Origin of the sequence: Micromonospora chokoriensis (assembly GCF_000718555.1) — a bacterium.
Classification (GTDB): domain Bacteria; phylum Actinomycetota; class Actinomycetes; order Mycobacteriales; family Micromonosporaceae; genus Micromonospora; species Micromonospora chokoriensis_B.
In genome coordinates, this window is the sequence record NZ_JOAN01000001.1 from 1 (window position 1) to 55,308 (window position 55,308).

Below are 55,308 nucleotides of genomic sequence, written 5' to 3' on the forward strand. Positions count from 1 at the left end.
ACTGACCAACCCCACGACGCCGCCCCCGACCACCCCGCCTCCCACCAGCGGGAACCTGGCGCTGGGCCGACCGGCGACCGCGACCAGCACCAACCAGAGCTACTCGGCGGGCAACGCGGTGGACGGCAACGCGGCCAGCTACTGGGAGAGCGCCAACAACGCCTTCCCGCAGTCGGTCACCGTCGACCTGGGCGCGTCCCGGTCGGTCGACCGGGTGGTACTCAAGCTGCCCAGCGGCTGGGAGCAGCGCACGCAGACCCTGTCGGTGCTCGGCTCCACCGACGGCTCGTCATACACGACGCTGGCGTCGTCCGCCGGTCGGGTCTTCGCCCCCGGCTCGGGCAACGCCGTCTCGATCGGGCTGCCCTCCGGTGACCGCCGCTACGTCCGGGTCACCGTCACCGGCAACACCGGCTGGCCGGCCGCGCAACTCTCCGAGGTCGAGGTGTACGGCGGCACGCAAACCACCCCGCCACCGACCACGCCACCGCCGACCACGCCGCCACCCAGCGGCAACCTGGCGGCCGGGCGGTCGGTCACCGAGACCAGTCACTCGGATGTGTACGCCGCCCCCAACGTGGTGGATGGCAACGCGAACACCTACTGGGAGAGCGCCAACAACGCGTTCCCGCAGTCGCTGACGGTTGACCTGGGTGCCGACCGGTCGGTGTCCCGGGTCGTGTTGAAGCTCCCACCGTCATCGGCCTGGCAGACGCGTACCCAGACGCTGTCGGTGCTCGGCTCCACCAATGGCTCGACGTTCACCACGCTGAAGGCGTCCGCCGGTTACAGCTTCAACCCGGCCAGCGGCAACACCGTCACCGTGACCTTCACGGCGACCACTCAGCGGTACCTGCGGCTGACCGTCACCGGCAACACCGGTTGGCCGGCCGGTCAGCTCAGCGAGTTCGAGGTCTATTCCAGCTAGGCCAGCGGCCCCCGCCCACCCAGGGCGGGGGCCACCCGGCAGTTCCCGTCCCCCAACCCACCGTCCCCCACCTGTCGCGGCACGACGGGCGTACCCCTGCACCCGTCCACCGGGCAACGCACCCACACCACCCCCGAAAGAGGTGTAGCGACCCCATGTCCAGAACCGGCACCAGACCAGGCACCCCGCCGAGCGGCGCGTCCCGAACCACCCGCACGGGCCACCGGCGACTGCTCGCCGGCGCGCTCGCCGGCCTGCTCCTCGCCAGCGCCCCGGTCGTCACCCCCACGGCCAGCGCCGCACCGGCGGTCGACGCGTCCGCGTCCGCCGCCCGCGCAGCCCTGCTCGCCGGGCTCTCCGCCACCATGACCGCCAGCAGCTACACCCAGAACTACGTGGCGAGCAACGCCAACGACGGCAACGCGAACACCTACTGGGAGAGCGCCAACAACGCGTTCCCGCAGTGGATCCAGGCCGACCTGGGCGCCACGGTCAGCGCGGACCGGGTGGTGCTGAAGCTGCCGCCCGCGTCGGACTGGCAGACCCGTACGCAGACGCTGTCGGTGCTCGGCTCCACCAACGGCTCGTCCTTCACCACCCTGAAGGCATCCGCCGGCTACACCTTCAACCCGGCCAGCGGCAACACCGTGACGGTCAGCTTCACCGCCACCAGCACCCGCTACGTACGGGTGCAGGTCACCGGCAACACCGGCTGGCCGGCGGCGCAGTTCTCCGAGGTCGAGGTGTACGGCGCGACCGGCAGCCCCGACACCCAGGCGCCCAGCGCTCCGGGCAACCTGGGATACACCCAGCCCGCCAGCGGGCAGATCCAGCTCAACTGGTCCGCGTCCACCGACAACGTCGGGGTGACCGGGTACGACGTCTACGCCAACGGCGCGCTGCGCGGCAGCGTCGGCAGCTCGACGCTCACGTACACCGACAGTCAGCCGACCAGCGCCACGGTCTCGTACTACGTCCGAGCCAAGGACGCGGCCGGCAACCAGTCGGCGAACAGCAACACCGTGACCCGGACCGGCACCGGCAACCCGCCGACCGGGAGCAACCTGGCGATCGGTAAGCCGATCACCGCCTCCGGGTACGTGCACACGTTCGTGGCCACCAACGCCAACGACAACAGCGTGACCACCTACTGGGAGGGCAACGGCAACCCGAGCACGCTGACCGTGCAGCTCGGCGCGAACGCCAGCCTCAGCCAGGTCGTGCTGAAGCTCAACCCGGACTCGGCGTGGGGGACGCGTACCCAGAACATCACAGTGCTCGGCCGGGACCAGGGCTCGTCGAGCTTCACCACCCTGGTCGGCGCGGCGAACTACACCTTCAACCCGGGCAGCGGCAACACGGTGACCATCCCGGTCTCCGGCGCGGCGGCCGACGTACGCCTCTCGATCGCCTCGAACACCGGCGCACCGGCCGGGCAGGTGGCCGAGTTCCAGGTCTTCGGCACTCCGGCCCCGAACCCGGACCTGACCGTGACCGGCATGTCGTTCAGCCCGTCCGCACCCGTGGAGACCAGCACCATCACGCTCTCCGCGACCGTGCGTAACGCGGGCTCGGCGGCCTCCGGTGCGACGAACGTCAACTTCTACCTGGGCTCCACCCGGGTCGGCACCGCCTCGGTCGGCGGCCTCGCGGCCGGCGCCTCGACCACGGTCAGCGCCAGCATCGGCACCCGGGACGCGGGCAGCTACCCGCTCAGCGCGAAGGTCGACGAGTCGAACACCGTCGTCGAGCAGGACGACACCAACAACAGCTACACCAACCCCAGCCCGCTGGTGGTCAGCGCGGTCGCCAGCTCCGACCTGGTCGCCTCCGCGGTCGCCTGGTCACCGGGCAACCCGACGGCCGGCAACACGGTCACCTTCTCGGTGTCGATCCGCAACGCCGGCAACCAGGCGTCCGCGTCCGGCGCGCACGGCATCACGCTCACCGTGCTCAACGAGTCCGGCACCGTGGTCCGTACGCTGACCGGCTCGTACTCCGGCGTGATCAACGCCGGCGCGACGGTCGGCCCGATCAGCCTGGGCACCTGGACCGCCGCGAACGGCAAGTACACCGTCCGGGTGGTGCTCGCCGTGGACGGCAACGAGTTGCCGGTCAAGCAGGCCAACAACACAAGTGACCGCCCGCTCTTCGTGGGGCGTGGCGCGAACATGCCGTACGACATGTACGAGGCCGAGGAGGGCGTGGTCGGCGGCGGCGCGGCCATCGTCGGGCCGAACCGGGAGATCGGCGACCTGGCCGGCGAGGCGTCCGGCAGGCGGGCGGTGACTCTCAACTCGACCGGCAGCTACGTCGAGTTCACCACCCGGGCCAGCACCAACACGCTTGTCACCCGCTTCTCCATCCCCGACGCGTCGGGCGGCGGCGGGATCCACTCGACGCTGAACGTCTACGTCAACGGCACCTTCCACAAGGCCATCGACCTGACGTCCCGGTACGCCTGGCTCTACGGCAGCGAGGCCAGCCCGGGCAACTCGCCGAGCGCGGGCGGACCGCGGCACATCTACGACGAAGCCAACGTCATGCTCAACTCCACCGTCCCGGCCGGCAGCAAGATCCGCCTCCAGAAGGACCCGGCCAACACCACCACGTACGCGATCGACTTCATCAACACCGAGCAGGTGTCGCCGATCGCCAACCCGGACCCGTCCCGCTACACCACGCCGACCGGCTTCACCCACTCCGACGTGCAGAACGCCCTGGACCGGGTGCGGATGGACACCACCGGCAACCTGGTCGGGGTCTACCTGCCCGCCGGCAACTACTCCACCTCGTCGAAGTTCCAGGTGTACGGCAAGGCGGTCCAGGTGACCGGCGCCGGCCCCTGGTACACCCGGTTCAACGCGCCGTCGGGCCAGGACAACACCGACATCGGCTTCCGGGCCGAGGCGTCGGCGGCGAACTCGTCGTTCAAGAACTTCGCGTACTTCGGTAACTACACCTCGCGGATCGACGGCCCGGGCAAGGTGTTCGACTTCTCCAACGTGTCGAACATCGTGATCGACAACATCTGGAACGAACACATGGTGTGCCTCTACTGGGGTGCCAACACCGACTACATGACGATCAAGAACTCCCGGATCCGGAACATGTTCGCCGACGGCATCAACATGACCAACGGGAGCACCAACAACCTGGTCAGTAACAACGACGCTCGGGCTACCGGCGACGACAGCTTCGCGCTGTTCTCGGCGATCGACGCGGGCGGCGCTGACATGAAGGACAACGTCTACGAGAACCTGACCTCGACCCTGACCTGGCGGGCCGCCGGGGTGGCCGTGTACGGCGGCTACGGCAACACGTTCCGCAACATCTACATCGCGGACACGCTCGTCTACTCGGGCATCACCATCAGCTCGCTCGACTTCGGCTACCCGATGAACGGGTTCGGCGCGAACCCGCCGACGAGGTTCGAGAACATCTCGATCGTCCGGGCTGGTGGGCACTTCTGGGGCGGGCAGACCTTCCCGGCGATCTGGGTCTTCTCCGCCTCGAAGGTGTTCCAGGGCATCCGGGTCAGCGATGTCGACATCATCGACCCGACCTACAGCGGCATCATGTTCCAGACCAACTACGTCGGCGGGCAGCCGCAGAACCCGATCACCGACACGGTCTTCACGAACGTGTCGATCAGCGGGGCTCGCAAGAGCGGTGACGCCTACGACGCGAAGTCCGGTTTTGCCATCTGGGCCAACCCCATGCCGGAGTCCGGGCAGGGGCCGGCCGTCGGGTCGGTCACCTTCAACAACCTGCAGCTGAGCAACAACGCCGTGGACATCCAGAACCCCACGTCGACCTTCACCATCAACCGCAACTGAGCTAGCTCGCACCGGACGCCGCCGGGAGGGTTGCCCCTCCCGGCGGCGTCGCGCCGTGCCGGCCCTCGCCCGCGGCGAACAGGGCCGCGCCGGCCGCCGCATCCGTGGCCAGCGAGTTCATCCCGTACGCCAACTCGGTCGCCAACGCCTCCGGCTCTGACCGCCCCGCGCCGGCCAACAGCGCCGCCCGGTCGTTGCGCAGGCAGGTCTGCGGATGCCGGGCAATCGCCGCCGCCAGTTCCTCGGCCGCGGCCCGCGCCTGGCCGGGTGGCACCAACCGATTGACCAACCCCATCGCGTACGCCTCATCGGCCGGCACCGGGCGGCCGGTGAGGATCAGGTCCATCGCCCGACTCTCGCCGATCAATCGGGGCAGCCGGACGGTGCCGCCGTCGATCAGCGGCACTCCCCAGCGGCGGCAGAACACCCCCAGAATCGCGTCGGACTCGGCGACCCGCAGGTCACACCAGAGCGCCAACTCGAGCCCGCCCGCCACCGCGTACCCGGAGATCGCCGCGATCACCGGCTTGCTGAGCGCCATCCGGGTCGGACCCATCGGGCCGTCCCCCTCCGGCTCGACCCGGTTGCCGCTCGGCGTGCCGATCGCCTTGAGGTCGGCGCCGGCGCAGAACGTGCCGCCGGCGCCCCACAGCACGGCCACCAACGCGTCCGGATCGGCCTCAAAGGCCCGAAACGCGTCCGCCAACGCCCGCGCCGTCGCCCCGTCGACAGCATTCCGAACGTCCGCCCGATCCAGCACCACAGTGGTAACCGCCCCGACCCGTTCCACCCGCACGCCCATCGACTCAGAATGCCCGCCCCGCCGCAGGTTGTCACCGGTGGTCGGTTTGCGACGTCGATCGCCGGGAAGTCGGTACTTGTGCGAGCACTTCTGACGAAAGTTGAGCAGGACTCCCGGCTGGACGGCGTTGGTGACCGGTTGCAGAAGGTGGTCCTGGGGACGCTGCGTCCGCGCCGGCTGCGAGATCTGCTGCACGGGGTGACGCTCGGGCATCCGCTGCACCCGGCGATGGTGCAGGTGCCGGTCGGCGCGTGGATCAGCGCTGCGGTGCTGGACCTGATGCCCGGGCAGCGCCGCCCCGCGACCGTGCTGGTCGGTCTGGGCACCGTCAGCGCGTTGCCGGCGGCGGTCGCCGGCCTGAACGACTGGGCGGCGCTCGCCCGGGACCAGCGCCGGGTCGGCCTTGTGCACGCCGCCGCCAACACGGTCGGCATGGCGATCTACGCCGGCTCGCTGGCCGCGCGGCTCTCCGGCCGGCACGGGATGGGCCGTGCCCTCGGCTTCCTCGGGCTCTCCACCGTGAGCCTCGGGGCGTACATCGGGGGTCACCTGGCGTACAAGCAGGGGGCGCAGGTCAACCAGAGCGTCTCCGAGCTGCACCGGATGACCGACGGCTGGCACTCGCTGGCCGACATGGCGACGTTGCCGCAGCGCACCCTGATCACCCGGGAGGTGGACGACGACATCTCGGTGATCCTCTACCGGCACGGTGACGAGGTGACCGTGATGTTGGAGCGCTGCCCGCACCAGAGCGGGCCGCTCGGCGAGGGCGAGGTGCAGGAGATCGACGGCCACGCCTGTGTGGTCTGCCCGTGGCACGGCAGCGCGTTCCGACTCAACGGCGGCGAGGTCATGCAGGGGCCGTCTGGCAACGACCAACAGATCCTGCCCACCCGGATCCAGAACGGCGTGCTCCAGACCCGCCTGCCCTGACCCGCTGGCGGACCTGAGACATCACGCTCTCTGGAGTCCTGGCCCCGGGAGCCATCGCACTGCCGCTCCGCTCAGCTGCGTCGGTGACGGCCGACCGGCGGACCGTCCGGTACGGAGTCCAGCCCGTGCCCGCCGTCGAACAACCCGCCTTCGGCGTTGCCGTCGGCCCAGTCGTCGTCACCACTCCAGCCCCCCGCGCCGGGGATCGCCATGGCACCGCCGGGGAACGCCGTGCTACCGGGGAGTGCCATTCCGCTACCGGCCGGCGCCACCCCACTGCCACCGGGTGCCCATCCGCTTCCGGCGGGGGCCACACCATTGCCGCCAGGCGCCATGCCGTCGCCGCTGGGCACGGTGCCGCCGATCGGCGCGGCGGGGGCTTCGATGGCCGCCGCCGCCCGGCTGGCAGCCCACGCGGCACCGCTCCCGGCCGCCGCAGCGCTGGTCCGACGGGTGGCACTGGTGGTTCGGCCCGAGCCACCGCTGCTGCGGGCCGCGCCACCCCGAGGTCTGCGAGAGGACGTGGCCAACCGGGGAGCCGCCCCTGCGGTGGCCGGGCGTCGGCGCAGCCCCAGAACCGCGCCGATCTGAGCGCCGACGATGCTCGCCACGGCCAGTACGGCGGAGACCGCCAGCGGTCGATTCACCCGGTCGGCGGCACCAACTCCGGCTGCACCGACCGTCATCGCGGGTGGTTGGCCCGCTGACTCCGTACCGCTGGGTGGTGCCGGGGCCACCCGCGGCGGTGCCGCCCGCTCGGGCGTCGGCCGGGGCGTGGGCGGCTTCGGCGCCGCGGCCCGGTCGACGAGTCGCCCGGTGGCGTGCTTGCGGGCCCCCTGGTCGGCGGCCTCGGTGGGCAGTCGCAGCAGTTGACCGGGGCGGATCCGGTCCGGGTCGTCGAGCTTGTTCAGCTTGGCGAGTTGTCGGTAGTCGCCGAACTCGTTCAGGTACCGCTCGGCCACCTCCCCGAGGTAGTCGCCCCGCGCCACCCGGTACACCGGCGCGGCCTCGTCGTTCGCCGCAGCGCCACCGGGGGCAGCGAGCCCTGTCCCGGCCATGCCGAGCAGTCCGCCCCGGGCCACCGGCGCGGCCGTGTCCGGTGTCGTCGCCGCCCGGGTCGGCGCGGCCAGGGCGGTGACGGCCGGGCTCGCGTACGCCGGGGGCCCGTAGACCGCTGCGGCGCTGGCGGCGGCCGGGCTGGCGACCAGGATCAGCGCGACCGAGCCGACCAGCGCGGCGGCGGCCTTCTGCTGGCGGCCCATCCCGGGCAACTTCGGCGCCGGCCGGCGCAGGGTCTGTGCACCCAACTCGACGAGGACGGAGAAGGCGAACGTGGCCCAGCCGAACCAACCAGCGACGGCCAGTGCCCGCAGGAAGAGCTGACCGTCGTCCCGGCTGGTCAGGGCAGTGCCCACCTCGCTGATCGTGGGGAGGTGATCAGGCAGGGGATTGCCGGCGAAGGCCAGCAGCGCGATCGGCGCACCGACCAGCAGCACCAGGAGCACGGCCAGCGCGCCGATGCCGGTGAGGATCCGTCCGGTCCGCCGTACGACGGACCCACCCGATACGGGCATGGCTGCCTTCCTTCCTACGGTGCTGCGGTGATGGCACGCGCGGTCGCCTCGCCGGTGACGGTGACCGTCTTGTTCTGGACGAACGGTCCGAGCATCGAGCGGTTGTAGGTGATGTTGACGGTTACCCGGATCAGGATTTCCCCGTCGACCTCGGGGAAGCTCACGGTGTGGCCGGCGGTGTCCACGGCAGATAGGTAGTTGGCGACCGCCACGAGCGCATCCGGCTTGCTGATCCGCTTCGGCCCGCCTTCGATGGCGGTGGCCCGGTCGATGGCCTGGCCACCGGCCCGGGCCGCCTCGGCGGCCAGGTTCTGGGCGCGTTGCAGGGTGCGTAGTTGCCCGGCGCCGTCGAAGGAGAGGCCGATGATGGCCAGTACGCCGATCATCGTCACCGCGAGGAAGATGCTCACCCGGCCGTGCTCGCCGGCCGGCGGGGGCCGGACAGCCGAAGTGGCGGCCGTCATTGCCGGCTCCGGTAACGGTCCAGCGGCGAGGTGAAGCTCGCGGTGATCTCCTTCTGGCTCTGCGTCCCGGGCAGAATGTCGAGTGCGATGTCCTGGAAGGACACCATGCAGGTGATCGTCACCGTCACTGTGGCGTCCGTACCGACCTGGCTGCCGAAGGCGCCGTCGAAGCTCGATGGCGTGCCGGTGAACGTCGGGGCCAGGTTGTTCGCGCAGGCCAGGCCGTGCCAGTCCAGCTGCTGCTGGGCAGCATCCAGGGCGGCTGCTCGGGCGGTGTCCGCGTTCCGGGAGATCGAGGCGGCACGGGCGGCGTCGTGCGCGGCTGCATCGAGGGCCTCCGCTGCCAGCGCGGTACGCCCGACCACACCGGCCAGCACCATCAGCGCGATGAACGCCGGCGCGAGCACCGCCACCTCGATGGAGACCGAGCCTCGCTCGGCGGTGCGGGTCATGGCAGTGTCACCCTCTCCACAGTTCCGTGGGCGGTCTGCTGTACCGCGAAGTCCACGCCTGGCACCACCGACAGGGACCGGCCACTTACCGTGCAGGTCACGTGGATGTCGTCGACGGTGACGCAGCTCGGGCCGGGAGTGTTCCAGCCCACCAGCCAGCCACCGGCGGCGTTCAGGAACTGGGTGGCGCTGGCCACTCCGGCGCCGTCCCCCGCCTGGTACGACCGCTGAGCATTGACCCCGCCCTGCGCCGCGTTCAACGCGGTCGAGCGGGCGAGGAAGACGGCCGCGACCTGGATCGAGGCGAAGAGCAGCACCAGGATCAGCGGCATCATCACGGCCAACTCCACCGGGTTGGCACCCCGCTCCCGGTCGCCAGCCACGAGGCGGTGCCGAGCGGCGGTGACCGCTCGGCTCCACCTCGAGAACGTGGCTCGGCGCATCCCGGCTACTGGCCCGCGCCGGTGCCTGTGCCCGGGTTGTTTGGGATGCCGGTCATCCAGTTGTTGGCCTTGGTCAGGGCCAGAGCGGTGACGGCCACGGCGACGGCGACCAGGCCGAAGATGATCACTGCGGTGGGCACCGGGCTGTCGCCGCGCTCACCGTCACGGCGCAGCTCGGCCAGGCGCGTCGTCAGCACGACGTGCAGGTAGCTGAGGATGGACATGGCGTTCTCCTTCAGGGGGATGGGGTCAGATACGGGCGAGGAACGGATAGAGGACGAACCCGAGCAGCACGAAGACGAGCAGCGCACCCGGGATGTCGAGTCGGCTTGTCACACCCTCGGCACGAGCGAGGTTGTCGGTGCGGATCTGGTCGCGCAGCGAGTCAGCCCGGCTGCGCAGGGTCTCGTGCACCTGCGCACCCTCGCTGCCCGAGGAGCGCATGATCGCGCCAACGTCGCCCAGCTCCGGAATGCCGATCTTGTCGGCGAGCTCGCGCAGCTCGTCCCAGGGTGCGTGCATCTGCATCTGGGCGATCCGCAGCGACTCCTGAAGCCGGTCGAATACCCAGCCGTCGCAGACCGCCGCTGCCCGCTCCAGCGACTGCACCGGCCCGTGCGCCGCGGAGAGCTGCAACGCCACCAGATCGAGGTAGGTGCAGACCGCCTGTCGAAACTCGTCGCGGGCGGCCTCGGCCTTGGTCAGCACGGCACGGTGTGCCAGCAGGCCGCTCATCAGCGCCAGCCCGAGACTGCCGAGCACCGGTATGACGAGCGGAATCGAGATGCCGACCGCCAACAGCGCCACCCCGAGCAGGGTCGGCGTGGCCAGCCCGATCAGTGCGGAGAGCAGCACCGACAGCGCGTACTGCTCGGAGGTCTGACCGATCAGGGCCAGCTGTCGGTGTGGCGGACGCAGCCAGCGGGACATCCCGCTCAGCCAGTCGAGTCGCCGGGACGCGGGAGTGGCGAGGCGGCCAGTGCCAGGTGGCTGGTGCAGCCGGCGCAGCGCCGGCCCGAGCGCCGGAGTCGCCGGCACCAACTCGCGAACCACCAGGAACACGCCCAACCCGACCCCGGCACCACCACAGACCGCCATGGCCAACTGCCAGTTAACGATCATGAGACCACCTCGGCTGGGTCGGGCGCCGGCAGGAACCGGGCCGGCCGCCGCGGCTGACTCATCGACCGAACCCAGGCCAGCAGGCCGATGAAGGCGGCGCCGAGAACGGCCATCACCACCTGACCCACCGGCGTTCCGTACGGCTTGATGTACTCGGTGTTGACCAGCCCGTACGCGAGGGTCGCCAGCGTCATCCCGGTGAGGAAGCGGACCGCGAACCGGGGCTGGGTGCGTTTGGCCTCGATCTCGCGGCGGGTGGCCACCTCAGCGGACGCCGCACCGGCGATCGAACCGAGCACGTCGCCCAGCCGCTCACCCCGGTCCGAGAGGTGCAGGATCAGCGCCGCGACGACCTGGTCGCAGACCGGGTCGGCGATCTCGTCGGCGAATGCCAGCAGTGCGGAGCGGGCCATCCAGCCGGCCTGTAGACGGGCGGCGAGCAGCCGTACCTCGTCCTCGATGCCGGGTGGCACGCTGCCGATCGTGCCGATGATCGACTGTTGGAGGCCCTGCCCGGTGCCGGAGACGTCCTTGAGTCGGCGGGTCCACTCGCCGACCGCCTCGATCCGGGCGATCGCCTTCTGCTCGGCCTTGCCGACCCCGAACAGCCACGGGGTGCCGGGCACCGCCACCGCCACCAGCAGGCCGACCACCGGCAACCCGGTCAGCAGGAAGGCCAACGCGCCGGCGATCAGCGCGGCGACCAGCAGCATCTGGTGGGCCCGTTGCTCGGCCGGGGTGGCGCCCGGCCCACGCCACAGTCGACTCAGCCCCGGCCCGCCACCCGGGCGTGGCCCGGGCGGCTGACGCGTCCCGACCAGCGCGACCACGGCCAGCAGCAGCCCGGCCACACAGGCGGCCCCGGAGACCACCGCGATCAACTCCAGGCTGCCGAGCATCAAGTCACCGCCGGGCCAGTCGGGTTTGTCGAGGCCGCCGCCAGGCCCCGGCACCGGCCTCGACCCACCGGGTCAGCAGCCGCGAGTCGTACCCCACCCGCAGCAACTGGTCACGAACCCGCTCCGGCAGGTGCCGGGGGACCGCCCGACCGTCCGGGCCAGGCCCGAAGACCGTGGTGGTGGTGATCCGCCCGGCCTCACCGGCCCCGATCACCTCCTCCACGTGCGAGACGAACCGGTGTTTCCGCCCGCCGATCGCGGTCTCGTCCTCGACGGTGACGTAGACGATCAGGTCGAGAGCGTTGCCGGCCATCCGGCGGGCCTGGTCGACGGTCATTTCGCGGCCGTGCGCCAACGCCAGCTCGACGATCCGTTCACCCACACCGGCGGCGCTGCGCGCGTGGATGGTGCACATCGACCCCCGGCTGGTGGTCATCGCCTGGAGCATCGGCACGATCTCCCGGGACCGCACCTCGCCCACGATGATCCGCAGGACGCCCATCCGCAGCGACAGCGGGATCAGGTCGGCGATGGTCACCTCACCGGCGGGGCGGCCGTCGAAGCCGCGCTCGCCGTGGCCCTCCCTGGCCTCGAAGCTCATCACCGCCCGGTGCCGCTCCCGGCGGCGGGCCGGGAGCAACTCCCGGCTCTCCTCCAGCAGCACGTACGGCTCGTCGGGCGGGATCTCGCTCATCAACGCCCGGATGATCGTGGTCTTTCCGGCACCGGCCAACCCGGCGACCATGATGTTCAGACCGGCGCGCATCGCCGCACGGAGGAAGTCGCGCAGCAGCGGGTCGATCATCTCGTCCAGGTCACCTCGGGCGCCCGCGAGGTCGTCGAGGCTCACGTCCAGGGTGTTGTGCTTGCGGATCACCGCGTACGGGCGGTGGCTGACCAGGAACACCGCCGCCAGCCGGCTGCCGTCGGGCAGTTGCAGGTCGAGGGTGGGCTTCACGGTGGACAGGGACCGTTCGGTCGCCCCCGCCCGCCGGGCCGCCGCCTGGAGGATCTCCACCAACTCGGCGTCGCTGTCGGCGATCGGTTCGGCCCAGTCCACCCCACCGCCGTGCCGGGCGATGCGTACCTGGTCGCAGCCGAGGATGTGCACCTCCTCGATGGTGTCGTCGACCAGCAGGGTCTGTAGCCGGCCGAGCCCGACCAACTCGGCGGTCACCTGGTCGAGCAGCAGGCGTTCCTCGCCAGCGGCCATCGGTGTGCCGGCCCGACGCACCGAGTCCGCGTACGCGGCGACCACCGTGACGGCGAGCCGGGCCCGCTCGGTGTCCTCCTCGTCGACGGTGAATTCCCGGCCGCGCTGCCAGAGGGTGAGCCGTTCGGTGAGTTCCCGGCGCAGCTCCCGGACCACGTGGAAATCCATCCGGGGCCGTGGCGGCGACTCCGGCGGCGGTGTGGCCGCAGACGTCGGCGGCATCGGCACCGACGGGTGGTGCCGGCCGTTCGGCCCGGCCAGGGGCGGCACGGTGGAGGTCACGTCCGGTGGCGGTTGGCGGGGATCTGCGGAGACCGGCTCAAACCGCATCCGGCACCCCCTGCTGCACGGGCCACGCCAATCGGGCCCGCCGTCGCTCCAGGAGCGCCCCGACCGGCACCTCAAGCGCGGCCGCCGCGCGCATCAGCGGCCGTCCGGCCCGCACCGTCCCGCCCAGGGCGAGCACCCCGGCGGTACGCGGATCGTGCGGCAGCCGCGCGATGACCGGCAGTTTCAGGGCGCGGCTGATCTCGGCGCGCCCGTGCCCGGCACCGACCAGCAACAACCGCAGCGTGCCCGGCGGCACCCGATGCTCGGCGAAGTCCCGTTCGATGGTGGTGACCACCGCCCGGGTGCCGGAGAGGTCCGGCAGGTGCGCCCGGGTCACCAACAGCACCACCGAGGCGGCACGCAGCACCGGCCACGGCGGCCCGGTCACGTGCAGTCGGCCACAGTCGACCAGGACGTCGTAGCCGGGGGTGCCGCGGTCGAGGGCGTCGAAGTAGTCGGCGAAGCGCTGCCAGAGCGGGGTGACGCTACCGCTCTGGGCCGGGTCGACGAGGCCGGGCAGCAGCAGCCGTTCCCGGCGGGGTGCGTCCAGGTCGACCAGCTGCGACCAGAACGCGGTCTCCAGGTTGCCGTCGCGCAACTCCCCGACGGCCAGCTCTCCGATGCCGCGCGGGCCGTCCAGTTGGCCGCCGAGGTACCCGGCGAGGATCGAGCCGCCGGCCGGATCGCACTCGGCGACCACCAGCCGCCGGTGCCAGGCCAGCGCGCAGGCCAGCGCCGAGGTCGTGACGCCGGGTGAACCCTTCGCGGAGACCAGCGCGATGATCGCCATACTCAGGCCGCCTCGGTCAGCACGACGGCGAGCCGTTGCTGTGCGGCGAGCGCCACCACCGCCGGCACGTCGCGGGTGAGCAGCGCCAGATAGAGGACTTTGTTGTCGTTGGCCGGGCTGACCATGTCGATGACGGTGGCCGAGAAGCGTGTGCCGGCGGCAGCCGCGTCACCGTTGGCGTTGTTGTCCGGAGTGCTGACCAGCAGGACCTTGTCACCAGGGTGTAGCTCGCGGGCCGGCACCTGGGCGGTCTTCAGGCCGAGCGCGATCTGCTGCTGGCCCGGGCCGAGCAGCGGATCGGCGGTGATCTGTCCCAGGGTGAGCAGCGTGCCCGGGACCAGCGCGACGGCGGCCCGTTTGCCGACCACCTCGTCGAGCCGCCCGGCGGGCACCGGGCGCAGCCCCTGGCCGCCGGCGACCTGCACGGTGATCAGGTCGGCGGCGCTGATCTCCCGGCCCACCTCCACCGGTCGTGCCACCGCCAGATAGCTGCCGGTGGCCCGTACCGAGGTGACCGCGAACGCCGCGCCCAGCCCGCCCAGGGCGATCAGGAGGACGGCAAGGCCGAGCAGCCCGGGGCGCACCCGGCGCTGTCGGACCACGGTGGGCGGGTTGACGGGCGCGTCCACCGACCCGGTCCCATTGCGCGTAGCGAGGCTCATCTGGTGACCACCTGGAGTTCGTTGATCTGGATCTGCACGATGCCGCTGGATCGGGTCACCAGGATTTCTCCGCTCTGGCCGCCGCCGCTCCAGGTCACCGTCCAGTAGGTGGTGGCGCTGACCTCGTAGGTGTCGGCCTTCGAGTAGCCCTTGTCGTAGCCGCAGTCCGGGGAGGTGCCGCCGGCGCGATCACCCTTCGGGTCGTACGGCGTGCCGGCCTTTTCGCAGGGGACCTTGTCCCCGTTGCCCATGTCCCAGACGGTCCGGGTGACCTTCGCCTCGATGGAGACGGTCACGTCCCGGTCGGTCGCGGACGCGGTCAGCGGGCCGAAGTAGCTGGTGCTCGGCGCCGCCCACATCCAGACGGGCAGGCCGACCAGGCCGGGGCCGATGCTCTTGCGGGGTGCCACCCTCAGCGGTGCCGGCAGCAGCTTGATCGACGCCAGGGCACGACGGGCCAACTCCTCCGGGTTGGGTGGCGCGCCGAAGCCGGCTGGCGGATCATCCAGCGGCACCACGGTCTGATTGCCCACGTCGGCGCCGCCGTTGCACGTCTTCACGTACCACTGCTGGCCCTCGGGTGCCTCGGGCTGCGGCGTGGCGAGCTTGTAGTAGCAGCCGTCGCTACTGCTGAACCAGCCCAGGAACTCGTCGTAGCAGGGGATGGTCCGCCCGTCCCACCGACAGGTGCTGCTGCCACCGCCGCTGCCACCGTCGTCGTCCCCGCCACCGCCGTCGTTCCCGCCACCGCCCGGGTTGCCGGGCTCGTCGTCCCAGACACTGCAGTCGGGCTGGTCGGGCGGGCAACCAGCCCCCGGGTCGGCGCGTCGGGCGGCGGCCGGCATGGTCGCGCCGACCACCAACACGAGCGCGAGGCCGATCCCGGCGAGCACCCGCCCTCCCCGGGTCAGCACGGCTGGTCCCGGTGCGTCGTACCGGAGTTGATCAGCCAACGGCCGTCGGGATAGCGGGTCGCAGTGGCGGTGGAGAGGTGTCTGCCGCCCCCACTGCCCGGGACCGGGCGCTTGTCCTTGGCGTAGACCAGCCGGTAGCCGGTTGTGTCCAGGCAGTCCTGGATCTCCACGGTGGCTGGCTTCGCGTCCAGGCTGACGGCGGTCACGGTCGGGTCGGACTTCAACGTCCCGGTACGCATAGCGCCGTGCTCCTTAGCGTCGCGAATGGACAATCGGACCCGGGTGAGAAGTGGATCAGCGAGGAACCGGGACAGTTCCGGCGCGCGCGGATCGCTGCGCGCGCCTGCGGTGCGCGAGGCCGCGAGATAACCGGAGTACGCGTCGAGTGCCGCTTTCTCGGCAGCTTGCCGTTCGACGTCGGGATCGATCCGGTGTCCGTCGTCGCGGGCTGCGGTCGGCCGTTCGACCGCCTCCCGTCCGCTGGCGCAGGCGGTGACTGGCACCGCTGTCACGACCGCCAGCAGGCAGATTGCCGCTCGTCTGAGCTGCCGTCCGCGCACCGTCGAGCCTCCTCGTGGTCGCCCGACGCGGTGATCGTGCACCGCCGTCGGGCATGCGGAAGCGCGCCCGGATCAGCACATCCGGAGCCGATCATTGCGCTTCTGCATTCACCGTTACGGATCTTCTACAAATGCAGGTCCTGTGTCGTCCGGTTGTGAAGGTGAGGCTTGCATCACACTCAAGGGGCGAGCATAGGCTGACGCTCGCCGATGCAACAGAGGCAATTCAAGTGAACACTCTGCGTGATGACAGGTGGTGGTGGTGGGTGTCCACGCTGTCCCTGGGGCAATGGTCGAGCGAAAGGTCGTTATTGATGGGGCGTCGCCGAGTCGGATGGGCTCACCGAGATCTCGCTGGCGGTCGCCGGAGTGGGACATCGCAGCCTTATCCCGGCATTCGAACGGTGTTGCCGACCGATCGGCGAGCCGCGTCGTCCGACGGGGCGCTCGACTCGGAAGTGGTCGAAAGCACCCTCGCGGGGTCGGAGCGGGAGGTCGCTTTCTGCGCCATCCGCTACACCACAGCGCGTGCTCAATCACGATCCGTGTTCACCATTGCGGGGGAACGTCCGGCCGTAATGGAGGCGACATGGCACTGACCGGCCCCCCAGCGGCCGTCCCCGGCCGAGAAAACCCACCCGATCGGAGGCCGGCACCCCCGCCGGCCGGTGAGGCGACGCCGGAAGGCAACCGCCCTAGCCGACCTGGCCGTAGCGCCCACGGGGCGACGGCGGAACCCGCCCGCCCGGCAGTGCCCCCGGCGGTGGCGCGCACCCGGGTCTCGACCGTGTTGGCGATCCTCGCGATCAGCCCCTTGATGCGGATGGCAGCGCTGCGCTACGCCGTACCCCCGGGTCTGCCCAGCCGGACCGGCTGTGACGCCTGCGGCGCGCCGATCGGCCTGACCCGGCCCTGGCCGGCGCTCGGCCCGGCGGCCCGGTGCGGTCGCTGCCGCGCCCGGGTCGGCCCACCGCCGGGCACTGTCGAGTTGGCCGTGCTCGCGGCGGCGGTGCTGCTGGTGTTCGCCGGTCCGTCCGGCGGGGCGCTGCCGGCGCTGATCTGGTGGCTCGGCTGGACGATCCCGGCGGTCCTCGTCGACCTGGCCGTGCACCGGTTGCCGGATCGGCTCACCCTGCCCGCAGCGGCCGGGACCTGGCTGCTGCTCGGCGTGGCCGCACTCGACGCCGACCCGGGGCATTGGCTACGGGCCGTCATCGCCGGTGCGGGACTGGCGCTCTTCTTCGCCAGCACCACGCTGCTGCTCGGCCGGCGCGGCTTCGGGCTGGGCGACGCCAAGCTGGCGCTGAGCGTGGGGGCGCTGCTCGGCTGGTACGGCTGGCCGGTGCTGCTGCTCGGCCTACTAGTCGCATTCGGGCTGTCCGCCCTGGTGAGCCTGGGCCTGCTGGCCGCGCGCCGAGCCCGCTGGAGCACCCACCTGCCGTTCGGCCCGTTCCTACTGCTCGGCACCACAGCCACCCTCCTGCTGCCGACCTGACCCGCCGCCCGCCAGCCTGCCGCCCGGCCGGGCGGCAGGCGGGGTGGCGGGTGCGGCCAGCCGGCGGGTGCGGGGTGTCTCGCTGGTCAGGGGCGGGAGCGGCTGGCCAGTTTGGGGACCGGGCTGTCGGAACGGTCGGCCCGGCGGCGGAGCACCTCGGTGGTCGGGCGGGCCAGCAACGGGGTTGCCACCACGGCGACCAGGGCACCGAACAGCACGCCCGCGATCACGTCGTGTGGGTAGTGCACGCCCACGAAGACCCGGGAGAAGGCGCCGAGCGCGGCCAGGGGCAGTGCGATCAGACCGAGTCGGCGGGACAGCAGCAACGTGGTGACGGCCAGCGCGCCGGCCACGGTGGCGTGGTTGCTGGGGAACGACCAGTCGCCCGGGGGTGGGCACGCGCCCGCGATGATCGCCCGGCCGATCGTCCGGCAGGGGCGATCCTCGTCCACCACGGTCTTGAACCATTCGCTGCCCGCGTACGCCAGGAGAGGTGGCACTGGCGCGAGCAGGGCGAGTGCCCGGTCGTGTGGGCCGCCGGACCGGCGGCTCAGCGCGGCCATCAGCAGCAGCGCGCCGAGCAGCAGGACCACCCCCTCGGTGGCGTGCCCGACGAACCACTGCACCGGCTCGGGGCTGGCGGCGGCGGCGTCGACGACGTCGCTGTACCACTCGGCGCTGATCTCCGGAACGTCCATGCTGCCGATGTCGACCATGCATCACCTCACCCCACGTTCATACCCCGTTCACCCTGCGTACACCCGCGGAACGCGGCAGGAGGCACCGCTGCTGTCTTCACGCGAGACCGCCGGTCATCCGCTCGCGGACGGCCTCCAGCGCCTCGAAGGCGTACGCCCAGTTGTGGCACTTGAAGCTGCGCAGACCGTCGATCGCGGTGTGGCAGTCGGAGCAGCGCACCCCGGCGATGGCATCCGGGATCTCGGTGTTGACGTACTTGCGCTCGCCCAGGATGACCGTGGCGATCATGGTCTTGTCGTGCAGGCCGGAGAGCGCCGACGAGACGATGTCGTACCAGGTGATCCGCCTGCGGCACTTCGGGCAGTCGGGTTCGTCGCCGCTGACCCAGAGCGGGGCGCCGATGCTGCGTGCCGGCATGCCCAACAGTTTCTCCAGCCGCCGGACGTCCGACTCCGGGGTGGTCCAGCGGTGTCGGCCGGGCAGTGATGCGGGCGAGTCGTACACGGCGCGGAACAGGTCGTGGTCGACCTGCACGGTCTCGCGCTGAGCGGTCATCGGCGTCCCTCCTCGTTGAGTCGGTGCCCCCACCGTGGTCAGCGGTGACCATGGGCGCAGCCGGATCAACGACACGAGGGGTCAGCGGGTCGTCGCCGCGAGTGCTAGACATCGAGATCCGCTTCCGCCGCCGAAGGGATCTCACATGACCGAGCAGCCGGCACCCGACGTCACCACCAAGCCCAACGTCGCCCGCATGTACGACTACTTCCTCGGGGGCAGTCACAACTTCCCCGCCGATCGGGCTGCCGCCGACCGGGTGCTGGAGATCTTTCCGGAGACCGGGGTCGCCGCTCAGACCAACCGGCACTTCCTGCGCCGAGCCGTCCGGTACGCCGCTGAGCAGGGCGTCCGCCAGTTCCTGGACATCGGAGCCGGGTTGCCCACCCAGGACGCTGTGCACGAGGTGGTGCGGGCGGTGGCGCCCGACGCGCGAGTGGTCTACGTCGACTACGACGAGGTGGCCGTCACGTACGCCCGGCAGTTGCTGACCGACGTACCCGGGACCGCGGTTGTCCAGGGTGACCTGCGACGGCCGGACGAGCTACTGGCCCACCCGGACGTGCGGGCCACCCTCGACCTGGACCAGCCGGTGGCGGTGCTGCTCCTTGCGGTGTTGCACTTCGTGCCGGACCACGACGACCCGTGGGCGGCGATCGCCGAGCTGCGCGACGCCACCGCGTCCGGTAGTCACCTGGTGCTGTCCCACCTGACGTTGGACGGCATCCCGCCGGAGTTGGCCGAGCGTGGCCAGGCCGTCTACCGCAACAGCAGCGCCCCACTGGTGCCCCGCACGCACGCCGAGACGTCGCGCTTCTTCACCGGGTACGACCTGCTGGAACCCGGCCTGGTCGCCACCACCCGGTGGCGACCGGACGGCGAGCCGGAGACCGTGGACGCACACGGGTACGCGGGGGTCGGTGTCCGCCGCTGACCTTGCTTTCGCTCCGGTGGCCGGCTCCAGGTGGTACGACGGAGGCAGGGCGTGCGCCACCGGGAGGAGCGCCGATGGCGAGCAGACCCGAACGGCTGCTGCGGGGAAGTGACTCGCCGCTGAACGCCTCGTTCCTGGAGCTCTTCTTCGACCTGGCCTTCGTGCTCGCCCTCAGTCAGCTGGGCGAGCACCTACTGCACGACCTCACGACGGTCGGCGCGCTGCGTACCGCCCTGCTGTTGACCGGGGTGTGGTGGATCTGGGTGACCACCACCTGGTTCGCCGACTGGTACGACCCGGCGAGCCCAGCGGTCCGTTGGCTGCTGATCGGCGCTGCGCTGGGCAGCCTGCTGGCCGGGGTGGCGATCCCGCACGCGCTGAACGGGCGGGGCCTGCTCTTCGCTGGCGCGTACGTCGCGGTCCACATCGCCCGGGGTACGGTCACCGCCTTCAGCCTGCGCGGTCACCCGCGGCAGCGGCGGGCGCTGCGGATCCTCTGCTGGTTCAGCGTCTCTGCCGTGCCGTGGCTGGTCGGCGGGCTCCTGCCGGAGTGGCGAGTACCGCTCTGGCTGCTCGCCCTCGCCATCGACCTCACCGGCCCGCGGTTCGGCTGGCCCACACCGAGGCTGGGTCGGACCGGGCGGCGGGAGCTGCATCTTGCTGGCGAGCATTTCGCCGAGCGCTACCAACAGATCATGATCATTGCGCTCGGTGAACTCGTCCTGGTCTCCGGCCTCACCTACGCCGACACCGACCTCGCCCTGCCGCAGACCGCCGCGTTCCTACTGGTCTTCGCCACCGCCGTGCTGATCGGTCTGCTCTACGTCACGCCCGCCGGTCAGCGCCTCGGCCCGGCCATCGAGCACGCCGACCCGACCCGGCTCGGGGTCATCACCGGATACCTGCACCTGGTGATGATCGGCGGGCTGGTGGTCACCGCCGTCGGTGCCGAACTGAGCATCGCCCACCCCACGAGGACGGGCGACACGGCCGCAGTCGTCGTCGTCCTGGGCGGCCCGATGCTGTTCCTCGCTGGGCGGATCCTCTTCTCGCTGGCGATCCACCGGCGCTTCTCCTGGTCACGAGTGGTCGCCCTGCTCGTGCTGGCGGGTGCCGCGACCGTCCTGCGGCTGCCACTGCTGGCGGTCTCCGCGGTCGCCACCGGGGTGGTGCTCGTGGTGGTCGTCCTGGACCACGCGGGCCTCCTCTCCTACCGCCGCCCATCCAACGCGTAGGTCCCGCGCTATGCCAGGGGGTGATCCGGGCGGATTCGTCGGGTGTTCGCCGCACTCTCGACCGGCTGACGAACCAGGGGATGGGCGTGTAGGTCGGAGGGGACCAGGTCCGGAGAGCGGGTGCTGCCGAGTTCGGCCAGGTCAAGGGCACCCAGCAGGTCGGCCGGCAGGATCCGGGCGACGAAGCAGGTCAGGTCCTGCAGCCGCATGCCGCCGAGTTGCATGGTGCTCGACAGGGCGTACAGCTTGCTGAATTGTTCGTCGAACTTCAGTTGACGTTCGGTGATCAAGCGATAATGGAAGTTCAATTCGTCGTACGACTGGGGAACCTGCCCCTTGGGTGCGAGCGCCGCGCGAATGCCGTGCGTCGCCTGGCGGCAATAATCCTGCCGCTCGTGGTCGCTCAGCCGCCGATAGAGCATTTCCTGAACGCGCAACAAGCTGTGTACGACGATTGTGTACACGGCCGTCGAATGCAGCGGGTCATCCTGCTGAAAGGTCGACGCGTCGGGGCGGCTGCCGAACCCGAACCTCCGCTTGGCCTTCGGAGCCTGCTCCATGCGCAACAGGTCCTCAGGGCCGCCGAACACACCGGTCATCGTCCGTTCGAACAGTTCCCGGACCACGTTCGTCCCAGGTTCGCGCCGAAGCCGGCCGCTCATCGACCGGGCAACTGGGGCATATGCGAACGAGGTCACTGCTGCAGCCCAGATTCCCGCCACTGCGGGGAGTTGCGGCGAGTTCAACTCTCGAAGCACCGCAGGTGCGGTCGAAACCGTCAAAGTATGCAAATCTTCCATACCAGTCATATGGGTCGCGTATTGGTGTTGCACGGCTTCCTCCCTGGTGCATCCGGACGCTTCTGTCGACGGGAGGAGTCGGCATAAAGTTCAGCGTGCGGGGACGTTGGGATAATCACGCCACCGACTCGGAGTGCTCGTGGTCTTCGGCGTACCCAATGGCCCGGCGGAAACGACTGTGGGGCGGTCGACGCGATTCGCGACGCTCGTGGATCGCGGATGATCCGCTGCCGCTCGCCACACGAATCTCCCCCCGCCCGACCCGATCCGGCTCTTGACGCGCGTCCCCGAGAGCGAGATCGTCGGTGCGCCGACGTTGAGGCCGACTCGCACCTGTGCCGCTCCGGGGGGCAGGAGGCCGTCGGCAGAGGCCGGCGCCTGGTGCCACGCTCATCCATGTCTTCGACGCCTGCCGACTCTGTGGCAGGGCGCAAATAACAGAAATTCCCCGAATCCACCCGAGCGGGCAGGCGATTTATCCGACCGGGTTGATGATCTTTACGTCAGCCTTATTGCTGGTCGGAGCCGGTTGAAGAGTGCCGTCGGGGTTGGCAGAGTGGGCCCGTCGTCGCCGCGACCCCATTTGCCCAGGAGGCACCTTAATGTTCCATGCAAGAGCCCGTCGATGGCGCCGCTCGGCCCTGTCCGTCAGCGTCACGGCCGTCGCCGTGCTGGCGGCCGGCTGCGGACCGAAGGCACCTGTCACCGCTCAGCCGACGCCACCGGCGCAATCCGCCGCTCCGGTTGACGGCCAGCCCTCGGCCCCGGGTCAGTCGCCGACCCCCTCGGGCGTGCCGAGTGGCACCCCGAGCACGGTTCCGTCGGGTGCGCCGTCCACCTCCGCGTCGTCGTCGACGCCGGCGACCGGGCAGGGTGGCTGGATCAAGGCCCCCAACCCGGTGACCAACGTCAAGCCGTCGCACGCGGTCCCGCCGAACAAGGGCGGCTTCCACGAGTTCCAGGCGAACTGCACGGTCAGCCGGACCAACATCGGTGACGACCCGATCGTCTTCCCGAACCTGCCGGCCGCGTCGCACTCCCACACGTTCATGGGCAACACCACCACGAACGCGGCCACGACGGTGGAGTCGCTGAAGGCTGGCAAGACCACCTGCAAGACCAAGGGCGACCTCTCCGCGTACTGGATGCCGACGCTGTACAACGGCGACACCGCGGTCAACCCCGAGGGCATGCAGACGATCTACTACAAGGCCGGCGTGACCGACTACCGGAGCGTTCGTCCGTTCCCGACCGGCCTGCGGTACGTCGTCGGCAACGCGAAGAACACCGACGCGGACAAGTTCCTCGACGCCACCGAAGAGGGCTTCGAGTGCGGGGACAGCTACAAGAACAAGAACATCCCGCTGACCTGCCCGACTGAGCGCAGCGTCAAGCTGAACATCCGCTACCAGGCACCGAGCTGCTGGGACGGGCTGCACCTGGACTCGCCCGACCACCAGCGGCACATGGCGTACCCGGTCGACAGCCACACCGCCTCCGGCTGGGTCTGCCCGGACTCCCACCCGGTCGCCGTGCCGAAGCTCGAGTTCAAGATGGCCTGGCCGGTGAACGGCGACATGTCGAAGGTGCGGTTCGCCAGCGGCAACGGCCCGACCTTCCACTACGACTTCTTCAACGCGTGGGACGAGCGGACCCTGGCCGCGATGATCAATGGCTGCATCGTGGCTGCCCGGCAGTGCGACCCCCAGGGCCACGACGGTCGGGACGACCAGCAGCCCGCGCCGTACGTGCTGAACTCGGACTACCTGCTGCCCTGACGTACTACTTGCCGTGACACGAGGGGTGGGGCGAAAGCCCCACCCCTCGTTGCTGTCGCGGTAGCGCCAGATCAGCCCTTCACCGCGCCTGCGGTGAGCCCTTCGGTCAGGAAGCGCTGGCCGAGGGCGTACATGATCACCACGGGGATGCTGACGAGCAGCGACGCCGCGGCCAGTTGCCCTTGCGGCACGACGTCTCCGGCGATCATCGATTGCATCCCCACCGGGAGCGTCTTGTACTCGTCCTTCGTGATGAACACGAAGGCGAAGAGGAATTCGTTCCAGGCGTTGGTCAGGGTGAAGAGCGCGACCGCCAGCAGTCCTGGTTTGGCCAGCGGCAGCACCACCCGGCCGAAAGCCTGGACCCGGGTGCAGCCGTCGACAAGCGCGGCCTCCTCCAGCTCAATGGGGATCGACGAGAAGTACCCCACCAGCAGCCAGGTGGCGAACGGAAGCGTGAAGGTCGGGTACGTCACCACCAGCGACCACAACGAGTCGGTGAGCCGTGCGCCGATGAGCATCTGGTACAGCGGGATGAACAGCAGTGCGCCCGGCATCACGTACGTGAGCAGCACCGTGACGGTGAAGCCCTGCGCCCCACGGAACCGCAGCCGGGCCAGCGCGTAGCCCGCCAGGGCGGCGCAGACCAGTGCCACCGCCGTGGACGCCGCGGACACCAGCAGAGTGTTGAGGTACCAGCGGCCGAACGGCTGGTTGGCGAAGAGGGCGCCGAACTGCTCCATGGTCCACGGCGTTGGCCACAGGTCGTCGGTGCGCATGACGACCTGGCCCTCGGACTTGAAGGCCGTGACGGCGATCCAGTACAGCGGGCCCAGCACGAAGAAGAGCAACCCGGCCAGCGCGACCCAGGACCCCAGGCCCGACACCACTGACGACGACCGCCGGCCGCCGCGCGACTGGAGGGTCGAGACCACCCGGCCGACCGCCGCCGCGATCAGCAGGATCACCCCGAGGACCACCGCCGCCTTCCAGAAGATCTGTGGCGAGGCCCAGGCCAGCACACCGGTGACCACCGCGGTGACGACCCACGGCAGCGCCCTGCGTGCCGTCGGGGCCCATCGCTGCATTCCGGTCCACCGCGCTGCCCGGCGTCGCCGGGGCAGTTTGATGTTGGTGTCCTGGCGCAACAGCCGGACCAGGACGAACACCAACCCGCCGATGATCGGCAGCATGACGAGCGTGACCGCCGCCCCCGCGCCGTACTGCAACTGCAGGATGGCCTTGGAGTAGGCGACGAGCACGTACGGAGCGGTCACGTCACCCGGGCCGCCCTGGGTCAGCAACCAGACGAGGTCGAAGTTGTTGAACGTCCAGATCGACGACAGGGTCACCGTCACGGTGATCACGTGACGCAGTCCGGGCAGCGTCACGTTGGCGAACCGCTGCCACGACGAGGCGCCGTCGATGGTCGCCGCCTCGTACAGATCCGCCGGGATGGCCTTCAGCCCCGCCAGGAAACACACGGTGAAGAACGGCACCCCCTTCCAGACGTTCACGAGGATCACCGAGGGCATGGCCAGCTCCGGGTCGGAGAGCCAGCCCGCGGGCCAGCTGTCGACCAGGTGCGCGCTGGCCAGCAGCGGCCCGATCCCGGAAGCGGTGAGCAGGTTGTTGACGCTGCCGAAGATGGGGTCGAGCAGCGCGCGCCAACTGAACGCCGTCACCACCGTCGGCACCACCCACGGCACCAGGAGCAACCCGGCCAGCACGGCCCGCCCGCGACGCCGGTGGTGCAGCAGCAGGGCTGCGGCCAGCCCCAGCACGACCTTGAAAACCTCGGCGTACGCGGTGAAGACGAACGAGTTCACGACGCCCGTGTGGAACTGCTCGTCGCCGACGAGCGCGAGGTAGTTGTCCAGGCCGACGAATACGGTGTCCTGCCCGTGCCGTTCCGTGGTGCTGGTGATGATCGACCGGGCGATCGGCACGAGAACGAGACCGCCGACCAGCACCGCCATGGGCGCCAGGAACAACGCCGCCAGTCGCCAGTCACGCCCCAGCCGCCGCTGGATCGCGGTGAGAGAGCCGGGCCCCGACGGCGGGGAATTCCTCGCCGTCGGGACCCGCGCAGGACGGACTGACCTCACTGCCGCAGCCCCTGCTGGTTGAAGATCTGCACCATCTTCGCGTGAGCAGCCGTCACGGCCGCCGCTGGCGCCGTCCCCTGGACGACCTGCTGCATCATGTCGGTCAGGACGTAGGCCGAACCGACGGCCTGCTGGCCCGCGCTGGCCTTCTGCGGGAAGGCCAGGCCGTTCTTCGTGTTCAGCGGCAGCTTCAGCTCAGTGATCTTGCGCAGCATGGGGAACGCGGGGTCGCCGCTGGTGAAGAACGGGTCGGCGTCCCAGACCTTCTCCCAGGCGGGCATCACCAGGCCGGGCGCCTCCTTGGCCACCCCGAGCAGCGCGGGGGCGCTGACCAGGTACTGCGCCAGGAGCTTGGCGAGCGCGGGGTTCTTGGCGCCCTTGAAGACGACGAAGCCTTGCGACTGGCCGAGCAGCAGCGGGTTGTCGGTCGCCGGCCCGATGCAGTCGGAGAACACGTGGGTGTTCGCGTGCACCGGGTTCTTCTTGGTCCGGGAGTCCGCGTAGACGCTGAACTGGTTGCGGGTGTAGCCGAGGATCCCCGCGAGCCAGTTCTCGTTGTTGCTGGTGTCGGTCCAGCTGGCGATCCCCGGCGGCAACATCGGCTTGTACTTGGGGTTGGTGTAGATGTCGCCGAGGAAGGTCACCGCCTGCACCGTCTCGGGGGAGTTGAACGTGACCTTCCGGCCGTCGTTGGAGGCGATCGATCCGCCGTACGCGTTGATCAGCGCCTCGATCATGCCGTTGCCGTCGCCGGAGCGGTTCACCGTCATGCCCCAGCCGAACCGGCGCTTGGCCGGGTCGGAGATCTCCAGGCAGAGATCCCGCAGCTCCTCCCAGCTGTAGATGTCCTTGGGCGTGATGCCCTTGTCCTGCATCCAGTCCTTGCGCAGGAACGACCCGATCCCGATGAAGTGGTAGGGGATCGCGAACCACTTGCCGTCGAAGACGCAGAAGTTCTTGGCCTCGGCGCACGGTTCGCCGTACTTGGCGGTCAGCGCCTGGACGACGTCCGTCACGTCTTCCAGGTCGCCGAGCGCCTGGAACTGCGCGACGAACCGTGAGTCGGTCATGAACGCCAGGTCACGCGCCACCCCGCCCTTGACCTCGGCGTCGATCTTGGCCACCACATCGCCGGCGTCGGCCTGGACCAGGCTGTTCTCGATCTTCGTTCCGGTGGTGTCGGCGAACTTCTTGATCGAGCTGTCGAGGGCTTCGTTGGCCGCCGTCGAGTACAGCTTCTGCGACAGCATCCCCATCGAGGAGCCCTTCATCGCCGCCGCGGCGTCGATGAGCTCCTGCGGAACTTCCGGCTGGACCTTGGAGGGGGATTCGGAGGTGTCCCCGCACGCAGCCAGACCGGCTGCGCCGAGCACACCCACCCCCATCCCCAGAAAGCCGCGCCGGGACCACATCGATTTGTCCTGCATGGACACCCGCCTCCTCTATCTCCCGGCACCGCTGCACGCCGAGGGCGTACGTGGCGAAAGCCGCGATGCTCGTGCTTCAGGTGTGTGTCGATATGGCGGTGGTGGGAAGCGCACGAGATCGGTCGGCGCGTCCGAAACTTTCGAGATCTCGCGTGTCGCTCGCTGGGTGTCGCGAGGAGCACGAGGCAGTCGACAACCGGCCGCGAGAGCGGCGCCGACGTGCCGGTTCGGTCGGGTCACGGAGGACCACCGCCGTTCGAGATTTCGAACCGAGTTCGAGATACCGTATCGAGTGGACGCGACGCTAGAGCAACGCTACGAGCGATGTCAATGTTTCGATGCGGTTTCCGGTAGAAAACGACAAGTCGGCTAGCGCGGCTGGGCCCGGTAGCCCATCCGCGCGGAGAGTGCGGCAGCGCCCTCGCGAACCAGCCCGGTCCACTTCACCTGCACCTGCGGGGTCCAGCGAATGATCGGCGCCGACAGGCTCATCGCCGCGATGGTCGCGCCGGAATGATCCCGGATCGCCGCAGCGACGCAGCGCATGGCGGTGTCGGACTCGCCGACGTCGACCGCGACGCTCTCCGCCCGGACGCGGTCAAGATGTGCCCGCAGGCGGTCCGGGTCGGTGATGCTGGCCGGCGTCATGCCGGGCAGGCTGCCCTTCGTCAGGACGGTGTCCAGCGCCGCCTGATCCAGGCTCGATAGCAGGACCTTGCCGACCGCCGTGCAGTGCGCCGGCAGCCGCCGCCCGACCGCGGAGACCATCCGGACGGGGTGCGTGCTGTCGAACTTTACGAGGTAGATGACATCGGCGCCGTCGAGCACCGCCACGTGGACCGCCTCGTCGCACGCGGCAGCCACGTCCCGCGCGACGCACTGCGCCTCGCGGACCAGGTCAAGCCGGCCGGCGAACGCCGTACCGAGCTGAAATAGCGGCATGCCGAGCCGATACTGCACCGGCTGGCCCGGGACGGAGATCAGGTAAGAGCGAGCCTCGAGCGTGACGAGCAGCTCGTGGACGGTGGTGCGGGGCAGGTCGAGCCGCTCCATCACCTGACGGGCCGATAATTGGGGGTTGTCCAGGAACAGTTCGAGCACGTCGAGCGCGCGGATGACCGCCGGTACCACACGGGGCATGTCGATAGTCCCTTCGAAATGCTGGACCCGTGTCAACGATCTCCACACGGGCCGGCACCTGAAGAGGATAACTAGGTCAGCGCCCGGCGCCAGGTTCCAGACGCCAAGGCGGGCAACCCGGCACCCCTCCGGCCACGACATAGCGGTGTAGGAGACACAGCTACGGAGGGAGTCGAGATGCGGATCGGCGGACGATCACCGTGTGGGTGGTGGCCGGTGGGAGGACAGGTTCGAGGATGCCGTTGAGCCGGGCACTGGCGGCCGATGCCGAGTACACCGAATACGTCCGAGCCGGCCTGCCGCAGTGGCGTCGGACGGCGTACCTGATGTGCGGTGACTGGCACCAGGGCGACGACATCGTGCAGCGGGTGCTCACCGAGCTGTACCGCAACTGGCCCCGGGCCCGGCGGGCCGACAACCTAAACGCGCTGGTCCGGACGATGCTGCTGCGGCGGTTGATCGACGACCGGCGACGCCGCTGGGCCCGAGTGTTACTCACCGACCTGTTACCGGAGCGGGCCGCACCGACCGCCCCCGATGCCACCGAGCGGCTCGATGTGGTGGCGGCGCTGCGGCAGGTCGCGCCGCGGCAGCGGGCGGTGCTGGTGCTGCGGTTCTTTCAGGACCTGACGGTAGAGGAGACGGCGCAGGCGCTGGGCTGCGCTCCCGGCACCGTCAAGAGCCAGACCGCCAAGGGGCTGGCGACGCTGCGAGGACTGCTCGCCCCAATCCGAGATGACGCACCGACCACCAGGCAGACCGGCAGCGCGCCGGCCAGCGTGTGTTAGCCACGGGAGTTGACGATGATCGAGGAAATGAATGTGGCGCGGCTGATGCGCGACGAGGTCGAGTCGGCCGAAGTTCCGTCGACAATTCTGAACGTCGAACAGGCAATGACCACCGGACGACGGCAGCGCTGGTACGCCCGCGGCACGGGTGCCGCACTGGCGGTGGCCGCACTAGCGGTCGGTGCTGCCACGGTGCCGGGTCTGGTCGCGCCGGACCGGCCATCGACGCCGTCGACGCTGGAACTTGTCGGTGCCCTGGCCCCGCTGCAGCCGTACACCGGTCCGGTGTCGTCGCCCGACTCGTCGCGGATCTCAGCCGCGTTGGAGACGGTCGACCCGACCGTTCAGTACGTCCGGTTCGGCTGGCTACCGTCCGGCTTGGATAGCGTGCAGTACCAGGCAGGTCTGCAACTGGACGGCTTGGGAGTCTCCCTGATCGGGCACGCTGCCCGCGACGACTCGTGGAGGGGTGTGTCGGTCAGCCTCTACCCGAAGGGGGTGACGCCGCCCGCGCCGCAGGTCATCGGCATCGACCAACGGGCCCCCACCGTGAGTACGGCGCCCGCACCCGATGTGCGGGGTGAAGCGGCGACGTTCACCCAGTACGACGTCGAGGGCACCGACCGGCTCTGCCTGCGCTGGCAGTACGCCCCCGGCGGCTGGGCCGAGGTCAGCGTTGCGCCCTGGGCCGCGAAGCAGGACGCTCGCGAGATCGCCCTGCAGGTGGCGCAGAAGCTCACGTTCAGCACGACCGAGCGGGTGCAGCTGCCAGCCCAGGTCAAGGGGGTGCCGCAGAATTTGCGGCCGATCCTGACCAACGTCTCCGGGCCGCTGACCTCGGACGGCTGGCGGTGGTACGCCGGCGTCACCTACAGCGCCGAGCCCTCCACCGCGGCTCCCGGAGTGCAGCGGGCGAAGACGCTGGACGTCAGCTTCTCTCCGTACTTCACGATGACCGACAAGATCCGGGCCGAGCTGAACGGCAAGGAGCCCCCGCCGCCGAACACCACCATCGACGGTCATCAGGCGCGCTTCGGTGCTGGCGGCGATCCGGACTGGCTCGAGTCACTGACCGTGTACGACGTACAAGGGTTGACGGTCAGGATCGACGCACACCGCGGGACGCTCACTGAGCAGGGCACCAAGGGTATTTTCGGACAACTCGGCCTCGCCGACGCCGCGCCGAACTGGCGTCCCTCGCTGTAAAGGCGCGTAGTGCACCGCCCCGGAACTCGCCGACGGTCCCGGGGCGGTCTGCGCACGTTCGTCGTCAGTCGCCGTTGGCCACGTAGATGTAGTAGCGGGTGGCATCGGTCTCCGTGCCGTCCGCCTTGTGGCCGGTCACCGACAAGGCGTGCGTCTCGTAGTCCTGCGCCGGCGTGTAAGTGATCAACGCCTTCCCGTTACTGTCGGCCGGCACGTCCGTCGACGGGCCGTCGTCGATCTGCCAGGAGAACGACACGATTCCGGTAGTGCCGCCGCTGAACTCGAAGGTGCCGGGCACACCGCCACCGCCCGACCAGGCGCTGTCCGGATATTGAGCGCTCACGACGTAGGGAGCGTTGCCGACCGTGAAGTCGTAGTCCGTCACCGGCGAGAGTTCGCCGCCCGCCGTCAGGCTCCGTACGTGCAGGGTGTTCGTGCCGTTGCGTTCGAACGGCACCGCGACCATCGTTGACGTGCCGTCGGTGCTGGCCGGCAGCACCTGCTCCGGGCCGTCGTTGACCCGGTAGTGGTACTCGGTCACCTCGCCGAACAGCTGGGTGTAGAAGTAGAAGTATCCGGTCCAGCCGATCCCCCTGCGCGACCAGTCGTAGAGGCTGTACACGTCGACCCTGTTGTCCCGGACATCGAAGGGTTGTATCCGCAGGTCCGATTCGGTGCCGTCCGCACCAATGCTCGTCACCCGCACCTCGTGGTAGCCCCACGAACTCGGCGTGTAGGTGACCGTCGCGGTGCCGTCGGGACCGGCCGCGATCGTCTCCTCGTCGGCGCCGTTCAACGAGTAGCGGTAGGAGGCGACATCCGGCAGCCCCGGGTGGAAGGTGAACGTCGCGGGCCGACCGACGGTGCCGCTGCCCTCGGGCGTGTGCGTGACCACGGGGCCGGACCAGATGCTGAACGTGTGGGTGGCAGCGGGCGATCGCGTACCGTCCGACAACAGCGCCTGGAGGACCACGGCATTGTCACCGGCGTGCTTCGGCGTGACCGTGATGAGAGCGTATTGGTTGCCCTCGTTGGACACGGTCTGCTCAGCGCCGCCGTCGAATCGGTAGACGAAACCGGTTAGGTTCGGCAGTTGGCTCACCAACTCGATGCTCAGCGGCACACCGACCCCGTCCCGGCGCGGCCAGCTGGTCAGCTCGTGGGCGTACGCCATCGGATGTGGGTCGATGATGTTGAACTGATAGTCCGCCTCCATCGACTTGGCGCCATCCGACCGCACCGACCGTACGGTCATCGAATGCCAGCCCGGCGTCGCCGTCCACGTCAGTACGGCGGTGTCGTCCGCCGCCGCCGGAATGCTCTTCCACTCGTTGTCGAGGTTGTACTCGTAGGCCACGACGTCGTTGCTGTGCGGGGTGAACCGGAACGAGCCGGTCTTGCCGGTGATCTGGTCGGTGTCCAGGTTGAACTCCGCCGACTCCACACCGGGGGCGTCGGTGACCCAGACCTGCAGGGTGTCCTGCCCGATCAGCACGTTCTTGGCGTAGCTCCGGACGGCCACCTCGGCTGTGCCGGCGGCGGTGAACGTGATGGGCCCGGTCGCCTTGCCATCGACAGCCGGGAGGCGGACCTCCGCGCCGTCCTTGAGCTGATACCCGAACGCGGTGGTTTCGGGCTTCGACGCGATCAACGTGATCGTGCTCGGCAAGCCGACGCCGTTCACGGTGACGACGGCGTTCGGCGCCGTCTCGGCGACCCGGAACTGGTAGTTCTTCTCGGGCCCGCGGTTGCCCGCCGCGTCGACGGACGCGACAAAGAGGTCAGTGATGAACCGTAGCTTCGGGGTGTACTTCAGGATCGCCGTGCCGCCCGGGCGCTTGGCCGGAACCTGCCCGGAATACCCCATGGAGTCACGCCAGGCGAACGCGACCACGTCGCGGTCGCCAGCCCCGTCGAAGCGGAACGTCCCCTCGATGCCGGTGCCACCGCCCGGGGTTTCGCCCTCGGGATAGGTCCGCGACGACACCTTCGGCGGATTCGCCGGGGCGGTCCGGTCCATGACGAGGTAGCAGGTCGCACTCCACGGACCTGGGTCGTAGTAGTCGCTGGCCTGTGCCTGCCAGGCGAGGACCGTGCCGTCGGCGTACTGGCTCAGGTCGGTGCCGCCGTAGTCATTGAACTCGCGACGCTGATCGGGGTGGCCCACCGGCCAGATCGCGTACAGCACGGTCGGGTGGTCGCCCTCGTCCGCATCGCGGGCGGTAGCCGCGAACACCACGTTCCGCGCCGCCGGCGACGGCTTGGCCAGGGTGCCGCACGGCCGGTCCGGGTACGCCAGGTGGAGGTTCGTGACGGTGGGCGGATGGTTCCTGGTCGCACTGAGCACCGGCTTGTCAAAGGTACGACCGGTCCGCGTGTCAGCTTCCTGACTGGCGGTCACCCGATACTCCAGGGTGATGCTCTTCTCGTGCCGGCCCAGCGCCGCGTTGAGCGTGGCCACCATGTCGATGCCCAGGTAGCCCGGGCAGTAGACAGCGCCGCCGCCCCGGTTGGTGGACACCAGCTTCTCAAGCTCGGCCGGTGGGCGCAGCCAGGTCGTGTTGCTCTTGACTGGGCTGGTCCGCCACACCTCGATGGTTGCCGGGGCGGAGCAGTCGGTGACCGTGTTCTCGTACGTCCACAGGTACGAGTTGTGGACGACCGTACCCTTCAACTTGGTCAGGTCGTACGTGAAGTAGGAGCGGTAGGTGTGCGGCCGACCGGCGTCGTCGCGGGACGTGCCGACCGGCGGCGTCACCGCTGCATTGACGACCTTCGCATGCGGTTTCTGCGAGTCGAGATAGGCCCAGCTCGTCAGAGGTAAATTGGACGAGTCGGCGGCCGAGGCCGGAGAGCTGGTGGTCAGCAATGCGGCTGTGACGGCGACGACTGTCAACGGGACGGCCGCTCTGAGGCGTCTCATATGGATCTTTCCTCCCCCGTGGCGGCACCCCCATCGATGCCGGCGGGCGTCATCGTAGCCAGGCGGTGCCATACCGTAAGGGGAATTTCGATGCCTCCGGCGGGCTGCTCATCCCGGCTTCAGGCAGTGGTGTTCTCGTACGTGGCTCGGTTGACGAACACCTCGTCCATGTGGGTCTCGGCCCAGGCCTTCAGGCCGCGCATCATCTGGTGCAGGGAGAGACCCAGATCGGTGAGTTCGTAGGAGACCGTTACGGGTACGGTCGGCGTCACAGTGCGGCTGACCAGGCCGTCGCGCTCGAGCGAACGCAGTGTCTGCGTGAGCATTTTCTGACTGATGCCGGCCAGCAGGCGGGACAGTTCGGAGTAGCGCATCGGGCGGGGATCGCCAGCGCAGTCCGGGCCGCTGCCCAGTGCGGCCAGGATCAGCGCGACCCACTTTCCCGAGATCCGGTCGAGCAGCTTCTGACTCGGGCATATTGCCATGAATGCGTCATAGCCTGCCGTGGCCACAGCCGTTCTCTGAGTCGCTGTCGTTGCTGTCATCGACCACCCTCCACGATCAAGGTGCGTTACGCACTTTCAGGTGCCTACTTCCCGTTAGGGAGTAGCCCCTTCAGGATGAAGCAAGTGTCCGTTGGGCGGCAAAGTTGCCCAACCCACATTCGTAAGCAGGAGGTACGAGCATGTCGTCGAACTCCCTTCCCGGCGGCACCTGGCCGCTGGGGGATCTGACTGTCACGCGGTTCGGCTACGGGGCGATGCAGCTCGCCGGCCCGTGGGTCATGGGGCCGCCCGCCGACCCCGTCGGCGCCGTCGCCGTCTTGCGCGAGGCCGTCGAACAGGGCATCACCCACATCGACACCAGCGAGGCGTACGGGCCACACGTCACCAACCGGCTGATCCGCGAAGCGCTGCACCCGTACCCGGAATCGCTGCATATCGTGACCAAGGTCGGCGCGAACCGGGACCAGCAGGGCGGCTGGCCCACTGCCCGGGACCCGCAGAGCCTGCGCCGGCAGGTCCACGAAAACCTGGAGACCCTTGGCCTCGACGTGCTTGACCTGGTCAACCTGCGGCTTGGCAACGCCGAGGGACCGGTCCCCGGCTCGCTCGCCGAGGCGCTCGAGACCCTCGTGGACCTGCAGAAGCAAGGCCTGATCCGGCACCTCGGCGTCAGCAACGCGACGGCGGAACAGGTCACCGAGGCCCAGGCGATCGCGCCGATCGCGTGCGTGCAAAACATGTACAACCTTGCTCACCGCCACGACGACGACCTGATCGACACACTCGCCCACCAAGGCATCGCCTACGTGCCGTTCTTCCCGCTCGGCGGCTTCAGTCCACTGCAATCATCGGTACTTTCGGATGTGGCCATCCGGCGGGAAACGACGCCAATGTCCATCGCGCTGGCATGGTTGCTGCACCGCTCACCGAACATCCTGCTGATCCCCGGCACCTCGTCCACGACACACCTGCGGGAGAACATCGCCGGTGCGGGACTCCCGCTCTCCGCCGACGACCTGGCCGCACTGGATAAGATCGGCCACTGAGAGTTCGATCTGAGCTACCGCAGTTCAGAGGGGGTCTGTGGTGGGCCGCCAGGGACTCGAACCCTGAACCTATGGATTAAAAGTCCACAGCTCTGCCATTGAGCTAGCGGCCCGCGCGCTCAGGTTACCCGACCGTCCGGGCCCCGGCTGATGTCCGCCCCCGGTCTGGTGGAGCGATGTCGATCTACGCCCGCGACGACAGGCGAGCGGTGGATGACCGCCGTTGACGTTGCAGGGTTGAATCGTCCGTCGAGACGACTAACTGCGGCGGAATTCCTCAACGCTTCGTGACCGGTATAGCTTCGTCACCGATATATTGAGGGCATGACCACGCCCACGCCGCTTCGGGAACCCACCTTCCTGATCCTCACCGCGCTCGCGCGGGAGCCCATGCACGGCTACGGCATCATCAGCGACGTCGCTGCCCTCTCCGGTGGGCGGCTGGCGTTGCGGCCCGGCACCCTCTACGGCGCACTCGACCGCCTCACTGACGAGGGGCTGGTCGAGCGGGACCACGAGGAGGTCGTCGAGGGGCGGCTGCGCCGCTACTACCGGCTCACCGAAGCAGGCCGATCCGTGCTCACCGCCGAGACCGAACGGCTACGCCGCAACGTCGAGGCCGCCAGCCAGCGGCTACAGGCCCGGCCCGCCGTCGGTGGCACCGCACGTAGCCCTGCCAACACCCCGGGGGCGGCCGCCCGCCCCATCCTTCGACCGACCGGAGGCCAGGCATGAACCAGCCCAACCCTGCGCCGGAACACGCCGGGTCGCCGTTGGAGTCCCGCTACCGGCGGCTGCTGCGGGCCTACCCGGGTGCCTATCAGGCCGAGCGGGGCGACGAGATCGTCGGGACGTACCTCGACACGGTCGAACCGGGGCGGCGCTGGCCCTCCCCACACGACGCCGTCGACCTGCTCGGCGCCGGGCTCCGGGAGCGACTGCGCGGGTACGGCGCGCTCGGGCTGGCCGCCGCTCTCCCGCTGGCTGCGACCGCCGCGCTGAACACCCTCGTCGCGGTCGCGATCTTCCTGCTCCTGCAGGTCGAGTTCGAAGACCCCAGCTTCGCCCGACTGGACCCGGTTGGCCCGTTCCAGACCCTTGGTGCTGTCATCTGGCTGGGCTGGTTGTTCGTCGGCCTCGCCGCCACCGTGCTGCCGGGGGCCTGGGCCCGCTCTGTCGCGGCCGGTGGCCTCCTGCTGACCGTCGCACTGCCACTCGTGGCCGCCCTCCTCGGACAACCTGGGCCGCCGCTGTTCGTGCTGCTCCCCACTGTCGCGCTCGGCCTGGCCACCCTCGCGCTGCCTTCTCATCCCGGCTGGGTTGCGCGTAGCCTGCCGCCGCTCACAGCCGGCTGCCTAGCAGCCGCGTCCGTAGCGGTCAGCGTGGCCGAACACGGCGGGGCCATGTTCACCTCGTACAGCTCGACTCCCGAACTGCTGGCGATGGCCGGTGGGCTGATGTTCGCACTGGTCCTGCTGGTCGGGCTCGGCCGGGCGCTGCGGGCCGACGACGCCGGCCTCTGGGCGGCCCTCTTGCTCGCCACACCGGCCAGCCTGTTCGGCGCCAACATGCTCAGCCAGGGGATCTGGGGAAGCCGTGGCGGCGGACCCACCCCGGCGGCCTTCGCCATCACCGCCGGGTCGATCCTTCTCGCAGGCGCGGCGCTGCTGACTGTCGCCGTCGCTGGTCAGGCCGCGCGACACCGCACCGTCCGGCGACGCGCGCTCAACAGCACCTGCCCGACCTGCGGACACCGGCGGAAGGTGACAGCAGAGGCGTGACCCTCCCGCAGCCCTGCTACCTCCGGTGCCCAACCGGCCGGCTGCTGTCGACCTCAGCGTTCCAGAAACCGTCAGTACCGGCGACGCGTTCCTTGATCGACTCGGGATTCTGGAACTCGGGCTGTCTTGGTCGCTCGGATGCCCCGACTTTCAGGAAGTCGAGTGGATCAAGCCGAACGCGCCGCGCGGCCGGCGCGCGCTGGTTGGTGGTTGAGAGGCTGCTGGGCGGGTACGGGGTCGGGCATGCGGATCGTGGTGGTGGGGGCGAGCGGCAACGTCGGTACGGCGGTGCTGCGCCGGCTGCGCCGGGAGCGGGGCGTGGAGCTGGCCGGGGTCGCCCGACGGCTGCCCGGCCCGGAAGCTGGCGAGCCGTACGACCGGGTGGAGTGGCACTCCTGCGACATCGGCGCGCCGGGGGCGGCAGGGCAACTCGCCGAGGTGTTCGCGGGTGCGGACGCGGTGGTGCACCTGGCTTGGCAGATCCAGCCCAGCCACGACCAGCGGGTGCTGCGTCGGACCAACGTCGACGGCAGCCGGGCCGTGATCGACGCGGTGATCCGGGCCGGTGTGCCGGCCCTGGTGTACGCCTCGTCGGTCGGCACCTACGCGCCGGGCCCGAAGGACCACCCGATCAGCGAGCGGTGGCCGGCGACCGGTGTGCCCGGTTCGTCGTACAGCGAGCACAAGGCGGAGGTCGAGGCGCTGCTGGACGGGGTCGAGCGGGATCATCCGACGTTGCGGGTGGTACGGATGCGGCCCGGGTTGATCTTCCAGCGGGCCGCCGGTGCGGAGATCACCCGCTACTTCCTCGGCCCGCTGGCCCCGGTGCGGCTGCTGCGTTTCGGTCGGATCCCGCTGGTGCCGACGAACCGTCGGTTGCGGATGCAGGCGGTGCACGCCGATGACGTGGCTGACGCGTACACCCGGGCGGTGTTGGGTGATGCGCGCGGCGCCTTCAACCTCGCCGCGGACCCGGTGCTCACGCCGGAGCTGGTGGCCCGGCACTTCCATGGTTGGACGGTGCCGGTCGCCGCGCCGGTGCTGCGGTCGGCGGCGGCGCTGAGCTGGCGGGCGCGGCTGCAACCGGTCGACGCGGGCTGGGTGGAGCTGGGGCTGAACGCCCCGCTGATGTCCAGCGAGCGCGCGGAGACCGAGCTGGGTTGGCAGCCCAAGATCAGTGCGCTCACCGCGCTCAAGGAACTCTTCGCCGGCATGGCCGACGGTGACCACACGGGTAGCCCGCCGATGTCCGGTGCGCCCAACCTGCCCGGCCGCCCCGCCGCCCTACTCCAAGCCCGACCGCCGGGCCAGGGCAACCCCTACTGAGGTACGGGCTGAGGTCAGCTCAGCTTGGAGTTGGTCACCGTGGGGTTGCGGGCGCCGAGGAAGAAGATGCCGGGGAAGCCCCGGGTCTCGAACTTGCCGCTGGGGTTGCGGCGCACTGTCGAGTTTTCGATGCTCATCGTGCCGGTGCGATTGTTGCTCACGAAGAAGACCGCGCCGCCGCCCTCGTTGGCCTTGTTGTTCTCGATGATCGTGCCGGCGATCCGTACGGTGAACTCGTTGCCGTCGCAGTAGATCGCTCCGCCGCTGCCGCCGCCGGGCGTGCCGGACTTGGCCGGGTTGGCACCGCTGCCGATCGCCTCGTTGTTCCTGAGCAGGCTGTTCAGCACCACCCACGACACGCCGATGCTGCTCAGCGCCCCTCCGTTGGAGCAGGAACCGCCGTCGAAGGTGCTGCCTACGACGTACACCGGCTTGTTCTCGTATTGACTCAGCACCCGGATGGCCGCGCCACCCAGGTCGGGTCCGGTGCGGTCGCAGCGGTTGCGGACGAAGCGTGAGTTGACCACCTTCAACCGCCCGCCGCGTACGAAGATCGCCCCACCGCCGCCGCCCTCGGCCTTCTCGCCCGTGGAGTTGCCGTCGGCGAAGGTCAGGTTCTGCACGGTGAGCTGCGGGTGATCCTGGTTCTGGCAGTGCGAGGTGGTGAAGCCCTGGACCTCGTCGCAGGTGTTCATGTAGAGGATGCGGCGCTGCCCCTGGCCGCTCAACGTGACAGTGCCGCCACCGTCCAGCACGATCTTCGGCCCGTTGGCGTTGCGGACCTTCGCGGTGGCGGTCATCTTGATCGTCACCGGGGCCGGTCCACAGTTGAACCTGTTGACACCGCCGGCCGCGACAGCCTTCACGACCGCCGCTGAGGTGCAGCTCGCCGGGGTGCCCGTCCCGATGGTCCGGGTCGGCTTCGACGTGTCCACCGCCCGCGCCTCGGCCGGCACGGTGGCCCTGCCGTTCGGGTTGCCGGCCGCCAGCACCTTGTCGGCGGGCTTCGGGCTCGCGCTGGTCGTCGGGCCGCCGAGGCCGTCCCGGGCCCCTGGCGTTCCGGCCCCCGGCGCTCCGGTCTGACCGGCCGTCGGCGAAACGGACGAGCCGGACTGGAAGGTGGGCGCCGGGTCGTTGGGCGCACAGCCGGGCAGGGCCGCGGTGGCGACACCGAGGACGAGCAGAGCAGCAAGCGACGTCATGCGCACCCCGTGATGCTAGGGCGTGTGTCGCGACGAATCCGCCGGGCCGGCTCGATCCGCGGCTGAGGAGGGCTCAGAAGTCGGCGACGAGGTACGGCACCCGGCGGGGAAAGATGCCGCGCAGCTGCGCGGCGGCGTCCACCGGCACCTCACCCAGGCCGCGCAGCGGCAACTCGGCCGGATCCAGCACCCCGTACGCGAGGGCGGAGAGACCGGCGGCGGTGAGGGTGGCGGTTGGCGCACTGCCGGCGCTGTCGTCGACCAACTCCAGCGCACCGGTCGTGCCGTCGAGCAGGTGGCTGCCGGCCAACCAGCGATCCCCGGTCAGCTCGACCCGTACCCGACCGGGGCCGGCGGGCAGCCCACTCAACGCGTCCAGCGACAGCAGCCGGGCCATCGGGGCGGACGAGCCCGGCACGGCCGTGCGTGCCTCGACGTGCACGTCCAGGTCGGTAAGCCACAGCTCCGGCAACTCGTCGGGTGGGACCTGGACGGTGATCCGCTCGATCTGGTCGACGTGCCGGGCGAAGAACTGCAACAGCAGCGCCCGCGCGAGCGGGTCGGTGACCAGCAGTTCGTTGCCGTGCAGCGTGCCGCCGTGCTCGTCGATCCGGTACGTCACCGCGCCGGTGACCTCCCCGGCCACCCGGGCGGTGAGCAACCAGTGCTCGTCCCGGTCGCGCATCCCGACCGCCCGGTAGTCCGGGAAGATCGAGAATCCGTGTCGTTCCTGGAGGTTGCGCTCGGTGAACGCCCGCCACGCCGGATAGCCGGCGGCGATACGCTCCCAGCCCACCTCGCCGGGCAGGTCCACCCGGAGCAGCGCGGCCAGGTTGGCCGGAGTGAAGGTGACCCGGCGCGGCTTGGGTAGCCCGACGTAGCCGAACCGGGCGTAGAAGCTCGGCCGGAACGGATAGAGCGCGCTGACCAGATGCCCCTCGTCGCGCATCTCGTCGAGGAGTTGGTGCAGCAACGTCCGGACGTGCCCCTGCCGGCGGGCCAGCGGATGGGTTGCCACCCCGGCGACGCCGGCCATCGGCAGCACCACTCCGCGCAGGTTCTGCCGCATCGGGATGGCCGAGACGGCAGCCACGGTGTTGCTGCCGTCCTCGGCGATCAGCGTCCGGTTGCCCTGGTTGTAGGGCAGGTAGTCGCGGAACTCCGCGATCCGGGTGGCGCTGAGCGGCGAGGACTCGAAGGCGTACGCGGCCAGCGGGAAGCTGGTGGTGAGCCGGTCGTCGTCGGTCACCCGGCGGATGGTCATTTGCCCATCTCAACCCGCCGCGGGGGTCGCAGCAACCGGATTGGCCCGATCCGTGGATCACCGACCGGGCCGTACGGGTCAGCGGGCGACGACGTCGGAGACCACGACTGTGACGTTGTCCGGTGCGCCGGCGTGATGGGCCAGCTTCACCAACTGCTCGCCGCATTGCTGGCGGTCGGCGTACATGCCCAGGGCCGTCGCGATGGCCTCGTCCTCGACGTAGTCGGAGAGCCCGTCGCTGCACAGCAACAGCCGGTCGCCGGGGACCACGGTGAGCACACCGACCGCGGGTGGAGTGTCGGCGCCCTGCACCGCCCGGGTCACCAGGGACCGCTGCGGGTGGTAGCGGGCCTGCTCGGGAGCGAGGGTGCCCTGGTCGACAAGCGCCTGCACGAACGTGTCGTCCCGGGTGAGTTGGGTCAGCTCGCCGTCGCGCAGCAGGTAGCAGCGGGAGTCGCCCACCTGGGCCAGCACCAGCGTCTCCCCGGCCAGCAGCGCCGCGGTGAGCGTCGTGCCCATGCCGTCCCGGCTCGGGTCGACGGTGATGGCGGCGTGGATGCGCTGGTTGGCGGTGCTGACCACGGCACGTAGGGCGTCGGCGGCGCCGTCGGGGTCGGTGGGCGGAGCCAGCTCGTCCAGGATCCGGATCACGATCTCGCTCGCCACCTCGCCCGCAGGGAGCCCACCCATGCCGTCGGCGACGGCGATCAGGCGGTCACCGGCGAGGGCAGAGTCCTCGTTGTTGGTGCGCACCAAGCCGATGTCGTTGAGGATGACCGAGCGGAGGATCAGCGTCATGGGGTCAAGCTTGCCAAGAACAACCCGCGTTCGTCTCTACGGCTCCTACCTAGGCCGAGAAATGATTGCGATTTTCGTCGACGGTGCCACGATCCGCGCCTGATCGGCCGCGCTTCAGCGGCGCGGGTAACGCAGTAGCAAGCTCGCGGCAACCTCCTCGTCACCTACCGCCGCGTAGCTGTGTGGCACATCCGACACCCAGCGGAGGTGGCCACCGGCCGGTGCGGTCAGCGGCGCGTCCGCCGGCCCGGCGCGCAGCACCCCGGCGAAGACCGTGACGTGCTCGGTGACCCCCGGCGGGTGAGCGGGCGAGAGTTGCCCGGGGCCCGGCGCGACGCGCATCCGGTACAGCTCGTAGGTCGCGTCGGTGTCGGTGAACACCTCCAGCAGGGTGGCGGTGACCGCGGTGCCGTGCACGGTGGGCCCGGCGGCCGGCTCCGCCAGCACAGCCGTCAGCGGTACGCCGAGCTGCGCGGTGACCGCCCAGAGCGTCTCCAGGGTGGGGTTGCGGGTGCCGTGCTCCAGGCCGGAGAGGGTGGCCTTTCCGACACCGGCGAGCCGGGCCAGTGTGGACAGCGAGATCCCCCGCTCCTCGCGCAGGGCACGGACCCGACGCCCGACGACGGCGGGATCCACGTCGAGGCCCGGGCGCGGGGCTGGTGGTGGGTGCGGCACTTGGCTATCGTGCTACACGCTGCCGTTCCGTAAACGGAACAGTCGGGAGGGTGGAGTGGCTGGACTCGTGCAACCCGTGCTGGCGGGTGCGGTGACCGCGCTGGTGGGCTTCGCCAGCTCGTTCACCGTCGTGCTGGCCGGGCTCCGCGCGGCCGGCGCGTCGGACGCGCAGGCCGCCTCCGGCCTGCTCGCTCTCTGCGTGGCGAGCGGGCTCGTCGCCGCCTGGCTGGGCTTGCGGTACCGGATACCGATGAGCGCGGCCTGGTCCACTCCGGGCGCGGCGCTACTGGTGGCGACCGGGCCCCCGCCGGGCGGATGGCGGGTGGCGGTCGGTGCCTTCCTCGTCTCCGGTGTGTTGATCGTCGCGGCCGGGCTGTTCCCGCCACTCGGCCGTGCGGTGGCCGCCATCCCCAAGCCGGTGGCCGGCGCGATGCTCGCCGGGGTGCTGCTGCCGCTGTGCACCGCCCCGGTCCGCGCGTTGGTCGAGCTGCCGGTGGTGGCCGGGCCGGTGGTGCTCGGCTGGCTGCTGCTGCACCGCTTCGCCCGCCGCTGGGCGGTGCCCGGTGCGCTGGTGGTGGCGGTGGTGGCGATCGCACTGACCACTCCGCCGGCCGGCCTGACCGGTGCCACGCTGATCCCGTCGGTCACGCTGACCGCGCCGGCCTGGAACGCGTCCGCCCTGGTCGGGCTCGCCCTGCCGCTGTTCCTGGTCACCATGGCCGCGCAGAACGTACCCGGCATGGCGGTGCTGGTCGGCTACGGCTACCGTCCCCCGTTCGGTGCCGCGCTGCGGACCACCGGACTGGCCAGTCTGCTCGCCGCCCCGGCTGGCGGGCACGCCGTGAACCTCGCGGCGATCACCGCCGCGCTGGCAGCCGGCCCCGACGCGCATCCGGACCCGGAGCGCCGCTGGGTCGCCTCGGTCACCGCCGGCGCGGGGTTGGCCCTGCTCGGACTGGGCGCCGGCGTGGCCACCACGCTGGTCGCGGTCGCACCGCCGATCCTCATCGAGGCGGTCGCCGGGCTGGCGCTACTGGGCGCCCTCGCCACCGCGCTCGCCTCGGCGGTGACCGATCCGGCGACTCGGGAGGCCGCCGTGGTCACCTTCGTGGTGACCGCCTCCGGAGTGACGCTGATCGGCGTGGGCGGCGCGTTCTGGGGCCTGGTCGCGGGCTGCCTGATGCTGCTGCTCTTCCACCGCCGCCCACCCGCCCCTGCCGCGCCGGACCAGCCCGCCCCCGCCCCCGCGACGCCGGACCAGCCCGCCCCTGCGGCGCCGGAAAGATCCACTCGGGTTTCATGAAGTCGGGCTGTCCCAAGGCTCCGGACGCCACGATTTCCTTGAACCCGAGTCCATCAGGGCGGTGGGGCTACTCCTCGGGCGGCAGGTCGGCCACGCCGACGGCCAGCAAAACCCGGCCGTCGGCCACCGACCCGATCCGGTCGGCCGGTACGTAGACCGCGCCGGTGCGGGTCAGCTCGGTCGAGACCTTCAGGTAGCCGCTGTGCAGCAGCCGCGCCGCCAGGTCGGCCGGGACGTCCGGTTCCTCGACGGCGGTCGCCTCGATCAGCTCGTCGAGGCTGCTGCCCGGGTCGGCGGTCGGTGTCTGGACGGTCACCGCGTTCGGGTCGCCCCGCTGGACGAGGTCCACGGTCCCGACCTCGGTGCCGGCTGAGTCGATCACCGGCATCCCAGTGGTGATCCGCGAGATGGTCGCCTGCTGCTCGTCCTGCTGGTCCATCCCGCTGCGGTTCCCGGGGCGGTACGCCGCTAAACGCCGTCGCTCGCAGACACTGTCGCTTCGCTGGCGCGCGCCCGTTCAGCTGTTCGGGAGGGTCCAGCCGCCGGGCGGGCGGGGGGACAGCTCCCGCCAGGTGTCCGGGCCGTCGAGCAGTGCCCGGACGGTGTCCTCGGCCTCGTCCGCACTGCCGTACTCGTAGAAACGGGAGATGCCCTCGGCACCGCCGGCCCGCTGCTCGACGTGCCACCGGTCGGCGTCCACCCGCAGGAAGACGTCCCGTCGGGCCAGCCGCCCCCACTTCCCGTTCCACCAGTGCTTGCGCTGCTCCATGGCGGGACTCTATCGAACACACGTACGAGAAGGTGCGGCCCCTGCGGGAATCCCACAGGGGCCGATGTGCATCCGCTCGGGTCAGCGCGGCGTCGGCGGATCGGTGCGACGACCCAGCGCGTCGTCCAGCGCCCCGCGCTGCTGACCGGGGGTGGTGTGGCCGGCGGCGACCAGGGCGTCCCGGATCTCGGTGAGCAGCTTGACCTCCTCGCTCGGCGCGGCCGGCGGCGGCTCCTCGCCCCGCTTGCGCCGCTCGGCCAGCCGGTTCATCGGGTAGACGACCAGGAAGTAGAGAGCCAGCGCGGTCAGCAGGAAAGTGATCGTCGCGTTGACGAACGCCACCCAGTCGAACGGGATCTCCCGGAACATGGGTGTCGAGCCGCTGAGGCCGTTCTTGTTTCCGGTGATCAACACGATGATCACGCGGACGAGTGGTTCGAGGAACGACTTGGTGAGCTGGGTGACCACGCCGGTGAACGCGGCGCCGATGACGACACCGACCGCCAGGTCGACGACGTTGCCGCGCATGATGAAGTCTTTGAAGCCCTTGAGCATTCGTACTCCCGAGGTGTCCGCTTTTCTGTCCGGCACAACCTATGCCCGTTCGGCGGGTTCCAGAAAAGCGCCGGCTTCGAGCGCCGCCCGGCCGGGATCGCCGGCCCGGATCGCCTCGACCAGTCGGGTGTGGTCGACGTAGCGCTCGGGGGTGAGCGCCCCGCCCATGGCCTGGGCGACCGTGCTGCGCAGGGCGGTGCCGAACGAGGCGTACAGCTCGGCGAGCATGCCGTTGTGCGCGGCGGCGACCACCGCCGTGTGCAGTGCGGCGTCGGCCTCGACGAACGCGTCGACCCGGCCGCCGCGCCAGGTGGCCTCGCGCTGGGCGAGCGCGCCGTCGAGCGCCGCCAGGTCCTCCGGGGTACGCCTCAGCGCGGCGAGACGGGCGGCCTCCACCTCGAAGGCGCGGCGTACCTCGATGACCTCGGTCATCCGATCGTCGCCGAGCCGGCGGGCGACCACCGGTGCCAGTTCGTCGGTGGAGACCACGTAGGTGCCGGAGCCCTGCCGGCACTCCAGCACCCCGGCGTGCACCAGGGCGCGGACCGCCTCGCGGACCGTGTTGCGCCCGACGCCCAGCGCGGCGACCAGTTGGGGCTCGGTGGGGATGCGCGCGCCGACGGGCCATTCGCCGCCGAGGATGCGGGCGCGGAGCTGCTCGGTGGTCTGCCGGACCCGGTGACCGCGGGGCGGCACGGCGGGCTGGCCGCGGGGCGGCTCTGGCGGCGCGGAGGCGGAATCGACCGACGGTGGCACTGGTTACATCACCGGTCCCAAATTCATCCCATGATTGTAGGTTAGAGGTCATGACCCCGCCACCGACCGCCGCTCCGGCGCTGCCCGCTCCTGTCGCCGTCGACCCCCGCCCGACGCGGGACCCCGGTGCCGGCCGGCGGACGCACCCGGCGACCGGTGGCGCGTTGGTGCTGGTCGGGATGCTGCTGGTCGCGCTCAACCTGCGTGCCGTGGTGACGAGCCTCGGCGCGCTGCTCGACGAGGTCCGCGACGGGCTGGGCCTCTCCGGCGTCACCGCCGGCCTGGTCACCACCCTGCCGACCATCGCGTTCGCCGGTCTCGGCGCGCTCACCCCGTGGCTGGTCCGTCGGGTGGCGCCGGCCCGGGTGCTGGTGGTCGCCATGCTCGCCCTCGCCGTCGGCCAGGTGCTCCGGGTCGCCACCGACTCGGCCCTGATCTTCGTGCTCACCAGCGCGTTGGCGCTGTCCGGTATCGCGGTCGCCAACATCCTGCTGCCGATGCTGGTCAAGCAGCACTTCCCGCACCGCACCGGCCTGGTCACCGGGGCGTACACGATGGCGTTGACAGTGGGCACGACGGTGGCCGCCGCCTCCGCGGTGCCGATCGCGCACGCCTTCGGCTCGTGGCGGGCCGGGCTCGGCGTCTGGGCCGCGATGGCCGCGGTGGCCGTACTCCCGTGGGTGCCGCTGGCGCTGCGGGCCCGCGCCGCCGCGCGGCGGGCGACCCCGACGGCGGCCGTCGCCACGCCGACGCGGGTCCGGCCGGCGCGGACCCGGCTCGGCTGGGCGATGGCCGTCTACTTCGGGGCGCAGTCGCTCAGCGGGTACGCGATCATGGGCTGGCTGGCCCAGCTGTTCCGTGACGCCGGTTACCACCCGGAGTCGGCCGGGCTGCTGCTCGCCGGGGTGACCGCGCTCGGCGTGCCGATCGCGCTGCTGATGCCCACCCTGGCCGGTCGGCTGGGCAGCCTGCGTCCGCTGGTGCTCGGGCTGACCACCGCGTCGGCGCTGGCCTACCTGGGGTTGGCGCTCGCACCGCACGGTGCCGCGCTGCTCTGGGTCGCCCTGCTGGCGATCGGTCAGGGCGCGTTCCCGATGATCCTGACCGCCATCGGTCTGCGGGCCCGCACCGCTGAGGGGACCGTCGCGCTCTCCGCGTTCGCGCAGAGCACCGGGTACGTGATCGCCGCCCTCGGCCCGCTGATGGTCGGCATCCTCTACGAGGCCACCGGCGGCTGGAAAGCGCCGATCGGGTTCCTGCTGGGCGCCCTCGCCGTGCAGACGACGGCGGGCATGGCGATCGCTCGTCCCCGGTACGTCGAGGACGAGTGACGATCGCTAGCTAGCGGTCAGGAGGAGGCCGGCGCTGCTTCGCCGGCGACTGCCTCATCCACCGTGGGGTAGGTGTGCAGCACCTCGACCAGCCCGCTCACCTCGAGGATGCGCAGCACGCCGCGCTGCGGGGCGGCCAGCCGGACCACGCCGCCGGCCTCGTCGCAGCTGTTCTTGGCGCGAACGAAGACCGACAGACCGGTCGAGTCGCAGAACGAGACGTCCGCCAAGTCGAACACCAGCCGGTTACGGCCCTTGTCGAGCAGGTCGGTGATCTGGTCCTGCAGCTGCGGTGCGGTGGCCATGTCCAGCTCGCCCGCGACCGACACGACGACCACGTCGCCGCGTTGTTCCGTGTGCACCGTCAACGACATTCGCCAGACCTCCTGTTATCGGGGGAACGGTATCCCACCACCGGGGTCGGACGCAGAACGGGAGCCGTGATCCGGTGGCCATCATCATTCCGTTGCCGTGGGGCAAGTAGTTGGTCGGCCCCCGGTGATAGAGTCCGCCCGGTCCAGGTCAAGGGGGTTCGAAATGGCGTTGAGCACCGAAGAAAGTGGTCGGCTCGCTGCGCTGCTCGGCGAGCAGGACGAACGGGTCACGACTCGGTGGACCGAGATCGTCACCAGTTCGTTGCGCGGCCGATTGAGCCAGGCCGAGCTGCGCCGGCAGGTCCAGGATCTGCACCGCGCCATCGTCACCACCAGCGAGCAGGGCGTCATCGACCTGTCCGCCGACAGCGCCGCCGAGCTGCGCGCCGCGCTATCCGAACTGTCCCGGGGCCGGGCCCGGCAGGGCTTCTCCGCCACCGAGACCACGATCAGCATCTTCGCGCTGAAGGACGTGCTGGCCGAGCTGGTGCAGGAGGCCGGCGGCCCGAACGCGCTGCACGACTACGTCGCCTTCTCGAAGCTGGTCGACGAGATGGGCCTCTTCACCTTCGAGAGCTTCGTCCGCACCCGGGAGAGCCTGATCGCCGACCAGGCCGAGCAGCTGCTCGAACTCTCCACCCCGGTGGTCAAGCTCTGGGAGGGCGTCGTCGCCGTGCCGCTGGTCGGCACCCTGGACTCGGCCCGGGCCCAGGTCGTCATGGAACGGCTGTTGCAGACCCTCGTCGACACCAGCTCGCCGTACGCGATCATCGACATCACCGGCGTACCGGCGGTGGACACCCAGGTCGCCCAGCACATCCTGAAGACCGTGGTGGCCGCCCGGCTGATGGGCGCCGACTGCATCATCTCCGGCATCCGGCCGCAGATCGCGCAGACCATCGTGGCGCTCGGCATCGAGTTCGGCGACATCGCCACCAAGGCGAGCCTCGCCGACGCGCTGCGCCACGTGCTGCGACTCACCGGGGTGGAGACCGCCCGCCGCCAGCCGCGCCGGGGCATCTGATGGAACGCGTACCGATCCTCAAGATCGGCGACATCCTGCTCGTCTCCATCCAGCTCGACATGTCCGATCAGACCGCGGTCCAGCTCCAGGAGGATCTCGCCGAGCGGATCGTGGACACCGGCTGCCACGGCGTCATCATCGATATCACGGCACTGGACATCGTCGACTCCTTCGTCGGGCGGATGCTCTCCACCATCGCGTCGATCTCCAAGGTGCTCGACGCGGAGACGGTAGTGGTCGGAATGCGTCCGGCCGTCGCCATCACCCTTGTCGAACTGGGGTTGTCGCTGAACGGCATCCGTACCGCTCTGAACGTCGAGCGCGGCATGGAGCTGATCGCGGCGGCCCACGCCGATGAGCTCGAATTCCAGCTCGACGACGATCCGGACGAGACGGCCACGACGTGACCGCGGACATCGACCTGGGCCAGCCGCAGGCACAGGCGGTCCAGAGCGACGAGGACGTGGTGCGCGTCCGACAGTTGGTCCGCGCCGTGGCGGTGGCCGTCAAGCTGTCCCTCGTCGACCAGACCAAGGTGGTCACCGCGGCGAGCGAGCTGGCCCGCAACACCCTGGTGTACGGCGGAGGTGGCTCGGTCGAGGTGGCGACCGTGGACAACGGCCGACGTAAGGGGGTCCGGATCGTCTTCTCCGACTCCGGACCGGGCATCGCCGACCTCGATCTGGCCCTGACCGACGGCTACACCACCGGCGGCGGCCTCGGCCTCGGGCTCAGTGGCTCGCGCCGACTGGTCGACGAGTTCGACATCGAAACGTCCACGGAGACCGGCACGCGAATCACGGTCACCAAGTGGTCAAGGTGAACGCCGATGCGGTCACCGACAGTGGCATCTGGTTCCGGGTGGAGGCCAGCAGCGCGGCGAGCGCCGTCCGGCGTGCCGCCGAGCGCCTCGGCGCACAGGTGGAGATGGGCGCGACGCGCATCGCCGACCTCGCCATCGTCGCGGCCGAGCTGACCAGCAACCTGGTCAAGCACGCCGACGAAGGTGTCCTACTGCTTCGGCCGGTACGCCGCGCCGGGCAGGCCGGCGTGGAGCTGATTGCCATCGACTCCGGGCCTGGCATGGCCGACCTGACCGTTTCGTCCCAGGACGGGCACTCCACCACCGGCACGCTCGGTATCGGTCTGGGTGCCATCGTCCGGCAGGCCAGCTGGTTCGACGGATACTCGCTGCCCGGCCGGGGCACCGTCCTCGCCGTACAGGTCTGGCCGGCGGAGCCGGCACGGCCGTCCTGGGCTGGCGCCCTCGCTCGACCGATCACCGGCGAGACGGTCAGCGGCGACGGTTACGCCGTCCGGGTCGCCGACGGGCGGCACCAGGTGCTGGTCAGCGACGGGCTGGGGCACGGCCCGCTGGCCAACGCCGCCACCGAGGCGGCGCTGGCCGCGTTCCGTGACGCTCCGGCCGGCCCGCCAGCGGTGGTGGTCGGCCACCTGCATCGGAGCATGTCGCACACCCGTGGCGCCGCGCTCGCGGTCGCCGAGTTGGTGCCGGAGGCGGGTGTGCTGCACTACGCCGGCCTGGGCAACATCTCCGGCGTCGTCGTCGAGGGCGACGGCCACCGCCGAGGGCTGGTGTCGCTGCCCGGCATTGCCGGCCACCAACGGCCGGCAATCCGGGAGTACGACTACCCGTTCGGCCCGGGTGCCCGGCTGGTGATGCACAGTGACGGAGTAGTCGACCGGTGGCGGATGGCCGACTACCCGGGCCTGGCGCAGCGTTCCCCACTGGTCATGGCGTCGACTCTCCTGCGCGACGCCGGCGTACGGCGGGACGACGCCTGCGTACTGGTCGCGAGGTCCTGGGCATGACCGGCCAGCCGGCCGCGCTGCCGCTGCTGCAGATAGCGCTGCGGGTCGAGCAGGACATTTTCGTGATCCGTCAGCGCGGGCGGGAGGTGGCCGCCGTGGTCGGTCTCGAACACCAGGACCAGGTACGGATCGCCACCGCGCTCAGCGAGGTGGCCCGGGATCTGCTGCGCACGACCGGCGGCGCCGACGTCTCCTTCCACCTCGACGAGAGCGCCGACAACCGGTTTCACCTGCGCGCGGACCTGGCCCCGGTGTCCCCGCTGCCGGACGGCCGCTACGAGCCGCAGTCCGGCGCGGTGTCCCGACTGGTCGACACACTGAGCGTGTCGACCGTCGAGGGGGTTACGGTCGTACGGATGTCCCGACGAGTTCCGGCCAACGCGCCGACGCCCACCCCGGAGCGGCTCGCCGAGTTCCGTACCGAACTCGGCCGGACCGCGCCGGCCAGTGCCCTGGACGAGCTGACCGTGCAGAACGGGCAGCTCATCGCCGCCCTCGACGAGGTGCGCAGCCAGCGCGACGAGCTGGCCGTGCTGAACGAGGAGCTGGCCGAGACCAACCGCGGCGTGCTGGCCCTCTACAACCAGCTCACCGAGGAGCTGGAGGAGACCAACCGCGGCGTCGTGGCGCTCTACGCCGAGTTGGACGAGAAGTCGGCTCAACTCCGTGCGGCTAGTGAGTCGAAGAGCCGCTTCCTGGCCAACGTGAGCCACGAACTGCGCGCCCCGGTCACCGCGATCATCGGCCTGGGGCGGCTGCTCACCGACTCCGCCTCCGACCCGCTCACCGACGAGCAGGGCCGCCAGGTCGATCTGATCCGCTCGTCCGCTGCGGACCTGCTCGGCCTGGTCAACGAACTCCTCGACCTGGCCAAGGCGGAGTCCGGCCGGATCGAGCCGGACCTGGCCGACGTCGACCTGCGCCCAGTCTTCGGTCAACTGCGCGGCACGCTGCGCGCACTGGCGACCCGCCCGGACGTGGAGCTGGTCGTCGAGGAGCCGAGCGCGCCCGCCCTGCTGCGCACCGACGAGGTGCTGCTCGGCCAGGTGCTACGCAACCTGCTGCACAACGGGTTGAAGTTCACCGAGCGCGGCGAGGTGCGACTGCGAGCCCGCCAGCACGGCGACCGTTGGCAGTTCGAGGTCAGCGACACCGGGCCAGGCATCGCTCCCGAGCTGCACGATCGGATCTTCGAGGAGTTCTACCAGGTGCCCGGAGCCACCCGGGTCGGCGGCACCGGCCTCGGTCTGCCGTACGCCCGGCGGTTGGTGACGCTGCTCGGCGGGGTGCTGGAGCTGACCAGTGAGCCGGGTGGAGGCAGCACGTTCACAGTCTCCCTGCCCACCAGCGGGGCGTGACGGTGTGGACGGCATGCCGGCGACCATCCTGGTGGTCGATGACAGTCGTACCAAGCGTTACCTGCTGGTCAGCTGGCTGACCCGGGCCGGCTTCACCGTGCTTGAGGCCGAGAACGGCGCCGAGGCGCTGGCTCGGGTCGAGGTGGACCGGATCGACCTGGTGGTCCTCGACGTCCGGCTGCCCGACCTGAGCGGCTACGAGGTCTGCGAACAGATCAAGGGGAGGCATCCGGCGTTGCCGGTGATCCACGTTTCGGCGCACGCCGTGGACGTGGCCGACCGCGCCCAGGGGCTGACCCGCGGCGCGGACGCGTACCTCACCGAGCCCATCGAGCCGGAGGAGCTGATCGCCACCACCCGGGCGGTGCTGCGCTACTACCAGGCACGGCAGCGCGCCGAACTGCTCGCCGAGCGGCTGCTCGGGTTGGCCGACACGACCGTGGCGGTGCACGCCGCGCCGACCTTCGCGCGCCTGCTGGAGGCCGCCGCCGAGGGTGCCGCCGAGATCTTCAAGAGCCCGGCCGCGGTGATCGCCGAGACCTTCGACGGTGACTGTCTGGCCGGGATCTGTGCCGGGCCCGGCGCGGTGGCCGCCGTGGTGCCGTGGGTAGTCGACGACACCGGTGTGCCGACCGGCGCCACGGTCCGAGTGGAGCCCCCGGCGAGCTGGGCGCTCGTCGACTGGCCGGCCGACGACACGGTCACCGTCGCCGCCGCCAAGCTGCGCGAGGACCGGGCCCCGCTGTACGTGGTGGTCCCGACCGCCACCCAGACCGCACGGACCCCGGTGCTCAAGCAGCTCGCCCAGGCGGTGGCGGCGGCGGTGGAGGCCCAACGCTCGTTCGACGAGGAGCACCGGATCGCGGTCACCCTGCAACGCAGCCTGCTCCCGCGCGGGCTGCCCACCGTGGCCGGCCTGGACCTCGCGGTGCGCTACGAGCCGGCCAGCGCGCAGACCGAGGTGGGCGGCGACTTCTACGAACTGGTGATGCTCGACGGGCACCTGCTGCTGGCGATCGGAGACGTCGCCGGCCACTCGCTGCACGCGGCGACCGTGATGGCCGAGCTGCGGCACGCGGTCCGGGCGTACGCGGTCGAGGGCCACCAACCCGGCGAGATCCTGCACCGGGTCAACGAGCTGATGCGGACACTGCTGCCGAACGAGATCGCCACACTCTGCGTACTGCTGCTGCACCCGCCGACCGGACGGGTCCGGCTGGCCAGTGCCGGGCACCTTCCGCCGCTGCTCGTCATGGACGGCAAGGTCGAGTTCGTGCAGCACTCCGCGCCGCTGCTCGGCGTCCGCGCTCCGCGCCCGGCCGACCTGGAGTTCGTGGTGCCGGCCGGGGCCACGCTGGTGTTCTACACCGACGGGCTGATCGAGCGTCGGGACGCCACCATCGACGAAGGGCTGGCCGCGCTGGCCGCGAGCGCCGCGACAGTCGACGGCGACCTGGACCAGTTCTGTGCCCGACTGCTGGTCGAGCTGGCCCCACCGGAGATCCAGGACGACGTCGCCGTGGTCGTCCTGCGCCGCCGCTGACTTTTTACCGCACCGAGCGGGCGTACGCGGCGGGTGACACCCCGGCCACGGCGGTGAAGTCGCGGACCAGGTGGGCCTGGTCGCTGTAGCCGAGGTCGGCGGCGAGATCAGCCCAGCTCAGCGGCCCACCGGCGGCCTGTTCGACCGCCTCCTGAAGCCGGTAGCGGCGGATCACCCACTTCGGCCCGACTCCCACGTACTCCATGAAGAGCCGCTGCAACCGACGCACCGGCAGGTCGTGCCGCGCGGCGAAGTCGTCGACGCGCAGCACCGTCCGGTCGGTACGGATCGCCTCGGCCAGCCGGACGGCCTCCCCGGCCATCGGGTCGGGCTCCGGTGACCAGCCCGTGAGTAGGGCGTCCAGCGCCCCGCAGCGCTCGTCGTCGGTGCCCGCGCACACCACTTCCTGAGGTGCCGCCAGCCGGCCAGCGGGCAGCGGCGGCCGGTCAGCTCCGAGACCGGCCGCCGCCAGAACGCGTGGAATCCGCCGGGGCGGAACTGCACCCCGCACACCCGGCCGGTGCCGCTGAGCGTGATCCGGAACAGGTCGAGGCCCACCCCGGCCACCTCGCCGGACTCAAGCCGGTCGCTGCCGTCGCCGTTGCTGCTGCCGTCACGTTGGAACACCACGTTGACCGCCGGGTGCGGCACGATCCGCTGCTCGAACGGTCTGCTCAACGCCCAGTCGATCAACCAGTAGTGCTCGACCCACGGGCGTATCGACTCCGCCGGCAGGTGTCGACGGAAGCGCACCTCGCGCAGCATCCGCCCGGGATCGAGAATCCCCCGGCTGTCGCCACGCGGTCGCTGTCGCATTTGTTCAAGACCACCCTCATACGCTGGCCCTATGTCCACTCAGACTAGCGATCTGCTGGCGGCTGCCGCGCCGCGAACCGTCGATGTGGTGCGTGGCATCTCCGACGACCAGCTCGACCTGCCCACGCCGTGCAGCGACTACGTGGTCCGTGATCTGCTCAACCACCTCTTCCAAGTGGTGGTCAACTTTCAGGAGCTGGCCGAGAAGCGCCAGGTGGAGTGGGCCGAGAAGCCCGACTACCTGGGCGAAGGCTGGCGGGACCGCTTCGAGGTGGAGACCGGCCGGTTGATCGCGGCGTGGTCGGACCCGTCCACGGTGGAGGGCATGTCGCCGCGTATGCCCATGCCGCAGACCGCCATCGGCGGCATGGCCCTGCTGGATTTGACCGTGCACGGTTGGGACCTCGCGGTCGCCACCGGCCAGCCGTACCACCCGGCCTCGGAGGTGGTGGCCGAGCTGCGCGACCTGGTGGAGCAGTTGGGCCCCACCGCCCGCAAGATGGGTGTCTTCGCCGACCCAGCTCCCACGCCCACTCAAACCCCCACCGACCTGGCCCACCTCCTGACCCAAACCGGCCGCACCCCCACCTGGCCCCAAACCCCCTAACCCCGCCTACCCCACCCCCCATCTCCCCAGGTTGATCATGAAGTTATTGCCATGACACGCCGCTGCGGAGGGCGATAACTTCATGATCAACCGAGGTCGGGGTGGAGTGGGCGGGGCGGTTGTTGACTTAGGTATTCGCTCGGTGAATAGTGGCGGCTGTGTCTACGCCGCATGTCTTGCTTGGTTTGCTGGCCGGGGGCAGCCGGCACGGCTATGAGCTGAAGCGTGCGCACGACGAGCGGCTGCCGCGGGCTCGGCCGCTGGCCTTCGGGCAGGTCTACGCCACTCTCGGCCGCCTCGAACGGGACGGGCTGGTGGCGGCCGCCGGGCAGGACCGCGTGGCCGGGCCGGATCGCACGGCGTACGCGCTGACCGACCAGGGTCGGGACACGCTGGACCAGTGGTTGACCACCGTGGAACCGCCCATGCCGTATGTGGCCAGCACGCTCTTCGCCAAGGTCGTGGTGGCGCTGCTGGTCGCCGATGTCGATCGGGCCCGGTCCTACCTGATCGCCCAACGTGCCGCGCACGCCGCACGGCTGCGGGAGCTGACCGCAGTCAAGGCTGACACGGCCGCCACCCTCAGTGATGTGGTCGCGGCCGATTTCGCGATCGCCCACCTCGACGCGGATCTCCGGTGGCTGCAGACCACCCTGGGCCGGGTCGCCGACTGGCACCGGGAGGTGCATCCGTGACGCAACTCCAGGCTCGCGGCGTGGTTCGGGCGTACGGCCCGACGCCCGCGCTGCGCGGCGTGACACTCGACGTGGCCGAGGGCGAGATCGTCGCCGTCACCGGGCCGAGTGGCTGCGGCAAGTCGACCCTGCTGCACTGCCTGTCCGGGATCCTCCGGCCGGACGCCGGCGAGGTCACCTGGGGCGGGCACCGCATCGACACCTGGTCGGAGGCGGCCCGGTCCCGGCTGCGGCGTACCGAGTTCGGGGTGCTGTTCCAGTTCGGGCAACTGGTCGCCGAGTTGACCGCCGCCGAGAACGTCGCCCTGCCCCTGCTCCTCGCCGGCACGGGGCGGCGAGAGGCGCGGACGGCGGCGCTCACCTGGCTGGAACGGTTCGGGGTGATCGAGGTGGCCGATGTGCGGCCGGGTGAGATGTCCGGCGGTCAGCAGCAACGCTGCGCCACGGCACGGGCGCTGGTCACCGAGCCTCGGGTGCTCTTCGCCGACGAGCCGACCGGTGCGTTGGACACGCTCACCGGCGAGCAGGTCCTCACCCAACTGGTCCGGCTCGCCCGTGAGCAGCGCACTACGGTCGTGCTGGTCACCCACGAGCCGCGGATTGCCGCGTACGCCGATCGGGAGATCGTGCTGCGCGACGGCCTCGTGGACCACACCGGCCTGGGGCTCGACGTGCCGCTGGCCGGCGGTGCTCGGTGAGACCGACGACGCTGGTCCGCCTCGCGCTCGCCGGC

57 protein-coding genes, 1 tRNA gene and 1 pseudogene (1 of these 59 only partly in view) are annotated in these 55,308 nt (G+C 70.4%); 26 read left to right on the forward strand and 33 right to left on the reverse strand.

Features of this window, described 5'->3' with window-relative positions; translation table 11 throughout:
• Both IF46_RS0100005 and IF46_RS0100010 read left to right on the forward strand, forming a co-directional pair.
• A partial coding sequence (locus IF46_RS0100005) for a discoidin domain-containing protein (protein WP_030486148.1) occupies positions 1-928 on the forward strand: 928 nt, incomplete at its 5' end.
• A gap of 155 nt (positions 929-1,083) precedes the next feature.
• On the forward strand, positions 1,084-4,767 hold the full coding sequence (locus IF46_RS0100010; RefSeq protein ID WP_157562472.1) for a discoidin domain-containing protein: 3,684 nt from the start codon (positions 1,084-1,086) through the stop codon (positions 4,765-4,767).
• A 1-nt stretch (position 4,768) separates the two neighbouring features.
• On the opposite strand, the gene IF46_RS0100015 is transcribed toward IF46_RS0100010, so the two are convergent.
• Positions 4,769-5,569, reverse strand: a complete 801-nt coding sequence (locus IF46_RS0100015; protein ID WP_030486150.1) for a crotonase/enoyl-CoA hydratase family protein — start codon at positions 5,567-5,569, stop codon at positions 4,769-4,771.
• Between the two features lie 78 nt (positions 5,570-5,647).
• Between IF46_RS0100015 and IF46_RS0100020 the strand changes: the two genes are divergently transcribed.
• Positions 5,648-6,502, forward strand: a complete 855-nt coding sequence (locus IF46_RS0100020; RefSeq protein WP_030486151.1) for a DUF2231 domain-containing protein — start codon at positions 5,648-5,650, stop codon at positions 6,500-6,502.
• A gap of 509 nt (positions 6,503-7,011) precedes the next feature.
• Here IF46_RS0100020 and IF46_RS0100025 read toward each other — a convergent pair.
• The 12 genes and pseudogenes from IF46_RS0100025 to IF46_RS0100080 all read right to left on the reverse strand — a co-directional run.
• Positions 7,012-8,076 (reverse strand): annotated as a pseudogene (locus IF46_RS0100025) (LysM peptidoglycan-binding domain-containing protein); the annotation flags it as partial.
• Between the two features lie 14 nt (positions 8,077-8,090).
• Positions 8,091-8,540, reverse strand: coding sequence for a pilus assembly protein TadG-related protein (locus IF46_RS0100030; protein ID WP_030486153.1), 450 nt, complete (start codon positions 8,538-8,540; stop codon positions 8,091-8,093).
• Positions 8,537-8,992, reverse strand: a complete 456-nt coding sequence (locus IF46_RS0100035; protein ID WP_030486154.1) for a TadE/TadG family type IV pilus assembly protein — start codon at positions 8,990-8,992, stop codon at positions 8,537-8,539. Before IF46_RS0100035 ends, IF46_RS0100030 begins: the two co-directional genes overlap by 4 nt.
• Complete coding sequence (locus tag IF46_RS0100040) at positions 8,989-9,435, reverse strand: TadE family protein (RefSeq protein WP_030486155.1); 447 nt, start codon at positions 9,433-9,435, stop codon at positions 8,989-8,991. The genes IF46_RS0100035 and IF46_RS0100040 overlap by 4 nt, the downstream gene beginning before the upstream one ends.
• Before the next feature lie 5 nt (positions 9,436-9,440).
• A complete protein-coding gene (locus IF46_RS0100045; RefSeq protein ID WP_030486156.1) occupies positions 9,441-9,659 on the reverse strand; it encodes a hypothetical protein in 219 nt (72 codons plus the stop codon).
• Positions 9,660-9,684: 25 nt separating this feature from the next.
• Positions 9,685-10,554, reverse strand: coding sequence for a type II secretion system F family protein (locus IF46_RS0100050; protein ID WP_030486157.1), 870 nt, complete (start codon positions 10,552-10,554; stop codon positions 9,685-9,687).
• Positions 10,554-11,456, reverse strand: coding sequence for a type II secretion system F family protein (locus IF46_RS0100055; protein ID WP_030486158.1), 903 nt, complete (start codon positions 11,454-11,456; stop codon positions 10,554-10,556). The genes IF46_RS0100050 and IF46_RS0100055 overlap by 1 nt, the downstream gene beginning before the upstream one ends.
• A gap of 4 nt (positions 11,457-11,460) precedes the next feature.
• The gene (locus IF46_RS0100060; RefSeq protein ID WP_030486159.1) at positions 11,461-12,999 is read right to left on the reverse strand and encodes a CpaF family protein; all 1,539 of its coding nucleotides are present in this window, start codon (positions 12,997-12,999) and stop codon (positions 11,461-11,463) included.
• Positions 12,989-13,789 (reverse strand): ParA family protein, encoded by an 801-nt coding sequence (locus IF46_RS0100065; RefSeq protein WP_030486160.1) that lies wholly within the window; start codon positions 13,787-13,789, stop codon positions 12,989-12,991. Before IF46_RS0100065 ends, IF46_RS0100060 begins: the two co-directional genes overlap by 11 nt.
• Positions 13,790-13,791: 2 nt before the next feature.
• Entirely contained in the window at positions 13,792-14,451 is a 660-nt protein-coding gene (locus IF46_RS0100070) for an SAF domain-containing protein (RefSeq protein WP_030486161.1), read from the reverse strand.
• Positions 14,448-15,365, reverse strand: a complete 918-nt coding sequence (locus tag IF46_RS0100075; protein WP_030486162.1) for a hypothetical protein — start codon at positions 15,363-15,365, stop codon at positions 14,448-14,450. Before IF46_RS0100075 ends, IF46_RS0100070 begins: the two co-directional genes overlap by 4 nt.
• Positions 15,359-15,895, reverse strand: a complete 537-nt coding sequence (locus IF46_RS0100080) for a hypothetical protein (RefSeq protein WP_420063545.1) — start codon at positions 15,893-15,895, stop codon at positions 15,359-15,361. Before IF46_RS0100080 ends, IF46_RS0100075 begins: the two co-directional genes overlap by 7 nt.
• An 847-nt stretch (positions 15,896-16,742) precedes the next feature.
• Between IF46_RS0100080 and IF46_RS0100085 the strand changes: the two genes are divergently transcribed.
• Entirely contained in the window at positions 16,743-17,420 is a 678-nt protein-coding gene (locus IF46_RS0100085) for a prepilin peptidase (RefSeq protein WP_157562534.1), read from the forward strand.
• 86 nt (positions 17,421-17,506) lie between these two features.
• On the opposite strand, the gene IF46_RS0100090 is transcribed toward IF46_RS0100085, so the two are convergent.
• Positions 17,507-18,136, reverse strand: coding sequence for a phosphatase PAP2 family protein (locus IF46_RS0100090; RefSeq protein WP_030486165.1), 630 nt, complete (start codon positions 18,134-18,136; stop codon positions 17,507-17,509).
• Between the two features lie 79 nt (positions 18,137-18,215).
• On the reverse strand, positions 18,216-18,674 hold the full coding sequence (locus IF46_RS0100095) for a hypothetical protein (RefSeq protein WP_030486166.1): 459 nt from the start codon (positions 18,672-18,674) through the stop codon (positions 18,216-18,218).
• Positions 18,675-18,819: 145 nt separating this feature from the next.
• On the opposite strand from IF46_RS0100095, the gene IF46_RS0100100 reads away from it, so the two are divergent.
• Both IF46_RS0100100 and IF46_RS0100105 read left to right on the forward strand, forming a co-directional pair.
• The gene (locus tag IF46_RS0100100) at positions 18,820-19,608 is read left to right on the forward strand and encodes an SAM-dependent methyltransferase (RefSeq protein ID WP_030486167.1); all 789 of its coding nucleotides are present in this window, start codon (positions 18,820-18,822) and stop codon (positions 19,606-19,608) included.
• 74 nt (positions 19,609-19,682) lie between these two features.
• Positions 19,683-20,843: a low temperature requirement protein A gene (locus IF46_RS0100105; RefSeq protein WP_051723538.1), complete on the forward strand. Its 1,161-nt coding sequence runs from the start codon at positions 19,683-19,685 to the stop codon at positions 20,841-20,843.
• Positions 20,844-20,851: 8 nt separating this feature from the next.
• On the opposite strand, the gene IF46_RS0100110 is transcribed toward IF46_RS0100105, so the two are convergent.
• Complete coding sequence (locus IF46_RS0100110) at positions 20,852-21,676, reverse strand: oxygenase MpaB family protein (RefSeq protein WP_157562477.1); 825 nt, start codon at positions 21,674-21,676, stop codon at positions 20,852-20,854.
• 758 nt (positions 21,677-22,434) lie between these two features.
• Between IF46_RS0100110 and IF46_RS0100115 the strand changes: the two genes are divergently transcribed.
• Positions 22,435-23,421: a DUF1996 domain-containing protein gene (locus tag IF46_RS0100115; protein ID WP_157562479.1), complete on the forward strand. Its 987-nt coding sequence runs from the start codon at positions 22,435-22,437 to the stop codon at positions 23,419-23,421.
• Positions 23,422-23,492: 71 nt separating this feature from the next.
• On the opposite strand, the gene IF46_RS0100120 is transcribed toward IF46_RS0100115, so the two are convergent.
• The 3 genes from IF46_RS0100120 to IF46_RS0100130 form a co-directional block, all read right to left on the reverse strand.
• The gene (locus IF46_RS0100120; protein WP_232233883.1) at positions 23,493-25,415 is read right to left on the reverse strand and encodes an ABC transporter permease subunit; all 1,923 of its coding nucleotides are present in this window, start codon (positions 25,413-25,415) and stop codon (positions 23,493-23,495) included.
• 110 nt (positions 25,416-25,525) lie between these two features.
• The gene (locus IF46_RS0100125) at positions 25,526-26,956 is read right to left on the reverse strand and encodes an ABC transporter substrate-binding protein (protein ID WP_030486172.1); all 1,431 of its coding nucleotides are present in this window, start codon (positions 26,954-26,956) and stop codon (positions 25,526-25,528) included.
• A 369-nt stretch (positions 26,957-27,325) separates the two neighbouring features.
• Positions 27,326-28,132 (reverse strand): IclR family transcriptional regulator, encoded by an 807-nt coding sequence (locus tag IF46_RS0100130; RefSeq protein ID WP_232233884.1) that lies wholly within the window; start codon positions 28,130-28,132, stop codon positions 27,326-27,328.
• 206 nt (positions 28,133-28,338) lie between these two features.
• On the opposite strand from IF46_RS0100130, the gene IF46_RS0100135 reads away from it, so the two are divergent.
• Positions 28,339-28,884 carry a SigE family RNA polymerase sigma factor gene (locus IF46_RS0100135; RefSeq protein WP_232233885.1) on the forward strand — a complete coding sequence of 182 codons (546 nt, stop codon included), beginning with the start codon at positions 28,339-28,341 and terminating at the stop codon, positions 28,882-28,884.
• A 15-nt stretch (positions 28,885-28,899) separates the two neighbouring features.
• Positions 28,900-30,090 carry a hypothetical protein gene (locus IF46_RS0100140; RefSeq protein ID WP_157562481.1) on the forward strand — a complete coding sequence of 397 codons (1,191 nt, stop codon included), beginning with the start codon at positions 28,900-28,902 and terminating at the stop codon, positions 30,088-30,090.
• Positions 30,091-30,154: 64 nt separating this feature from the next.
• Here the strand turns inward: IF46_RS0100140 and IF46_RS0100145 are convergent, their stop codons facing one another.
• Positions 30,155-32,848 (reverse strand): hypothetical protein, encoded by a 2,694-nt coding sequence (locus tag IF46_RS0100145; protein WP_030486176.1) that lies wholly within the window; start codon positions 32,846-32,848, stop codon positions 30,155-30,157.
• A 284-nt stretch (positions 32,849-33,132) separates the two neighbouring features.
• Complete coding sequence (locus IF46_RS0100150) at positions 33,133-33,558, reverse strand: winged helix-turn-helix transcriptional regulator (RefSeq protein WP_030486177.1); 426 nt, start codon at positions 33,556-33,558, stop codon at positions 33,133-33,135.
• 140 nt (positions 33,559-33,698) lie between these two features.
• Here IF46_RS0100150 and IF46_RS0100155 point away from each other — a divergent pair, with 140 nt between their 5' ends.
• Positions 33,699-34,565, forward strand: a complete 867-nt coding sequence (locus IF46_RS0100155) for an aldo/keto reductase family oxidoreductase (protein ID WP_030486178.1) — start codon at positions 33,699-33,701, stop codon at positions 34,563-34,565.
• Between the two features lie 38 nt (positions 34,566-34,603).
• On the opposite strand, the gene IF46_RS0100160 is transcribed toward IF46_RS0100155, so the two are convergent.
• Positions 34,604-34,678, reverse strand: a tRNA-Lys gene (locus IF46_RS0100160).
• 211 nt (positions 34,679-34,889) lie between these two features.
• On the opposite strand from IF46_RS0100160, the gene IF46_RS0100165 reads away from it, so the two are divergent.
• The 4 genes from IF46_RS0100165 to IF46_RS0100175 are packed head-to-tail and all read left to right on the forward strand — an operon-like array spanning position 34,890 to position 37,672.
• Positions 34,890-35,300 (forward strand): PadR family transcriptional regulator, encoded by a 411-nt coding sequence (locus tag IF46_RS0100165; protein ID WP_030486179.1) that lies wholly within the window; start codon positions 34,890-34,892, stop codon positions 35,298-35,300.
• Positions 35,297-36,346 (forward strand): hypothetical protein, encoded by a 1,050-nt coding sequence (locus tag IF46_RS0100170; protein ID WP_030486180.1) that lies wholly within the window; start codon positions 35,297-35,299, stop codon positions 36,344-36,346. The genes IF46_RS0100165 and IF46_RS0100170 overlap by 4 nt, the downstream gene beginning before the upstream one ends.
• A gap of 25 nt (positions 36,347-36,371) precedes the next feature.
• On the forward strand, positions 36,372-36,560 hold the full coding sequence (locus tag IF46_RS34160; RefSeq protein WP_157562483.1) for a hypothetical protein: 189 nt from the start codon (positions 36,372-36,374) through the stop codon (positions 36,558-36,560).
• A 29-nt stretch (positions 36,561-36,589) separates the two neighbouring features.
• On the forward strand, positions 36,590-37,672 hold the full coding sequence (locus IF46_RS0100175; protein WP_030486181.1) for an NAD-dependent epimerase/dehydratase family protein: 1,083 nt from the start codon (positions 36,590-36,592) through the stop codon (positions 37,670-37,672).
• Positions 37,673-37,686: 14 nt separating this feature from the next.
• On the opposite strand, the gene IF46_RS0100180 is transcribed toward IF46_RS0100175, so the two are convergent.
• The 4 genes from IF46_RS0100180 to IF46_RS0100195 form a co-directional block, all read right to left on the reverse strand.
• Entirely contained in the window at positions 37,687-38,874 is a 1,188-nt protein-coding gene (locus IF46_RS0100180; RefSeq protein ID WP_036390776.1) for a hypothetical protein, read from the reverse strand.
• 73 nt (positions 38,875-38,947) lie between these two features.
• Positions 38,948-40,138: a GNAT family N-acetyltransferase gene (locus IF46_RS0100185; RefSeq protein ID WP_030486183.1), complete on the reverse strand. Its 1,191-nt coding sequence runs from the start codon at positions 40,136-40,138 to the stop codon at positions 38,948-38,950.
• Between the two features lie 78 nt (positions 40,139-40,216).
• Positions 40,217-40,936 (reverse strand): PP2C family protein-serine/threonine phosphatase, encoded by a 720-nt coding sequence (locus IF46_RS0100190; RefSeq protein ID WP_030486184.1) that lies wholly within the window; start codon positions 40,934-40,936, stop codon positions 40,217-40,219.
• A 114-nt stretch (positions 40,937-41,050) separates the two neighbouring features.
• On the reverse strand, positions 41,051-41,611 hold the full coding sequence (locus IF46_RS0100195; RefSeq protein ID WP_232233886.1) for an XRE family transcriptional regulator: 561 nt from the start codon (positions 41,609-41,611) through the stop codon (positions 41,051-41,053).
• Positions 41,612-41,666: 55 nt separating this feature from the next.
• On the opposite strand from IF46_RS0100195, the gene IF46_RS0100200 reads away from it, so the two are divergent.
• Positions 41,667-42,914: a benzoate/H(+) symporter BenE family transporter gene (locus IF46_RS0100200; protein ID WP_036390780.1), complete on the forward strand. Its 1,248-nt coding sequence runs from the start codon at positions 41,667-41,669 to the stop codon at positions 42,912-42,914.
• 67 nt (positions 42,915-42,981) lie between these two features.
• Here IF46_RS0100200 and IF46_RS0100205 read toward each other — a convergent pair whose 3' ends face one another.
• The 4 genes from IF46_RS0100205 to IF46_RS0100220 form a co-directional block, all read right to left on the reverse strand.
• Positions 42,982-43,353 (reverse strand): hypothetical protein, encoded by a 372-nt coding sequence (locus IF46_RS0100205; RefSeq protein ID WP_030486187.1) that lies wholly within the window; start codon positions 43,351-43,353, stop codon positions 42,982-42,984.
• 78 nt (positions 43,354-43,431) lie between these two features.
• Positions 43,432-43,683: a hypothetical protein gene (locus tag IF46_RS0100210; protein WP_030486188.1), complete on the reverse strand. Its 252-nt coding sequence runs from the start codon at positions 43,681-43,683 to the stop codon at positions 43,432-43,434.
• A gap of 81 nt (positions 43,684-43,764) precedes the next feature.
• Positions 43,765-44,238 carry a large conductance mechanosensitive channel protein MscL gene (gene mscL, locus IF46_RS0100215; RefSeq protein WP_030486189.1) on the reverse strand — a complete coding sequence of 158 codons (474 nt, stop codon included), beginning with the start codon at positions 44,236-44,238 and terminating at the stop codon, positions 43,765-43,767.
• A gap of 39 nt (positions 44,239-44,277) precedes the next feature.
• Positions 44,278-44,994 (reverse strand): FadR/GntR family transcriptional regulator, encoded by a 717-nt coding sequence (locus IF46_RS0100220; RefSeq protein WP_051723540.1) that lies wholly within the window; start codon positions 44,992-44,994, stop codon positions 44,278-44,280.
• A 50-nt stretch (positions 44,995-45,044) separates the two neighbouring features.
• Here IF46_RS0100220 and IF46_RS0100225 point away from each other — a divergent pair, with 50 nt between their 5' ends.
• Positions 45,045-46,325, forward strand: a complete 1,281-nt coding sequence (locus tag IF46_RS0100225) for an MFS transporter (RefSeq protein WP_030486191.1) — start codon at positions 45,045-45,047, stop codon at positions 46,323-46,325.
• A gap of 17 nt (positions 46,326-46,342) precedes the next feature.
• Here the strand turns inward: IF46_RS0100225 and IF46_RS0100230 are convergent, their stop codons facing one another.
• Positions 46,343-46,699, reverse strand: a complete 357-nt coding sequence (locus tag IF46_RS0100230; protein ID WP_030486192.1) for an STAS domain-containing protein — start codon at positions 46,697-46,699, stop codon at positions 46,343-46,345.
• A 163-nt stretch (positions 46,700-46,862) separates the two neighbouring features.
• Between IF46_RS0100230 and IF46_RS0100235 the strand changes: the two genes are divergently transcribed.
• From IF46_RS0100235 to IF46_RS0100260, 6 genes are read left to right on the forward strand one after another with little or no spacing between them, the layout of a single operon-like run.
• On the forward strand, positions 46,863-47,723 hold the full coding sequence (locus IF46_RS0100235) for an STAS domain-containing protein (RefSeq protein ID WP_030486193.1): 861 nt from the start codon (positions 46,863-46,865) through the stop codon (positions 47,721-47,723).
• Positions 47,723-48,130: an STAS domain-containing protein gene (locus tag IF46_RS0100240; protein WP_030486194.1), complete on the forward strand. Its 408-nt coding sequence runs from the start codon at positions 47,723-47,725 to the stop codon at positions 48,128-48,130. Before IF46_RS0100235 ends, IF46_RS0100240 begins: the two co-directional genes overlap by 1 nt.
• Positions 48,127-48,546: an anti-sigma regulatory factor gene (locus tag IF46_RS0100245; protein WP_030486195.1), complete on the forward strand. Its 420-nt coding sequence runs from the start codon at positions 48,127-48,129 to the stop codon at positions 48,544-48,546. Before IF46_RS0100240 ends, IF46_RS0100245 begins: the two co-directional genes overlap by 4 nt.
• Positions 48,543-49,556, forward strand: a complete 1,014-nt coding sequence (locus IF46_RS0100250) for a SpoIIE family protein phosphatase (protein WP_036390840.1) — start codon at positions 48,543-48,545, stop codon at positions 49,554-49,556. The genes IF46_RS0100245 and IF46_RS0100250 overlap by 4 nt, the downstream gene beginning before the upstream one ends.
• Positions 49,553-50,914: a sensor histidine kinase gene (locus IF46_RS0100255; protein WP_030486197.1), complete on the forward strand. Its 1,362-nt coding sequence runs from the start codon at positions 49,553-49,555 to the stop codon at positions 50,912-50,914. The genes IF46_RS0100250 and IF46_RS0100255 overlap by 4 nt, the downstream gene beginning before the upstream one ends.
• 13 nt (positions 50,915-50,927) lie before the next feature.
• Entirely contained in the window at positions 50,928-52,457 is a 1,530-nt protein-coding gene (locus tag IF46_RS0100260; protein WP_030486198.1) for a SpoIIE family protein phosphatase, read from the forward strand.
• A 4-nt stretch (positions 52,458-52,461) separates the two neighbouring features.
• On the opposite strand, the gene IF46_RS35695 is transcribed toward IF46_RS0100260, so the two are convergent.
• Together IF46_RS35695 and IF46_RS35700 are read right to left on the reverse strand one after the other, a co-directional pair.
• Positions 52,462-52,662, reverse strand: a complete 201-nt coding sequence (locus IF46_RS35695; protein ID WP_420063539.1) for a helix-turn-helix domain-containing protein — start codon at positions 52,660-52,662, stop codon at positions 52,462-52,464.
• Entirely contained in the window at positions 52,629-53,273 is a 645-nt protein-coding gene (locus tag IF46_RS35700) for a DUF6597 domain-containing transcriptional factor (protein WP_420063540.1), read from the reverse strand. The genes IF46_RS35695 and IF46_RS35700 overlap by 34 nt, the downstream gene beginning before the upstream one ends.
• 31 nt (positions 53,274-53,304) lie before the next feature.
• Here IF46_RS35700 and IF46_RS0100270 point away from each other — a divergent pair, with 31 nt between their 5' ends.
• The 4 genes from IF46_RS0100270 to IF46_RS0100285 all read left to right on the forward strand — a co-directional run.
• Positions 53,305-53,880 carry a TIGR03086 family metal-binding protein gene (locus tag IF46_RS0100270; protein WP_030486199.1) on the forward strand — a complete coding sequence of 192 codons (576 nt, stop codon included), beginning with the start codon at positions 53,305-53,307 and terminating at the stop codon, positions 53,878-53,880.
• 158 nt (positions 53,881-54,038) lie between these two features.
• On the forward strand, positions 54,039-54,575 hold the full coding sequence (locus IF46_RS0100275; RefSeq protein WP_030486200.1) for a PadR family transcriptional regulator: 537 nt from the start codon (positions 54,039-54,041) through the stop codon (positions 54,573-54,575).
• Positions 54,572-55,273, forward strand: coding sequence for an ABC transporter ATP-binding protein (locus IF46_RS0100280; protein WP_030486201.1), 702 nt, complete (start codon positions 54,572-54,574; stop codon positions 55,271-55,273). Before IF46_RS0100275 ends, IF46_RS0100280 begins: the two co-directional genes overlap by 4 nt.
• Positions 55,270-55,308, forward strand: the 5' end (the start) of a protein-coding gene (locus IF46_RS0100285) for an ABC transporter permease (RefSeq protein ID WP_030486202.1). The gene runs 1,494 nt beyond the window's last position; only the first 39 of its 1,533 coding nucleotides appear in the window; it begins with the start codon at positions 55,270-55,272; its stop codon lies beyond the right edge, outside the window. Before IF46_RS0100280 ends, IF46_RS0100285 begins: the two co-directional genes overlap by 4 nt.

Excerpts from the sequence above, each read along its gene's own strand:
- IF46_RS0100010 (WP_157562472.1), top strand. The coding sequence starts at position 1,084 with ATGTCCAGAACCGGCACCAGACCAGGCACCCCGCCGAGCGGCGCGTCC.
- IF46_RS0100015 (WP_030486150.1), bottom strand. The coding sequence starts at position 5,569 with ATGGGCGTGCGGGTGGAACGGGTCGGGGCGGTTACCACTGTGGTGCTG.
- IF46_RS0100030 (WP_030486153.1), bottom strand. The coding sequence starts at position 8,540 with ATGACGGCCGCCACTTCGGCTGTCCGGCCCCCGCCGGCCGGCGAGCAC.
- IF46_RS0100035 (WP_030486154.1), bottom strand. The coding sequence starts at position 8,992 with ATGACCCGCACCGCCGAGCGAGGCTCGGTCTCCATCGAGGTGGCGGTG.
- IF46_RS0100040 (WP_030486155.1), bottom strand. The coding sequence starts at position 9,435 with ATGCGCCGAGCCACGTTCTCGAGGTGGAGCCGAGCGGTCACCGCCGCT.
- IF46_RS0100045 (WP_030486156.1), bottom strand. The coding sequence starts at position 9,659 with ATGTCCATCCTCAGCTACCTGCACGTCGTGCTGACGACGCGCCTGGCC.
- IF46_RS0100055 (WP_030486158.1), bottom strand. The coding sequence starts at position 11,456 with ATGCTCGGCAGCCTGGAGTTGATCGCGGTGGTCTCCGGGGCCGCCTGT.
- IF46_RS0100060 (WP_030486159.1), bottom strand. The coding sequence starts at position 12,999 with ATGCGGTTTGAGCCGGTCTCCGCAGATCCCCGCCAACCGCCACCGGAC.
- IF46_RS0100065 (WP_030486160.1), bottom strand. The coding sequence starts at position 13,789 with ATGGCGATCATCGCGCTGGTCTCCGCGAAGGGTTCACCCGGCGTCACG.
- IF46_RS0100070 (WP_030486161.1), bottom strand. The coding sequence starts at position 14,451 with ATGAGCCTCGCTACGCGCAATGGGACCGGGTCGGTGGACGCGCCCGTC.
- IF46_RS0100085 (WP_157562534.1), top strand. The coding sequence starts at position 16,743 with ATGCGGATGGCAGCGCTGCGCTACGCCGTACCCCCGGGTCTGCCCAGC.
- IF46_RS0100090 (WP_030486165.1), bottom strand. The coding sequence starts at position 18,136 with ATGGTCGACATCGGCAGCATGGACGTTCCGGAGATCAGCGCCGAGTGG.
- IF46_RS0100095 (WP_030486166.1), bottom strand. The coding sequence starts at position 18,674 with ATGACCGCTCAGCGCGAGACCGTGCAGGTCGACCACGACCTGTTCCGC.
- IF46_RS0100100 (WP_030486167.1), top strand. The coding sequence starts at position 18,820 with ATGACCGAGCAGCCGGCACCCGACGTCACCACCAAGCCCAACGTCGCC.
- IF46_RS0100105 (WP_051723538.1), top strand. The coding sequence starts at position 19,683 with ATGGCGAGCAGACCCGAACGGCTGCTGCGGGGAAGTGACTCGCCGCTG.
- IF46_RS0100125 (WP_030486172.1), bottom strand. The coding sequence starts at position 26,956 with ATGCAGGACAAATCGATGTGGTCCCGGCGCGGCTTTCTGGGGATGGGG.
- IF46_RS0100140 (WP_157562481.1), top strand. The coding sequence starts at position 28,900 with ATGATCGAGGAAATGAATGTGGCGCGGCTGATGCGCGACGAGGTCGAG.
- IF46_RS0100150 (WP_030486177.1), bottom strand. The coding sequence starts at position 33,558 with ATGACAGCAACGACAGCGACTCAGAGAACGGCTGTGGCCACGGCAGGC.
- IF46_RS0100155 (WP_030486178.1), top strand. The coding sequence starts at position 33,699 with ATGTCGTCGAACTCCCTTCCCGGCGGCACCTGGCCGCTGGGGGATCTG.
- IF46_RS0100165 (WP_030486179.1), top strand. The coding sequence starts at position 34,890 with ATGACCACGCCCACGCCGCTTCGGGAACCCACCTTCCTGATCCTCACC.
- IF46_RS0100170 (WP_030486180.1), top strand. The coding sequence starts at position 35,297 with ATGAACCAGCCCAACCCTGCGCCGGAACACGCCGGGTCGCCGTTGGAG.
- IF46_RS0100175 (WP_030486181.1), top strand. The coding sequence starts at position 36,590 with ATGCGGATCGTGGTGGTGGGGGCGAGCGGCAACGTCGGTACGGCGGTG.
- IF46_RS0100180 (WP_036390776.1), bottom strand. The coding sequence starts at position 38,874 with ATGACGTCGCTTGCTGCTCTGCTCGTCCTCGGTGTCGCCACCGCGGCC.
- IF46_RS0100185 (WP_030486183.1), bottom strand. The coding sequence starts at position 40,138 with ATGACCATCCGCCGGGTGACCGACGACGACCGGCTCACCACCAGCTTC.
- IF46_RS0100190 (WP_030486184.1), bottom strand. The coding sequence starts at position 40,936 with ATGACGCTGATCCTCCGCTCGGTCATCCTCAACGACATCGGCTTGGTG.
- IF46_RS0100205 (WP_030486187.1), bottom strand. The coding sequence starts at position 43,353 with ATGGACCAGCAGGACGAGCAGCAGGCGACCATCTCGCGGATCACCACT.
- IF46_RS0100210 (WP_030486188.1), bottom strand. The coding sequence starts at position 43,683 with ATGGAGCAGCGCAAGCACTGGTGGAACGGGAAGTGGGGGCGGCTGGCC.
- mscL (WP_030486189.1), bottom strand. The coding sequence starts at position 44,238 with ATGCTCAAGGGCTTCAAAGACTTCATCATGCGCGGCAACGTCGTCGAC.
- IF46_RS0100225 (WP_030486191.1), top strand. The coding sequence starts at position 45,045 with ATGACCCCGCCACCGACCGCCGCTCCGGCGCTGCCCGCTCCTGTCGCC.
- IF46_RS0100230 (WP_030486192.1), bottom strand. The coding sequence starts at position 46,699 with ATGTCGTTGACGGTGCACACGGAACAACGCGGCGACGTGGTCGTCGTG.
- IF46_RS0100235 (WP_030486193.1), top strand. The coding sequence starts at position 46,863 with ATGGCGTTGAGCACCGAAGAAAGTGGTCGGCTCGCTGCGCTGCTCGGC.
- IF46_RS0100240 (WP_030486194.1), top strand. The coding sequence starts at position 47,723 with ATGGAACGCGTACCGATCCTCAAGATCGGCGACATCCTGCTCGTCTCC.
- IF46_RS0100255 (WP_030486197.1), top strand. The coding sequence starts at position 49,553 with ATGACCGGCCAGCCGGCCGCGCTGCCGCTGCTGCAGATAGCGCTGCGG.
- IF46_RS0100260 (WP_030486198.1), top strand. The coding sequence starts at position 50,928 with ATGCCGGCGACCATCCTGGTGGTCGATGACAGTCGTACCAAGCGTTAC.
- IF46_RS35695 (WP_420063539.1), bottom strand. The coding sequence starts at position 52,662 with ATGGAGTACGTGGGAGTCGGGCCGAAGTGGGTGATCCGCCGCTACCGG.
- IF46_RS35700 (WP_420063540.1), bottom strand. The coding sequence starts at position 53,273 with ATGCGACAGCGACCGCGTGGCGACAGCCGGGGGATTCTCGATCCCGGG.
- IF46_RS0100270 (WP_030486199.1), top strand. The coding sequence starts at position 53,305 with ATGTCCACTCAGACTAGCGATCTGCTGGCGGCTGCCGCGCCGCGAACC.